Annotated in this window: 58 protein-coding genes, 1 tRNA gene and 1 other RNA gene (1 of these 60 cut by a window edge); 34 read left to right on the forward strand and 26 right to left on the reverse strand. The window is 65.8% G+C overall.

Annotation, left to right across the window (positions count from 1 at the left end; genetic code table 11):
- The first annotated feature begins 147 nt into the window (after positions 1 to 147).
- Entirely contained in the window at positions 148 to 1,668 is a 1,521-nt protein-coding gene (locus V2S85_RS12910) for a M23 family metallopeptidase (protein WP_330703263.1), read from the forward strand.
- A 55-nt stretch (positions 1,669 to 1,723) separates the two neighbouring features.
- Here the strand turns inward: V2S85_RS12910 and V2S85_RS12915 are convergent, their stop codons facing one another.
- Positions 1,724 to 2,035, reverse strand: coding sequence for a hypothetical protein (locus V2S85_RS12915; protein ID WP_330703264.1), 312 nt, complete (start codon positions 2,033 to 2,035; stop codon positions 1,724 to 1,726).
- A 279-nt stretch (positions 2,036 to 2,314) separates the two neighbouring features.
- Between V2S85_RS12915 and V2S85_RS12920 the strand changes: the two genes are divergently transcribed.
- Positions 2,315 to 2,896 carry a recombinase family protein gene (locus V2S85_RS12920; RefSeq protein WP_330703265.1) on the forward strand — a complete coding sequence of 194 codons (582 nt, stop codon included), beginning with the start codon at positions 2,315 to 2,317 and terminating at the stop codon, positions 2,894 to 2,896.
- 51 nt (positions 2,897 to 2,947) lie between these two features.
- Here V2S85_RS12920 and V2S85_RS12925 read toward each other — a convergent pair whose 3' ends face one another.
- The 5 genes from V2S85_RS12925 to V2S85_RS12945 all read right to left on the reverse strand — a co-directional run bounded on the left by V2S85_RS12925 (position 2,948) and on the right by V2S85_RS12945 (position 7,979).
- Complete coding sequence (locus V2S85_RS12925; protein WP_330703266.1) at positions 2,948 to 4,282, reverse strand: ATP-binding protein; 1,335 nt, start codon at positions 4,280 to 4,282, stop codon at positions 2,948 to 2,950.
- Between the two features lie 150 nt (positions 4,283 to 4,432).
- Positions 4,433 to 4,507, reverse strand: a tRNA-Gln gene (locus V2S85_RS12930).
- 105 nt (positions 4,508 to 4,612) lie between these two features.
- Positions 4,613 to 5,458, reverse strand: a complete 846-nt coding sequence (gene yghU, locus V2S85_RS12935) for a glutathione-dependent disulfide-bond oxidoreductase (RefSeq protein ID WP_330703267.1) — start codon at positions 5,456 to 5,458, stop codon at positions 4,613 to 4,615.
- Between the two features lie 124 nt (positions 5,459 to 5,582).
- Entirely contained in the window at positions 5,583 to 6,683 is a 1,101-nt protein-coding gene (locus V2S85_RS12940; RefSeq protein ID WP_330703268.1) for a branched-chain amino acid aminotransferase, read from the reverse strand.
- Between the two features lie 696 nt (positions 6,684 to 7,379).
- Complete coding sequence (locus V2S85_RS12945; protein ID WP_330703269.1) at positions 7,380 to 7,979, reverse strand: hypothetical protein; 600 nt, start codon at positions 7,977 to 7,979, stop codon at positions 7,380 to 7,382.
- Between V2S85_RS12945 and V2S85_RS12950 the strand changes: the two genes are divergently transcribed.
- The 7 genes from V2S85_RS12950 (at position 7,978) to V2S85_RS12980 (ending at position 12,976) form a co-directional block, all read left to right on the forward strand.
- On the forward strand, positions 7,978 to 8,754 hold the full coding sequence (locus V2S85_RS12950) for a TlyA family RNA methyltransferase (protein ID WP_330703270.1): 777 nt from the start codon (positions 7,978 to 7,980) through the stop codon (positions 8,752 to 8,754). The genes V2S85_RS12945 and V2S85_RS12950 overlap by 2 nt on opposite strands.
- A 90-nt stretch (positions 8,755 to 8,844) precedes the next feature.
- Positions 8,845 to 9,399 carry a TspO/MBR family protein gene (locus V2S85_RS12955; protein WP_330703271.1) on the forward strand — a complete coding sequence of 185 codons (555 nt, stop codon included), beginning with the start codon at positions 8,845 to 8,847 and terminating at the stop codon, positions 9,397 to 9,399.
- A gap of 41 nt (positions 9,400 to 9,440) precedes the next feature.
- On the forward strand, positions 9,441 to 9,692 hold the full coding sequence (locus tag V2S85_RS12960) for an accessory factor UbiK family protein (RefSeq protein WP_330703272.1): 252 nt from the start codon (positions 9,441 to 9,443) through the stop codon (positions 9,690 to 9,692).
- Between the two features lie 77 nt (positions 9,693 to 9,769).
- Positions 9,770 to 10,033, forward strand: a complete 264-nt coding sequence (locus V2S85_RS12965; RefSeq protein ID WP_330703273.1) for a hypothetical protein — start codon at positions 9,770 to 9,772, stop codon at positions 10,031 to 10,033.
- Positions 10,034 to 10,060: 27 nt separating this feature from the next.
- Positions 10,061 to 10,666 (forward strand): DNA repair protein RecO, encoded by a 606-nt coding sequence (gene recO, locus V2S85_RS12970; protein WP_330703274.1) that lies wholly within the window; start codon positions 10,061 to 10,063, stop codon positions 10,664 to 10,666.
- A gap of 10 nt (positions 10,667 to 10,676) precedes the next feature.
- The gene (leuB, locus tag V2S85_RS12975; RefSeq protein ID WP_330703275.1) at positions 10,677 to 11,720 is read left to right on the forward strand and encodes a 3-isopropylmalate dehydrogenase; all 1,044 of its coding nucleotides are present in this window, start codon (positions 10,677 to 10,679) and stop codon (positions 11,718 to 11,720) included.
- A gap of 71 nt (positions 11,721 to 11,791) precedes the next feature.
- Entirely contained in the window at positions 11,792 to 12,976 is a 1,185-nt protein-coding gene (locus tag V2S85_RS12980; protein ID WP_419198197.1) for a glycosyltransferase, read from the forward strand.
- 268 nt (positions 12,977 to 13,244) lie between these two features.
- Here V2S85_RS12980 and V2S85_RS12985 read toward each other — a convergent pair whose 3' ends face one another.
- Positions 13,245 to 13,559, reverse strand: a complete 315-nt coding sequence (locus V2S85_RS12985; RefSeq protein ID WP_330703277.1) for a chorismate mutase — start codon at positions 13,557 to 13,559, stop codon at positions 13,245 to 13,247.
- A gap of 108 nt (positions 13,560 to 13,667) precedes the next feature.
- On the opposite strand from V2S85_RS12985, the gene V2S85_RS12990 reads away from it, so the two are divergent.
- Positions 13,668 to 14,684 carry a polyprenyl synthetase family protein gene (locus V2S85_RS12990; RefSeq protein ID WP_330703278.1) on the forward strand — a complete coding sequence of 339 codons (1,017 nt, stop codon included), beginning with the start codon at positions 13,668 to 13,670 and terminating at the stop codon, positions 14,682 to 14,684.
- Positions 14,685 to 14,756: 72 nt separating this feature from the next.
- Positions 14,757 to 15,524, forward strand: coding sequence for a hypothetical protein (locus V2S85_RS12995; protein ID WP_330703279.1), 768 nt, complete (start codon positions 14,757 to 14,759; stop codon positions 15,522 to 15,524).
- Positions 15,525 to 15,528: 4 nt separating this feature from the next.
- On the opposite strand, the gene V2S85_RS13000 is transcribed toward V2S85_RS12995, so the two are convergent.
- Positions 15,529 to 17,454 carry a putative bifunctional diguanylate cyclase/phosphodiesterase gene (locus tag V2S85_RS13000; RefSeq protein ID WP_330703280.1) on the reverse strand — a complete coding sequence of 642 codons (1,926 nt, stop codon included), beginning with the start codon at positions 17,452 to 17,454 and terminating at the stop codon, positions 15,529 to 15,531.
- Positions 17,455 to 17,667: 213 nt separating this feature from the next.
- Here V2S85_RS13000 and hrpB point away from each other — a divergent pair, with 213 nt between their 5' ends.
- The 12 genes from hrpB to V2S85_RS13060 all read left to right on the forward strand — a co-directional run bounded on the left by hrpB (position 17,668) and on the right by V2S85_RS13060 (position 31,425).
- Complete coding sequence (hrpB, locus tag V2S85_RS13005) at positions 17,668 to 20,118, forward strand: ATP-dependent helicase HrpB (RefSeq protein ID WP_330703281.1); 2,451 nt, start codon at positions 17,668 to 17,670, stop codon at positions 20,116 to 20,118.
- Between the two features lie 45 nt (positions 20,119 to 20,163).
- Positions 20,164 to 20,442, forward strand: coding sequence for an ETC complex I subunit (locus V2S85_RS13010; RefSeq protein ID WP_330703282.1), 279 nt, complete (start codon positions 20,164 to 20,166; stop codon positions 20,440 to 20,442).
- Between the two features lie 80 nt (positions 20,443 to 20,522).
- Positions 20,523 to 20,619, forward strand: an RNA gene (gene ffs / locus V2S85_RS13015) — signal recognition particle sRNA small type.
- A 137-nt stretch (positions 20,620 to 20,756) separates the two neighbouring features.
- Positions 20,757 to 22,670 carry a DNA polymerase III subunit gamma/tau gene (locus V2S85_RS13020; protein WP_330703283.1) on the forward strand — a complete coding sequence of 638 codons (1,914 nt, stop codon included), beginning with the start codon at positions 20,757 to 20,759 and terminating at the stop codon, positions 22,668 to 22,670.
- A 1-nt stretch (position 22,671) separates the two neighbouring features.
- Positions 22,672 to 23,007, forward strand: a complete 336-nt coding sequence (locus V2S85_RS13025) for a YbaB/EbfC family nucleoid-associated protein (RefSeq protein WP_330703284.1) — start codon at positions 22,672 to 22,674, stop codon at positions 23,005 to 23,007.
- A 467-nt stretch (positions 23,008 to 23,474) separates the two neighbouring features.
- Positions 23,475 to 25,883 (forward strand): endopeptidase La, encoded by a 2,409-nt coding sequence (lon, locus tag V2S85_RS13030; protein ID WP_330703285.1) that lies wholly within the window; start codon positions 23,475 to 23,477, stop codon positions 25,881 to 25,883.
- Positions 25,884 to 26,181: 298 nt separating this feature from the next.
- Positions 26,182 to 27,645 (forward strand): DUF418 domain-containing protein, encoded by a 1,464-nt coding sequence (locus V2S85_RS13035; RefSeq protein WP_330703286.1) that lies wholly within the window; start codon positions 26,182 to 26,184, stop codon positions 27,643 to 27,645.
- A 93-nt stretch (positions 27,646 to 27,738) separates the two neighbouring features.
- Positions 27,739 to 28,764, forward strand: a complete 1,026-nt coding sequence (locus V2S85_RS13040) for an aspartate-semialdehyde dehydrogenase (protein ID WP_330703287.1) — start codon at positions 27,739 to 27,741, stop codon at positions 28,762 to 28,764.
- A gap of 68 nt (positions 28,765 to 28,832) precedes the next feature.
- Positions 28,833 to 29,372 carry a DUF1993 domain-containing protein gene (locus V2S85_RS13045; protein ID WP_330703288.1) on the forward strand — a complete coding sequence of 180 codons (540 nt, stop codon included), beginning with the start codon at positions 28,833 to 28,835 and terminating at the stop codon, positions 29,370 to 29,372.
- The gene (locus tag V2S85_RS13050) at positions 29,369 to 29,812 is read left to right on the forward strand and encodes a GFA family protein (RefSeq protein ID WP_330703289.1); all 444 of its coding nucleotides are present in this window, start codon (positions 29,369 to 29,371) and stop codon (positions 29,810 to 29,812) included. The genes V2S85_RS13045 and V2S85_RS13050 overlap by 4 nt, the downstream gene beginning before the upstream one ends.
- A gap of 19 nt (positions 29,813 to 29,831) precedes the next feature.
- The gene (locus V2S85_RS13055) at positions 29,832 to 30,590 is read left to right on the forward strand and encodes an alpha/beta fold hydrolase (protein ID WP_330703290.1); all 759 of its coding nucleotides are present in this window, start codon (positions 29,832 to 29,834) and stop codon (positions 30,588 to 30,590) included.
- A gap of 280 nt (positions 30,591 to 30,870) precedes the next feature.
- Positions 30,871 to 31,425 (forward strand): outer membrane protein, encoded by a 555-nt coding sequence (locus V2S85_RS13060; RefSeq protein WP_330703291.1) that lies wholly within the window; start codon positions 30,871 to 30,873, stop codon positions 31,423 to 31,425.
- Positions 31,426 to 31,506: 81 nt separating this feature from the next.
- On the opposite strand, the gene V2S85_RS13065 is transcribed toward V2S85_RS13060, so the two are convergent.
- Genes V2S85_RS13065 through V2S85_RS13095 form a run of 7 tightly spaced genes read right to left on the reverse strand, consistent with a single transcriptional unit; the run spans position 31,507 to position 35,442 of the window.
- Positions 31,507 to 32,199, reverse strand: a complete 693-nt coding sequence (locus V2S85_RS13065) for an ATP12 family chaperone protein (RefSeq protein WP_330703292.1) — start codon at positions 32,197 to 32,199, stop codon at positions 31,507 to 31,509.
- Positions 32,196 to 32,435: a hypothetical protein gene (locus tag V2S85_RS13070; protein ID WP_330703293.1), complete on the reverse strand. Its 240-nt coding sequence runs from the start codon at positions 32,433 to 32,435 to the stop codon at positions 32,196 to 32,198. The genes V2S85_RS13065 and V2S85_RS13070 overlap by 4 nt, the downstream gene beginning before the upstream one ends.
- A complete protein-coding gene (locus V2S85_RS13075; protein ID WP_330703294.1) occupies positions 32,432 to 33,082 on the reverse strand; it encodes an HAD-IA family hydrolase in 651 nt (216 codons plus the stop codon). Before V2S85_RS13075 ends, V2S85_RS13070 begins: the two co-directional genes overlap by 4 nt.
- The gene (locus V2S85_RS13080; protein ID WP_330703295.1) at positions 33,079 to 34,380 is read right to left on the reverse strand and encodes an RluA family pseudouridine synthase; all 1,302 of its coding nucleotides are present in this window, start codon (positions 34,378 to 34,380) and stop codon (positions 33,079 to 33,081) included. Before V2S85_RS13080 ends, V2S85_RS13075 begins: the two co-directional genes overlap by 4 nt.
- On the reverse strand, positions 34,377 to 34,784 hold the full coding sequence (gene crcB / locus V2S85_RS13085) for a fluoride efflux transporter CrcB (protein ID WP_008832568.1): 408 nt from the start codon (positions 34,782 to 34,784) through the stop codon (positions 34,377 to 34,379). Before crcB ends, V2S85_RS13080 begins: the two co-directional genes overlap by 4 nt.
- A gap of 41 nt (positions 34,785 to 34,825) precedes the next feature.
- Positions 34,826 to 35,212 carry a type II toxin-antitoxin system VapC family toxin gene (locus tag V2S85_RS13090; protein ID WP_330703296.1) on the reverse strand — a complete coding sequence of 129 codons (387 nt, stop codon included), beginning with the start codon at positions 35,210 to 35,212 and terminating at the stop codon, positions 34,826 to 34,828.
- Positions 35,209 to 35,442 carry a type II toxin-antitoxin system Phd/YefM family antitoxin gene (locus tag V2S85_RS13095; RefSeq protein ID WP_008832566.1) on the reverse strand — a complete coding sequence of 78 codons (234 nt, stop codon included), beginning with the start codon at positions 35,440 to 35,442 and terminating at the stop codon, positions 35,209 to 35,211. The genes V2S85_RS13090 and V2S85_RS13095 overlap by 4 nt, the downstream gene beginning before the upstream one ends.
- 223 nt (positions 35,443 to 35,665) lie before the next feature.
- On the opposite strand from V2S85_RS13095, the gene rpsU reads away from it, so the two are divergent.
- The 8 genes from rpsU to gatB all read left to right on the forward strand — a co-directional run bounded on the left by rpsU (position 35,666) and on the right by gatB (position 41,617).
- Positions 35,666 to 35,872, forward strand: a complete 207-nt coding sequence (gene rpsU, locus V2S85_RS13100) for a 30S ribosomal protein S21 (RefSeq protein WP_008832565.1) — start codon at positions 35,666 to 35,668, stop codon at positions 35,870 to 35,872.
- 165 nt (positions 35,873 to 36,037) lie between these two features.
- Complete coding sequence (locus V2S85_RS13105; RefSeq protein ID WP_330703297.1) at positions 36,038 to 36,604, forward strand: FKBP-type peptidyl-prolyl cis-trans isomerase; 567 nt, start codon at positions 36,038 to 36,040, stop codon at positions 36,602 to 36,604.
- The gene (locus tag V2S85_RS13110; RefSeq protein ID WP_330703298.1) at positions 36,601 to 37,089 is read left to right on the forward strand and encodes an FKBP-type peptidyl-prolyl cis-trans isomerase; all 489 of its coding nucleotides are present in this window, start codon (positions 36,601 to 36,603) and stop codon (positions 37,087 to 37,089) included. Before V2S85_RS13105 ends, V2S85_RS13110 begins: the two co-directional genes overlap by 4 nt.
- A gap of 201 nt (positions 37,090 to 37,290) precedes the next feature.
- Positions 37,291 to 37,593 carry an Asp-tRNA(Asn)/Glu-tRNA(Gln) amidotransferase subunit GatC gene (gene gatC / locus V2S85_RS13115; protein ID WP_008832562.1) on the forward strand — a complete coding sequence of 101 codons (303 nt, stop codon included), beginning with the start codon at positions 37,291 to 37,293 and terminating at the stop codon, positions 37,591 to 37,593.
- Positions 37,594 to 37,726: 133 nt separating this feature from the next.
- Positions 37,727 to 39,211, forward strand: a complete 1,485-nt coding sequence (gene gatA / locus V2S85_RS13120) for an Asp-tRNA(Asn)/Glu-tRNA(Gln) amidotransferase subunit GatA (RefSeq protein WP_330703299.1) — start codon at positions 37,727 to 37,729, stop codon at positions 39,209 to 39,211.
- Positions 39,212 to 39,418: 207 nt separating this feature from the next.
- Positions 39,419 to 39,706, forward strand: coding sequence for an AbrB/MazE/SpoVT family DNA-binding domain-containing protein (locus tag V2S85_RS13125; RefSeq protein ID WP_330703300.1), 288 nt, complete (start codon positions 39,419 to 39,421; stop codon positions 39,704 to 39,706).
- Positions 39,707 to 39,732: 26 nt separating this feature from the next.
- Positions 39,733 to 40,113 carry a type II toxin-antitoxin system VapC family toxin gene (locus V2S85_RS13130; protein ID WP_330703301.1) on the forward strand — a complete coding sequence of 127 codons (381 nt, stop codon included), beginning with the start codon at positions 39,733 to 39,735 and terminating at the stop codon, positions 40,111 to 40,113.
- 1 nt (position 40,114) lies between these two features.
- Entirely contained in the window at positions 40,115 to 41,617 is a 1,503-nt protein-coding gene (gatB, locus tag V2S85_RS13135) for an Asp-tRNA(Asn)/Glu-tRNA(Gln) amidotransferase subunit GatB (RefSeq protein WP_330703302.1), read from the forward strand.
- Positions 41,618 to 42,614: 997 nt separating this feature from the next.
- On the opposite strand, the gene rsmD is transcribed toward gatB, so the two are convergent.
- Positions 42,615 to 43,172 (reverse strand): 16S rRNA (guanine(966)-N(2))-methyltransferase RsmD, encoded by a 558-nt coding sequence (rsmD, locus tag V2S85_RS13140; protein ID WP_330703303.1) that lies wholly within the window; start codon positions 43,170 to 43,172, stop codon positions 42,615 to 42,617.
- Complete coding sequence (locus tag V2S85_RS13145; protein ID WP_330703304.1) at positions 43,169 to 44,629, reverse strand: pseudouridine synthase; 1,461 nt, start codon at positions 44,627 to 44,629, stop codon at positions 43,169 to 43,171. The genes rsmD and V2S85_RS13145 overlap by 4 nt, the downstream gene beginning before the upstream one ends.
- A 94-nt stretch (positions 44,630 to 44,723) precedes the next feature.
- On the opposite strand from V2S85_RS13145, the gene V2S85_RS13150 reads away from it, so the two are divergent.
- On the forward strand, positions 44,724 to 46,034 hold the full coding sequence (locus V2S85_RS13150) for an AmpG family muropeptide MFS transporter (protein ID WP_330703305.1): 1,311 nt from the start codon (positions 44,724 to 44,726) through the stop codon (positions 46,032 to 46,034).
- Positions 46,035 to 46,131: 97 nt separating this feature from the next.
- Here V2S85_RS13150 and V2S85_RS13155 read toward each other — a convergent pair whose 3' ends face one another.
- The 4 genes from V2S85_RS13155 to trpB form a co-directional block, all read right to left on the reverse strand.
- Positions 46,132 to 47,448, reverse strand: a complete 1,317-nt coding sequence (locus tag V2S85_RS13155; RefSeq protein ID WP_330703306.1) for a folylpolyglutamate synthase/dihydrofolate synthase family protein — start codon at positions 47,446 to 47,448, stop codon at positions 46,132 to 46,134.
- A 138-nt stretch (positions 47,449 to 47,586) separates the two neighbouring features.
- Positions 47,587 to 48,381, reverse strand: a complete 795-nt coding sequence (gene trpA / locus V2S85_RS13160) for a tryptophan synthase subunit alpha (protein ID WP_330703307.1) — start codon at positions 48,379 to 48,381, stop codon at positions 47,587 to 47,589.
- Entirely contained in the window at positions 48,381 to 48,632 is a 252-nt protein-coding gene (locus tag V2S85_RS13165) for a hypothetical protein (RefSeq protein WP_330703308.1), read from the reverse strand. Before V2S85_RS13165 ends, trpA begins: the two co-directional genes overlap by 1 nt.
- Entirely contained in the window at positions 48,629 to 49,867 is a 1,239-nt protein-coding gene (gene trpB / locus V2S85_RS13170) for a tryptophan synthase subunit beta (protein WP_330703309.1), read from the reverse strand. Before trpB ends, V2S85_RS13165 begins: the two co-directional genes overlap by 4 nt.
- A 316-nt stretch (positions 49,868 to 50,183) precedes the next feature.
- Between trpB and V2S85_RS13175 the strand changes: the two genes are divergently transcribed.
- Positions 50,184 to 50,651 (forward strand): outer membrane beta-barrel protein, encoded by a 468-nt coding sequence (locus tag V2S85_RS13175; protein WP_330703310.1) that lies wholly within the window; start codon positions 50,184 to 50,186, stop codon positions 50,649 to 50,651.
- Positions 50,652 to 50,859: 208 nt separating this feature from the next.
- Here V2S85_RS13175 and V2S85_RS13180 read toward each other — a convergent pair whose 3' ends face one another.
- Positions 50,860 to 51,504, reverse strand: a complete 645-nt coding sequence (locus tag V2S85_RS13180; RefSeq protein ID WP_330703311.1) for a phosphoribosylanthranilate isomerase — start codon at positions 51,502 to 51,504, stop codon at positions 50,860 to 50,862.
- 73 nt (positions 51,505 to 51,577) lie between these two features.
- On the opposite strand from V2S85_RS13180, the gene V2S85_RS13185 reads away from it, so the two are divergent.
- Complete coding sequence (locus V2S85_RS13185; protein WP_330703312.1) at positions 51,578 to 51,976, forward strand: DUF4019 domain-containing protein; 399 nt, start codon at positions 51,578 to 51,580, stop codon at positions 51,974 to 51,976.
- Here V2S85_RS13185 and V2S85_RS13190 read toward each other — a convergent pair.
- The 4 genes from V2S85_RS13190 to purB form a co-directional block, all read right to left on the reverse strand.
- Complete coding sequence (locus V2S85_RS13190) at positions 51,973 to 52,716, reverse strand: SIMPL domain-containing protein (RefSeq protein ID WP_330703313.1); 744 nt, start codon at positions 52,714 to 52,716, stop codon at positions 51,973 to 51,975. The genes V2S85_RS13185 and V2S85_RS13190 overlap by 4 nt on opposite strands.
- 300 nt (positions 52,717 to 53,016) lie before the next feature.
- Complete coding sequence (gene pyrF, locus V2S85_RS13195; protein WP_330703314.1) at positions 53,017 to 53,694, reverse strand: orotidine-5'-phosphate decarboxylase; 678 nt, start codon at positions 53,692 to 53,694, stop codon at positions 53,017 to 53,019.
- A complete protein-coding gene (locus V2S85_RS13200) occupies positions 53,691 to 54,041 on the reverse strand; it encodes a LapA family protein (RefSeq protein ID WP_330703315.1) in 351 nt (116 codons plus the stop codon). Before V2S85_RS13200 ends, pyrF begins: the two co-directional genes overlap by 4 nt.
- Positions 54,042 to 54,241: 200 nt before the next feature.
- A protein-coding gene (purB, locus tag V2S85_RS13205; RefSeq protein WP_330703316.1) for an adenylosuccinate lyase crosses the window boundary here: on the reverse strand, positions 54,242 to 54,718 show its 3' portion. Its footprint extends 834 nt past the window's final position; only the last 477 of its 1,311 coding nucleotides appear in the window; its start codon lies beyond the right edge, outside the window; the stop codon is at positions 54,242 to 54,244.

A 54,718-nucleotide genomic window follows, 5' to 3' on the forward strand; every position in this document is an offset into this window, starting at 1 on the left:
CAATGCCTCAAGGTGATCGCTCAAACTGAACAGGGACTTGGGATCCATAGCTGGCCTCCGTGATCGCGCGCCCTCAATGAATCATTATAGCCGTCCAAACGCTACCGGTTTTTGCGGGTCTCCAGCTTGTCGAATATGGCGACTGCCGTGGTCGGAAAGCTGAAGGCAGGGCAGCACGTCGATCCTGAGGACGAGTTCTCCCGCCTCCTGCCTTCGGTTGATCGCCGCGAAGCTGTGGAGACGCTGATGCAAGCCGCTGAGGCTGCGGCAGGAGAAGTGCAACAGTCTAACCCGCAAGCGGGCCTGCGCATGATCGACAACCTGCTGGGATGGAACCGAACGCAGTTAGCTACAGCGGCTTCGGTTTCGGCTCCAACGGCCCCGACACCGTCCGGCCTTATCTCACCGTTCCCCGGCTTTGATGTTGGCAAGCGCAGCGGTAGAATGGGAGAGGCCCGTAGTGGAGGCTCCGCCCACAATGGCGAAGACTTCCCGGCTCCTGTCGGTACTCCTATCGTCGCCCCGATGGGCGGCGAGGTGGTCGCCTCCATGCGCAATGCACGGGGTGGTAATCAGGTCCGTGTCCGTATGGACGACGGTTCGATTGTCGGCTTCGCTCACCTCTCCTCAAGGGGTGTTGAGGTCGGCCAGCGGGTCGAGGCAGGAGCGCAGCTCGGTCTTTCCGGGAACACCGGCAAGTCTACCGGCCCCCATGTTCACATGACCATGGAGGTGAATGGTAAGAAGGTCTCGCCTTCCGACCACTTCGCACGGCAGGCTCCGGGTGCCCCTGAGGCCTCCGAGGCATTCGCTGCTGCGTTTGGTTCGGACGGGGCGGCAGGCCAGCCGCAGGCCGACGCCGCAGGGCTTGAGCAGCCGCAGATAGCTTCCCTCACTGGTCCCCTGTCGCTGGCTCCAAGCCAGGTGCTGCACCTTCAGGAGTTTCGCCGGACATACAGCCAGCGGGCGGAGGCTGAGGCGGAGCGGCAGCGAACCGATCGACACGCTACGACCTCTGCTGGGGTCTTGGGGCGGCTTGCGGGTGTCGGGGGTGCATATCCTACCACCACGGAGGTCAGGAGCCTGATGCGCTCCGATGCGATCAGCCCTCAGCAGGGAATGCAGTTTCTCAGCATCATCGACAGTGATGCGCGACAGGCCCGCAGCGAAGCGCGGCAGGCGCTTGCATGGCGGCGAGAGGACCAGCGAGAGAACAAGGAAACTTACTTACGCGGACAGGTAAGCTCCTTGCTGGGGCCGGTCTATGCTGGTCGGGCGACGATCACCGAGACGACTGGTAAGCTCTTGGCGATGGCTGCGTCTGAGCGCGACCCTGAGGTCCGGCAGGCTTTGACACACGCCGTCCATGGCGAACTCAGCCAGCTCCAAACGCTGCGTCAGAAGGGGCCGGAATACCAAGGCGCGGGAAGCGACCTCGACGGCTGGGAGACGGCCTACAGTGGGCAGCTAGGCGGGGTCCGCTTGCCGCGTGGGCTGGACACGCAGGGGGCTAGGGCGCTGATCCGGTCCAAGCTCGATGAAGTCAGGACAGAGCTAGGCCGTGGCGACGTCCCGCCCGAGAAGGTCAGCAGCTACATGGATAGGGCGGAGCGTCGGCTGGACCTTTGGTTCACGCAGACCTTCCCCCCGCGGGCTGTAAAGAGGTGAGTGGGTGGAGGCTCTTTCGGTCGATCCCGGAGGAGCCTCCCAACCTATCATTGGCTTAGTTGCGCGCGAACTGCGGCAGACCGGCAGCACGGCGGCGGAATGCCTCCCGGCTACATCCGGCGAGGTCTTCGCTGTTGAGCTGGCGAATGCGGTCTATAGCATGAGAGGCTGTCAGCTCCTCTTGCTGATCCCGCTTTGTGAGACGTGCAGTGGTGTCGGCTCCGAAGACCAGCAGGTTAAGGCGGTGGCGGGCCTTCAATCCACGCCCTTCACTTGCATCAATCCCAACGGTGTCCCTGTTGAATGCTCTGCGGGCGGCCTGCGCGGGGGTGTCGGTGATGGCGGGGACAATGGTGGTATGGATCACGGTGCTAAGTCTTCCCTGTTACGCGACTGCCGCGCTTCGTCGCTGTAGCGGAACGGTTTGTCGTGAGAAGGTGATGGTTCCACAAGCGCGAATGCTTTGAGTCCAGCCGAGTCTTTTGCGCGATGAGCTGTTGCAGCTTGTCATATCCGACGGGAACCGCACCGGCTCGAAAACGAGCGATTATGATGCAGCCGACCAAGGTGTATCGGAATATAGCTTGACGGGCATTTCGATCCACCACATATATCGAGCCACCATTTCGTTACAGAGGTTCGACCTATGGCCCGTACGTTCGCTTATTGCCGCGTCAGCACCGCTGATCAGACCACCGAGAACCAGGTACGCGAGATAGCCGCAGCAGGCTTTTCGGTGGAACCTAAGCGAGTGGTGGAGGAGACGGTTTCCGGCTCGGTAGCGGCAATGGAGCGGGCAGGGTTCTCCCGCCTTGTCGATCGCATGGAGGAGGGGGACGTGCTGATCGTCACGAAGCTGGACCGCCTTGGACGCAACGCCATGGACGTAAGAGCGACGGTCGAGCGGCTGGCAGGGGAGGGAGTGCGTGTGCACTGTCTTGCCCTTGGCGGGGTCGATCTAACTAGTGCTGCAGGAAAGATGACCATGGGCGTTCTATCTGCTGTGGCGGAGTTCGAGCGCGACCTGCTTATCGAGCGAACACAGGCGGGACTGAGCCGCGCCAAGGCTGAGGGGAAGGCTCTAGGGCGTCCGTCCGCGCTCACGCAGGAACAGCAGGACCAAGTGAGGGCGCAACGTGCCGCCGGGGTTTCGCTAGGGGTTCTGGCAAATAAATACGGCGTCAGTCGCGCAGCAATCCAAAGAGTAGGGAAGCGCGCTGTTGCGTGAGGCCGCGCTTGTCTTCAGCCCTGCTTTTTTCGTTTCTGGACGCTGCGCCTCTTACTTATTGAATAGCCCTAGCGAACGCGCGCCGGTTTGGTGCGGGTGGTCTTGAGCGAGTTCGACCCCCTCGCGCTCCGCCCGAAGTCGAATGTAACCTCGCAAGATAGGCTCTCTGAGTTCATACCAACCCTGCCGCGTGCCCAACAAGATTTTGCCATGGGAGTCGCGTTTCAAGGCGTTCATCCGGGTATTGAACTTAGTTCGCTCGGGTGTTGCGGTTCCGCGCTGCCTCATGATCTCGACATATGAAGAGAAGATGTCGCTACTCCGGCGGCTGAACTCATGATGGTCCGCCACGGCCCACAAAATCTCTTGATAGTCGTCGTTGTATTTACGTGTCGCCAGTTCGTAAAGCTCGCGTAGAAACGGCTCAATATCCTGTACTGCGCTCTCGACCGCTTCGCGGTAATGCTGTGCACTCACTTGTGCTACGCTCTCCGGCGCGTCGAATACAACCCAAAACAGCTTCTCACATATCAAATGGATGTAGTGCGGAAAGCCATCGCTTATGGCGCCGATCCGGTATTTCGTGGTCATATCAAGCTCGACACCGAGCGCCTCGCACGCCGCGTCCATAATGGCCAAGCGTCCATCCCAATTAAGCGGAGACAGGGCGACCGAGGCTAGATAACGATAGCAAGAGTGATGGGCCGCCAAAAGGCTTTCAAGTGACTGCCCGATGCCTGTGAAGAACATCTTGATGCCGATCGATTGATCGCCCATCTGTTTTATGAAGTCGGCGAACAAAGTCCGGTCAGCGTCTGTGGGGAGTGTGTCAAACTCGTCGAAGATTGCAACTCGTTCTTCTGGCGCGCGGTCGACGCAGTAACGAATAACCGAGACGACCTCATTCAGTGATGAAAGTTCGGGCACTTCTCGTGCAGCGAGTTGGGCTTCAACAGTACCGCTGAGGCCATACGCACCAAGCCCTAACGACCCCTTCGTTGTCGTCCCGCCTTTGACAGGTGCCGCATTGAGGAGTTGGGACGCTAGATTGCGCATAATCGAAAAGAAGCTCTCCCCATTGCAGGCGAGTTGGATAGGCCGCTGCCCCTCCGCGCTAAGATAATTTCCGACCGACAGAGCGAGCGAACTCTTTCCTACGCCCCGATCTCCGTGGATGAAGACGTGCCTGCCGGGTGAGTGGAACGCGCGCGTGATCTGCTTGACCTGCTCCTGACGGCCTTGAAGGGTTTGAAGCCGTTGGATCGGGCTGCTTGGCGTCAAATACCGCTGCAGGATGTCTACAAAATCAGCTTCGGTGAGATTTCGGATGGCCATGGAGAGAAGATATTCGATCTCGCCACAAGAACGAAAGCAGAATCTTTCCACATGTTGCGCGCCGCCGTGGATAACGAGTTCTTAAGGCAGCGACGATGGGCCCATGCCACCACCCGGTCCCGCAAACGTGGCCCACAGAGCTGGCCCACAGGGGCCCATCTATCCATCGTAATTCACTGAAAAATAAGGAAATATATAAACTGGCTGGGGCGGCAGGATTCGAACCTGCGAATGCCGGTACCAAAAACCGGTGCCTTACCACTTGGCGACGCCCCAGCGGATCGGCCGCATGCGTGTGCTGCAGCCTCTCGGGAGACGGGCGCTTAGCGGTTTGTCCCGGCGCTGGGAAGAGGGTTTCCGCAGCGCCGGGGCATCTCATTCTCAGGCGTTCAGCACCGCGTCGATGTCGGCGGCGCTGTGGCGTTCGGGGACGAAGCCTTCGCCCTTGCGGTTGACGATGCGGCCACGGCGGACGCCTTCGCGCGCGCCCAGTTCCTCGCCCCAGCGCACCAGGTTGGTATAGCCGGGAACGTCGAGGAAGGTCGCCGCGTCGCCGTAGGCGTCGCCGCGGATGAAGCCGCCGAACCAGCCGTAGGCGGCGATGTCGGCGATCGTGTAGTCATCGCCCGCAAGGTAGCGCGTCTCGCCCAGGCGCTTGTCGGCGACGTCGAGGATGCGCTTGGCTTCCATCGCGTAGCGGTCGATCGGGTACTGGAACTTCTCGGGCGCATAGGCGTAGAAGTGGCCGAAGCCGCCGCCCAGCAGCGGCGCGGTGCCCATCTGCCACATCAGCCAGTTCATGCATTCGGTGCGCCCGGCACCGGAGGTCGGCAGGAAGGCGCCGAACTTCTCGGCGAGGTGGAACAGGATCGAGCCCGATTCGAACACGCGCACCGGCTCGGGACCGGACACGTCGAGAAGGGCGGGGATCTTCGAGTTCGGGTTCACCGCCACAAAGCCGGAGGAGAACTGGTCGCTCTCGCCGATGTTGATGAGCCAGGCGTCGTATTCGGCGTCGTATCCGGCCGCGAGCAGCTCTTCGAGCAGGATCGTGACCTTCTGGCCGTTGGGCGTGCCGAGGGAGTGAAGCTGGAAGGGGTGCTCGCCGCGCGTCAGCTCACGATCGAACCGGGCGCCGGCGGTGGGGCGGTTGATGGCGGCGAACTGGCCGCCGTTGGGCTGGTCCCAGGTCCAGACCTTGGGCGGGGTATACGTGGGATCGGCCATCTGCGGGAAACTCCTGTGGGAGGGAAAGGCCGCCCACAGGTAGGTTCGCGAAGGGGTGCCGACAAGACGGCCGCAGACACCAAGGCAGGCTTTGATCGAACGCCGATCAGCGCCTGCCCGAAATTCAGCCGATCTTGCGGATCCAGCCGTGCGTGTCCGGCGCCTCGCCGCGCTGGATCGAGACCAGGCGGTTCTTGAGCTTGCCGGTCAGTTGGCCGGGGCCGCCGGTGCCGATAGTGAACTCGCCGTCGCGGCCGGAGACCTTGCCCACCGAGGTGACCACCGCCGCGGTGCCGCAGGCGAACGTCTCGACGAGCTTGCCGGAAGCCGCGTCCTCGCGCCACTGGTCGAGGCTGTAGCGGCCTTCCTGCACGGTCAGGCCTTCTTCGCGGGCCAGCTGCAGCAGGCTGTCGCGGGTGATGCCGGGCAGGATCGTGCCGGTCAGCGCCGGGGTCAGCAAGGTGCCGTCCTCGAACGCGAAGTAGAGGTTCATGCCGCCCAGTTCCTCGATCCACTTGTGCTCGGCGGCGTCGAGGAAGACGACCTGGTCGTGGCCGCGCGCGATCGCTTCGGCCTGGGGCACGAGGCTGGCGGCGTAGTTGCCGCCGCACTTGGCCGCACCGGTGCCGCCGGGCGCGGCGCGGGTGTAGTCCGAAACCCAGATCGAGACGGCGGGCGCGCCCGACTTGAAGTAGTTGCCGGCGGGGCTGGCGATGACGATGAACTTGTACTGCTTGGCCGGGCGCACGCCGAGGAAAGCCTCGGTCGCGATCATGAAGGGGCGCAAGTAGAGCGAGGCGCCTTCGCCTTCGGGAATCCAGGCGCGGTCGAGCTGGACCAGCTTCTCGATCGCCTCGACGAACAGCGCCTCTGGCAGGGCGGGCATGGCGAGGCGCTCGGCCGACTGGTTGAAGCGCGCGGCGTTGGCTTCGGGGCGGAACAGCGCGATGGCGCCGTCGGCCTGCTTGTAGGCCTTGAGTCCCTCGAAGATTTCCTGCGCGTAGTGCAGCACCGCAGCCGCGGGATCGAGCGCGATGGGCTGGCGCGGGCCGATCACCGCATCATGCCAGCCCTGACCTTCGGTCCACTCGATCGTCACCATGTGGTCGGTGAAGTTGGTGCCGAAGCCCGGGTTAGCCAGCACAGCCGCGCGCGTCTCGGCGCTGGCAGGGGCGGGGTGGGCGAGGGTGGTGAAAGTAAGGCCGGCATCGGCGAGCGTCGCCATCGAACGTATTCCTCTGTATGCAACAGGATGCGTCCGGTGAACGAAAGTTTCACGGAATGCAACCATAAAGCAATATTGCGTCTCAGGATTACAGTCTTAGCACGATGCCGAAGGCAGGCAAATCGGTGTGTGACGCGCACAAATGAGAAGGGCCGCACCGGTAATCCGGTACGGCCCTTCACATGGTCAGCGGCCGGGAAGTGCCGCCAGAGAAGCCTCTATCGCCAAATATATCAGCGATAATGCCTCACGACGGAAATTGCCGACCTCCATGCTGAACCATGAGACATCGGATCACCTCCTTTCGCGCTGTTGAGCCATAGTGCGCCGCTTTCACGGCTGGGACTTCGGCAACTTCCGGGCGCGTATCCCGAAGGCCGTTGTCTTGAGCAAAATCTGGTACATCCCGCAGCGCACAACAAGTCTTGAAATGATTTTTTTTGGCGTCATGATCGCTGCTTCCGGCCAGTTATCCCCAGCCGCGCGGTAACTTGAAAATACCGCTTTAGGGGGCGCCGGAATGCGGCCTTTGCGGCCCGAAATACTCGCGCAGAACCGCACGCCATCGTCATCCCGGACTTGCTCCGGGACCGTGGGCAAATCTTGAGGCGATAGCTCTCGGCAAGGCGCCTCAGCGCAAGACAGCGCCTAAAGACTGCCCGCGGTCCCGGCATGCGCCGGGATGACGAGGCTATGTCAGCGGCAGTCTTCCAGCACCCGCGAAATTTCGGTCCAGCTGGGCAGGTAGAGCGTCGGCTGGCCCGTCGCGGCGACGGCGAAGCGGCCGCGGCTGAACGCCATCGCATCGAGCACGGAATCGCGCGCCTGCAACGTCACGAAGATGCCGCGCGGGTTGGCGGCTGCGCTCAGCGCGCGTGTGCCGGTGGAAGTGGTGATGGACAGCGCCGACGGGCCGGACGGCACCATGCCGGAGCGCACCAGCGTGACTGCCTTGCGCGCGGGGTCGCATTGCAGGGTGAATTGTCCGCCGAAGCTGGCGGCCGAGCCGGCGCCGCTTGCGGTATAGCTCCAGTCGCCCGGGGTCTGCGGGGCGTCGCGCCAGTCGGCGGCGGCGGGCAGTGCGGGGGCCGGGCCGGGGCGCGGCTGAGGCGGGCGAGCGGTCTGCGTCGGGGCGGGCGCGGAGGGCGGCGGGGGTACGCAGCCGGCCACGATCGCGGTCGCCGCGATGGCCAGCACGAGGAACGGGGAGGTAGGGAGAGCGCGGCTGCGCGGATTTGCCTTCATGCGCGTGGTATGGAATGAGGCGCGGCCCATCTCAAGTGCGTACCATCCCATGACCGACACGTCCCGCCCCCGTTCCCCCGAAAAGAAGCCCGCCAAGCTGCGGGTGGACCAGCTGCTCGTCGATCGCGGGCTGGCCGAGAGCCGGACGCGCGCGCAGGCGCTGGTGCTGGCGGGACTGGTGTTCTCGGGCGAGACCAAGATCGCCAAGCCCGGGCAGTCGGTGAAGGAGGACGCCGCCATCGAAGTGCGCGGCCGCGATCATCCGTGGGTCTCGCGCGGCGGGATCAAGCTGGCGCATGCGATCGCGCATTTCGGGCTGGACCCGGCGGGCGCCGTCGCCATGGACATCGGCAGTTCGACCGGCGGCTTCACCGACGTGCTGCTGACCAATGGCGCCCAGCGCGTGTTCGCGGTCGATTCGGGCACCAACCAGCTCGCCTGGAAACTGCGCACCGATCCGCGCGTTACCGTGCTGGAGCAGACCAGCGCCCGCATCCTCACGCCCGCGCAGATCGATGCGGCCTGCGACTGGGTGGTGTGCGACGCCAGCTTCATCGGACTGGCGAAAGTGCTGGAAGTGCCGCTGCACCTTGCCGCGCCGAAGTGCCGGGTGGTGGCGCTCATCAAGCCGCAGTTCGAAGTCGGGCGCGGCGAAGTGGGCAAGGGCGGCGTCGTACGCGATCCCGCGCTTCACGCCCGCGTCTGCGAGGAAGTGCGCGAGTGGCTGGAGGGCGAGGGCTGGGAAATCCAGGGCATCGTCGAAAGCCCGATCAAGGGCCCGGAAGGAAACGTGGAGTTTCTCGTTTCGGCACACCGGGGTGCATGAAGGCATGCGAACGATTGCGCCGGGCAGCGCCGCGTACCACAAACCGCGGCGTTTCTTGGCTAAATTCCTGATTCGGAGCATTCTGCGCACATGAATCCGCTCGCGTCCCCGGGCCAGTTGCGAGCCAGCCTGATACGCTGGCTGCTGGTGTGCGTTCCCGTCATTGTCCTGCTGGGTTTCCTGTCCGGCCGGCTTGCGGGCAGCGGGCCGGGCAATCCGTGGTTCGATGAGCTGGCGAAGCCCGCCGCCTTTCCGCCGCCGGTGACCTTCGGGATCGTCTGGACGGTGCTCTACGTGATGATGGGCGTCGCTCTGGCGATGGTTCTGGCGGCGCGCGGCGCGCGTGGGCGGGGGATCGCGATTCTGGCCTTCGCGGTGCAGTTCGCGCTGAACCTGGCATGGTCGCCGCTGTTCTTCGGCGCCCACATGATGAGTGCGGCGCTGGTGCTGATCGCCGCCATCCTGCTCGCCGCAGTGGTGACGACGGTGCTGTTCGCGCGCGTGCGGCCGGTCTCGGCGGCGCTGCTGGCGCCTTATGTTCTGTGGCTGGTCTTCGCGACATATCTCAACTTCGCGTTCCTCCAGGCGAATCCGGGAATGGACGGCGCACAGCGTTCGGGCGCGGTGGAGCGCTTCACTATCTGATCCCCCTTGCGCCGCGCGCGCGCGCACTCCATCTAGCGCCCATGCAAAGCGAAAACCCCTTCGTCGCCGACTTCGCCAAGATGTTGAACAGCGCCGCCGGCACCCTGGCCGGCATGGGCCGCGAAGCGCGCGACAGCGCGCGGGATCGGGTCAAGGAGTTCATGGGCGACATGGACTTCGTCAGCCGCGAGGAATTCGACGCGGTCAAGGAACTCGCCGCCACCGCGCGGGCGGAGACCGAATCGCTGAAGGCACGTCTCGACGCGATCGAGGCGAAGCTCGCCGCTAACTGATATGTGCCTTTGTGTGCGCTGGGAACGTTTCCGGCGCACGCAGGGTTGAACATCGTGAAGCCCATGAAAGGCACACGATGTTCACGCAGCTCAATCCCACGATACCACTTCACGTCGTCGGCAAGGGCGATGGCTATGCCATCGGAATGATCGACTACGGCCAGGAGCACAATCTGATCTGGGTCACCGCGCTCGACGCTTCGGGCGAGATCTGGTGCGCGCCCAACCAGACCGTGCGTCTCGGTCGCAACTGGACGATGGGGCGCGCGGAGAACCCCCTCATCACCAAGGACAAGCAGGCAGAACACGCGCCGGCCGATGCTCAGGGTGTTTGCAACTGAGGCGCTGAACGGCCAGAGGAGGGCGCGATGCATTTTCGCGCCTCCGCTCTTGTCTGCGCCGCCTTGGCGCACGGCGAAACCGCCGTCATCGCGCGCCTGCTGACGGCTGAGCACGGCCTCGTCGCGGCCTTCGTCGCCGGGGGCAGGGGGCGCGAACTGCGGCCGGTCCTGATCCCCGGCAACACCGTAGAGGCGGACGTCCGCGCGAAATCCGAAACCCAGCTTCCTTTCGCCCGCGTCGAACTGCTCCAGAGCCGTGCGCCATGGATCACCGAGCCGCTGCCTGCCGCCGCGATCGGCTGGGTCACTGCGCTCGCCGCTTCCGTCCTGCCCGAACGCCAGCCATTCCCCGCTCTCTACGATGCGCTGTCCGGCGTGCTCGAGGCGATCTGCGTGGCGCCGTCCGCGCGGGGCTGGGCGCTCGGGCTGCTGCGCTACGAAGTGCTGGTCCTGCGTGAACTGGGATATGGCGACAAGATCCGGCGTCCACCGGATGGCGACTGGCCCGCGCTTCTCGATACCTTCGATGCCGTCGGTCGAGAATTGGCCCGCTACCCGCTTGCCGATCGCAGAAGAGACGTTATGGCGGCGCGCACCCTGCTGCGCGAGCGGCTGGCACGGATCGGAAGCTGAGGAAACGACTATGCGCATCGCTGTTTTTGCCGGAGACGGAATCGGTCCTGAAGTGACTGCAGAGGCGGTGCGCGTACTTGAAGCGCTTGACCTCGAAGGCCTGGAACTGGTCGAGGGCGACGTCGGCGGGGCGGCCTACCGCAAGCACGGCCATCCGCTGCCGCCAGCGACGCTGGAGATCGCGCGTTCGTCGGATGCCATCCTGTTCGGCGCGGTCGGCGACTTCTCGCTCGATCACCTGGAGCGCGCGCTGCGCCCGGAACAGGCGGTGCTGGGCCTGCGCAAGGAACTGGGCCTGTTCGCCAACCTGCGTCCCGCGACGGTGTTCAAGGGCCTGGAAGACCTCTCCACCCTGCGCCCCGAGGTGTCGGGCAAGATCGACCTGCTGATCGTGCGCGAACTCAACGGCGACGTGTACTTCGGCGAGAAGGGCACCCGCACGCTGGAAGACGGCCGCCGTCAGGGCTGGGACATGATGTCCTATGCCGAGGACGAAGTGCGCCGCATCGCTCACGCCGGCTTCAAGGCCGCGCAGGGTCGTTCCGGCAAGCTGTGCTCGGTGGACAAGGCCAATGTGCTGGAAACCTCGCAGCTGTGGCGCGACGTGGTGATCGAGGTTTCGGCCGAGTACCCGGACGTCGAACTGACTCACATGTACGTCGACAACGCGGCGATGCAGCTGGTCAAGAACCCCGGCGCCTTCGACGTCATCGTCACCGGCAACCTCTTCGGCGATATCCTGAGCGACCAGGCCAGCATGTGCGTCGGTTCGATCGGCCTGCTGGCTTCGGCCAGCCTCGCGGAAGGCACTTTCGGTCTCTACGAGCCGATCCACGGTTCGGCCCCGGACATCGCGGGCAAGGGCCTTGCGAACCCGATGGCGACGATCCTGTCGGCCGCCATGCTGCTGCGCCATTCGTTCGGCCTCGAGGCCGAGGCGGCCCGTATCGAGGCGGCCGTAGCTGCTGCCCTTGCGGACGGAATCAAGGGCGGCGACCTCGGTGGCTCGGCCGGCACGAAGGAAATCGGTGACGCGGTGCTCGCGCGCCTGTAAAGGTTGCGCCGCTACGCAATAATCGTTTCTTGACGTTTACCACCTAAAAAACAGGGCGCATGACCATTTCCATGACCGATCTCGCTGAGGCCGCCGATACCGCCGCTCAGGCGGTTTCGCTGCACGCGAAGCCGCTTGAACTGGCGGTGGTCCTGCCGACCTACAACGAGCGCAAGAACATCGCGACGATGATCGAGCGACTCGACAAGGCGCTCGCCGGGGTCGTGTGGGAAGCCATCTACGTCGATGACAACAGCCCCGACGGCACCTCCGACGAGGCGCGCCGCCTGTCGCTATCCGATCCGCGTGTGCGCTGCATCCAGCGAATCGGCCGCCGCGGCCTCGCCAGCGCTGCGATCGAGGGCATGTGTTCCACCGCCGCCCCCGTGGTTGCGGTCATGGACGCCGACCACCAGCATGATCCCGCGCTGCTGCCGGGGATGCTCAAGGCGATCACCTCGGGCGAGTACGACCTCGCCTATGCCTCGCGCTTCGCCGAGGGCGCCAGCACCGAGGCATGGGGCCGCCCCGACCGCGTCAAGGCATCGGGCTTCGCCAACCGCATCGCCAACAAGGTGACCGGGGTTGAGCTGACCGACCCGATGAGCGGCTTCTTCATGCTGCGCACCCAGACCCTCCGCGCCGACGCGCACCGCCTGTCGGGCGTCGGCTTCAAGATCCTGCTCGACATCCTGGCGACGGTGGACACCCCGCTGCGCGTCAAGGAATTCCCCCTCAACTTCGCCGCGCGAGCAGAAGGCGAAAGCAAGCTGGACCAGACCGTCGTGTTCGAATTCCTCGTGGGCCTTTACGACAAATGGCTGGGCCGGATCATCCCGACCCGTTTCGCGCTGTTCGGCACCGTGGGCGCCATGGGCGTGGTGGTGCAGCTGGCGGTGCTGTGGACGATGCTCCACGTCGTCTTCGGCGAGCGCTTCGTCTACGGCAACTGGTCCGAGAGCACGACCTTCAACATTGCGAACACGATCGCCGCGCTGGTGGCGATGACGTTCAACTTCGTGCTCAACAACGAACTGACTTATTCGGACAAGCGCCTGCGCGGTTTCGCGCCGCTGATGCGTGGCTGGGCGCAGTTCGCGCTGACCTGCTCGCTGGGCCTGCTGACCAACATCGGTTCGGCCGCCGTGCTCAAGACCATCGGCATCCACGACGTGCTGGCGGTGATCACCGGCGTGCTGCTGGCCTCGGTCTTCAACTTCGCGCTCTCGTCGAAGTTCGTCTGGGGCAAGTACTGAGGGTCTGTCTGGAAAATGCCCTATTGGGCATTTTCGTTGCGGCACCGGCCCACTCCCCCGCCCGACCACCCATAGGGTACTATCGTTGGGTGGTCGGGCGGGGGGAGTGGGCCGGTGCCGCGAAATTCGCGTATCGCGAATTCCCAAACAGTCTCATGAGGGCTGGACTGCCCCAGCGGGGGTAGAAGGCCGGTCGTCAGGATGGAGAGCGGGCCGTGCGCCCGCTCTTTTTCATTTTCCGCCCGAACGTGTCTCGGGCAGGAACGCGTCAGCCCTCGATCTTCGCCTGTTCGTGGTGGCGGATCACTTCGTCGATCACGAACCGGATGAACTTCTCCCCGAAGTCGGGATCGAGATGTGCATCCTCGGCCAGCTTGCGCAGGCGGGTGATCTGGCGTTCCTCGCGGCCCGGGTCGGAGGCGGGCAGAGCGGTCTTCGCCTTGTACTCGCCGACTGCCTTGGTAATCCGGAAGCGCTCGGCGAGCATGTGGATCAGCGCTGCGTCGATGTTGTCGATGCTGGAGCGAAAGCTCGCGAGCACCGGGTCCGTGGTGCCGGCCGTAGGGGAGGTTTCCTGAGTCATCGCCACGCCCGCTAGCACGGCTTTTCCCCCTCTTCCAGTCGGGTTGCAGGAACGGTTGATACCGTTTGCACTTGCGTTGCAGACCGCTTGCGCCCAAAGCGCGGTGCGATGAGTGCAGATGTCGTCCCCCTGCAGACGCGCAGGCAGCAGCCTTCCCTTGCTCCGATGCTGGCGCTCACCGCGCCGGGCATGAACAGCGTCAACGCCGTGATTCTCGATCGGATGCAAAGCGAGATTCCGCTGATCCCGGCGCTCGCCGGCCATCTGATCTCGGGTGGCGGCAAGCGCATGCGCCCGATGCTGATGGTCGCGGCGGCGGAACTGTGCGGCTACCAGGGCAATCGCCACCACAAGCTGGCCGCCGCCGTCGAATTCCTCCACACCGCCACGCTGCTCCACGACGATGTCGTCGATGGTTCGGACATGCGCCGTGGCAAGGCCGCCGCCAACATCGTGTTCGGCAATCCAGCGACGGTGCTGGTGGGCGACTTCCTGTTCACCCGCGCCTTCGAACTGATGGTCGAGGACGGCAGCCTCAAGGTGCTCAAGGTCTTCTCCAGGGCCAGCTCGATCATCGCCGAGGGCGAGGTGGACCAGCTGACCGCCCAGCGCCGGATCGAGACAAGCGAGGAACACTACCTCCAGATCATCGGCTCGAAGACCGCCGCGCTGTTCGCCGCCGCCACCCGCATCCCGGCGATCGTCGCCGAGAAGAGCGAGGCGGAGGAGCAGGCGCTCGATGCCTATGGCCGTAACCTGGGGATCGCCTTCCAGCTGGTCGACGATGCGATCGATTACGATTCGGACGTCGGCGAATCGGGCAAGGACAAGGGCGACGACTTCCGCGAGGGCAAGATGACCCTGCCGGTCATCCTAGCCTATGCGCGCGGCGACGCCACCGAGCGCAAGTTCTGGGAGGAGGCCATCGCCGGCTTCCGCACCGAGGACGAGGATCTCGCCCACGCGGTCGAACTCATCAACCGCCACCGCTGCGTCGAGGCTACGCGTGAGCGGGCGCGTCATTACGCCCAGCGCGCGATCGACGCGATCGCCGGTTTCCCCGCCGGAGAGGCCCGCACGGCGATGGCCGAAGCAGTGGAGTTCGCGGTAGCCCGGCGCTACTGACCCGACTGCTGCGACACTCTGCAACAAAGCCGTAATTGCGAGGAGAGCCGGCCTCGCTTATTGAGGCGCGCCATGCGATCCGATGCCGATCGGGCTGTTACGGGTTACCAACCCGGCTCGCCCCGCCAACGCCTGATTTCCTCGCTGCTTTCCGCGGCGATCATCATCATTGCCCTACTGATCGCGATCTACCAGACCGCCGTCGCGCCAGCGCTCAAGAAGAAGGCCAGCAACCCGGTCACCTTCAACATCGAGGGCGAGGACGCCGACAGCGGCGCCAAGTCGCCCGAGAAGGCGAAGCAGGCCGATACGCCCCAGAAAGAGCAACCCCAGCGTCAGGAGGTCAAGGTCGAGACCCCGGTGCCGCCGGTGGAGAAGCCGGTGACGCCTACCGAAAAGCCGGCGTTCTCGTTCCTCAAGGTCTCGCGTTCGGACATGGCGGCGGCCGACATCGGCGCGATGAAGCAGTCCGGCAGCGGCAGCCCCAAGGGCGGCGGCGGCGGTGGCTCCACCTACGGCCCCGGCGAAGGGCCAGGGGGCGCCACGCTGTATAATGCGGACTGGTACAAGGAGCCGAGCGACGCGCAGCTTGGCGGATACGTGCCGGCCAATGCACCGTCCAATGGCTGGGGCATGGTCGCCTGCCAGACGATCGAGCACTATCGCGTCGAGAACTGCCAGATCCTGGGCGAATCGCCGCGCGGTTCGGGGTTCGGCCGCGCGGTGCTCAATGCGGCATGGCAGTTCCAGGTGATTCCGCCCCGGATCAACGGCAAGCCGCAGGTCGGCGAATGGGTACGCATCCGCATCCAGTACGGCGTTCGCGCCAGTACCGGTTGACCGTTCAGCCGGCCGCGCTCCAGCGGTCGGTACCCGGTTGCGCGAGGCGGTCCAGCACGGCGGGCAGGGTCATGGGCCGGGCGATGAAGAAGCCTTGCGCCAGCGAGAACCCGGCGAGGCGGGCGCTGACCAGCTGGTTCTCGGTCTCGATCCCCTCGATCACGCATTCCAGCGAAAGCGAGCGGGCCAGGTGGCGGATCGCGGTGATGAGCCGGCGGCCGGCCGCCTCGTCTAGCCGGGCGGCGAAGCTGCGGTCGATCTTGACCATGTCGAGCGGCAACTGGTGCAGTGACGACAGGCTCGAATAGCCGGTGCCGAAATCGTCGAGGGCGATGCGCATGCCGGTCTCGCGCAGGCGTTCGAGCGCGGCGCTGGCGATGTCGAACTCGGAGATCAGCGAGGATTCGGTGATTTCGACGAGCACCCGCCGCGGATCGCAGCCCGAAGCCGCCATGCGTGCGAGCAGGGCATCGATCGTCGCGGGATTGCAGATGTCGTTGCCCGAGAGATTGAACGCCACGCGCAGCCCTGACGGCAACTGGCCCAGGGCCTCCAGCGCCTTGTCGAACAGCGTCACGGTGACTTCGCGCGCTCGGCCGATCCGCTCCGCAGAGGCGATCAGCAGTTCGGGCGCGATGTCGCCCAGCTTCGGCGAATGCCAGCGGGCGAGGCATTCGACGCCGATCGTGTCGAGATCCTCCGTCGCGACGATCGGCTGGAAGTTCAGCGAGAGTTCGGTCCGCAGTTCGGCGCCCTGCAGGGCGGCGTCCAGTGCCTGCTCGGTGCGGATCAGGCGTTCCAGTTCCTGCGAGAACAGCACGCATTGGCCGCGTTTGTGATTCTTGGCGTGGTACAGTGCGAAGTCCGCCCGGTCGAACAGCAGGTTCGCGGTGCCGGCGGTCTGCGGGTAGACGGCGATGCCCGCCGAGCAGCCGACCGAAACCATGATGTCGCCGATGCGCGCGGGTTCCCGGATCGCGCGGCACAAGTCGTTGGCGACCCGCTCTGCCTGCTGCGCGCCGCCCATCACGATCAGGCCGAACTCGTCGCCGCCGAGTCGGGCGACGATGGCGTCGGCCGGGCATTCGCTGGTCATCCGCGCGCCGATCACCTGCAACAGCCGGTCGCCATGGGCATGGCCGTGGGTGTCGTTGATCGGCTTGAAGCGATCGAGGTCGATGAGGCCGACGCTGAAGGTGTCCTCCGGATCGGAGCGTTCCAGCAGGCTCTCCAGGGTCGCGAAGAAGAAGCGGCGGTTGGGCATGCCGGTCAGCGCATCGGTCTGCGCCAGCCGGGCGTTCTCCTCGCCCAGCGCCTGCGCCTGACGCCGCTCGGCGTTGAGATCGCGCTGCGATGTCTCCAGATCGACGAAGGAACGGTAGGAATCGCGCAGGATCTTGAGGATACCCACGGCGACCAGCGTGATGTTCGCGGCGATCGCGATCAGCACGCCCGTGCCCGTGACGAGGCTGTAGACCAGGAACGTCCCCAGCACCGTCACGCAGACGGCCATGGCCGCGCGTGGCAGGAAACTGAGGCAGAACACGCAGCCCAGCACGGTGACGGATACGAACACGGCGACATGGCCGTGCTCGTAAGGCCCGCCGTACTGGTCGAGCGCCAGCGCCCAGGCGACGAACGCCATGGCGAACGCGACCGCGAAGACATGCGTGCGGCGAAGCCGTACCCGCGCCACCTCGGGGTCGAGATCCGCTGCGGTCACCGGCCGCGCCCAGACGACCATGCGGCCGAGGCAGGCGAGGATCAGCAGCGCGGGGATCGCATAGACCAGCAGGCCGGGCGCAAGGTGCCGGTGCGTGAAGGCCAGCACTGCCGCATTGACCGAAAGCAGCCCGTAGAGCGGCGGTATGTGCTCCCGCAGGCGCAGGTATTGCGCGACACTGAGAGGATACTGGCCGGCAAGATACATGGCGCGCGTGTCTGGGCTCTGCAAATGGAGGGGAACGGCAAGTGATCCCGGTTATAGCGTAAGTCTTTATGAAGGGTGGATGTGCCCTTCAATTTGGTCCGATCCGGTGGCAATCGGCGCGGATGTCGCACCATCCGGAGGCTTTTCTCCGGCGCGAGGCGGACGTGGCGAGATGATTCCACTCCAGCGCCGAATGCGATAGGGGCTGTCGATGTGAATACGCTTCCTATCCATGCCGTTCTTCCAGAGATGCTTGCCGCGCTGCGCTCCGGCACCGCCGCGGTGCTGATCGCGCCGCCCGGAGCGGGCAAGACCACTGCGCTGGCGCCCGCCCTGCTGGGCGAGGACTGGTGCGAAGGCACCGTAATCCTGCTCTCGCCCCGCCGCGTCGCTGCCCGCGCCGCGGCCGAGCGCATGGCTGCCGGGCTGGGAGAGGCGGCGGGCGAGACGATCGGCTACGTCACCCGTCTCGACGTGAAGCGATCGGCGCGCACGCGTGTCCTCGTGATGACCGAGGCGATCTTCGTCTCGACGATCCTGTCCGATCCGGAGCTTCCTGGCGTATCGGCCGTACTGTTCGACGAAGCGCATGAACGCCATCTCGACAGCGACCTTGGCCTGGCCCTGGCGGTCGAGAGCCGGGCGGTCCTTCGCGAAGACCTGCGGATCGTGGTGATGTCGGCGACGATCGACGGTTCGCGCTTCGCCAGGCTTCTCGGCGAAGGGACGCCGGTGGTCGAAAGCGAGGGCAAGGCCTGGCCGCTGGCGCTGCGCTGGCTGGGCCATTCGCCTGAGCGGCGGATCGAGGACGCGATGGCGTCCGCTCTGCTCACCGCGTGGCGCGAGGAGGCGGGCGACGTGCTCGCCTTCCTCCCCGGCGTGCGCGAGATCGAGCGGGTGGCCGAGGCGCTCGCCCAGAAATTGCCGTCCGCGCTGGTCCTGCCGCTGCACGGCCAATGCGAACCGGCCGCCCAGCGCGCCGCCATCCGGCGCGATCCCGAAGGCCGCCGCCGGATCGTGCTGGCGACCGCGATCGCCGAGACCTCGCTGACGCTCGACGGTGTCTCGGTGGTGGTCGATGCGGGCCTCTCGCGCCGGGCGGAGTTCGACAAGGCGGCGGGCGTCACCCGGCTCGTCACGCATCGCGCCAGCCGCGCTTCGGCGGCGCAGCGGGCAGGGCGCGCGGCACGGCAGGGGCCGGGTGTCGCCTATCGGCTGTGGGAAGAGGCCGCGCACGCCGGTCGCCCGGAGTTCGACCCGCCCGAGATGCTGACCAGCGACCTCGCGCCGCTGACGCTGGTGCTGGCGCAGTGGGGCGCGGGCGATCCCGAGGCGATGGCGTGGCTCGATGCGCCGCCGTTTCCGGCGCTGGAGGCGGCGCGTAAAGGTCTGGCGGCGCTCGGTGCGCTGGACGGGGAAGGGCGCATCACCGCGTTCGGCCGCAAGGTGGCGAGTCTGCCGATGGACCCGGCGCAGGCGGCGATGATCCTGCATGCCGCCCGGCACGGCGCAGGTGATGTGGCGGCGAAGCTGGCGCTGCTTCTACAGGAACGCGGCCTCGGCGGCCGGAGCGACGATCTGTCGCAGCGCCTCTCGCGCTGGAATGCGGACCGGGCCCCGCGCGCCCAGGCCTCGCGCAAGCTGGCCTCGGGCTGGGCGCGGCGGGCTGCAGCGCTGGTAGATGCGGCTGCTGTGGACGATGTGCCTCCCGGCGTGATCCTTGCGTTCGGCCGCCCGGACATGCTGGCGCGCCGCCGCGACGGTTCGGGCGAGACCTGGCTAAGCGCCGGGGGCAGGGGCTACGTGCTCGACCCCGCCTCGCCGCTCGCCGCGCGCGAGTGGATGGTGATCGGCGACGCGCAGGGGCAGGCGAAGGGTGCGCGCATCCTCTCGGGCGCCTCGCTGGAAACCGCCGAGGTCGAGGCATGGCTGGGTGGCGGCATCGAACGCCGCACCGTCCTGCGCTGGAACGATAGCGATGCCCGAGTGGAGGCGCGCCTCGAACGGCGGCTCGGCGCGATCACGCTGGCGAGCGGCCCGGACCCGTCGCCCGACCCCGAAGCCATCCGCGCCTTCCTGATCGAACGCATCCGCCGCAAGGGCCTGTCGCTGGTGCCGCTGGGCAAGGGCGCGCAAAACTTCCTGCGCCGCGCACGCTATGCGGGAATCGCGGCGCTGTCCGAGGAGGCTCTGCTGGCGGACCTGGAAGAGTGGCTCGGCCCCTTGCTAGGCCGCCGGCTGGACCAGCTCGACGGCGGCGCGGCGGCGCAGGCGCTTCGCAATCGCCTGACGTGGGACGACCAGCAGGCGCTCGAACGTCTCGCGCCGCCCGAATTCCGCAGCCCCGCCGGGTCGACGCACCCGATCGACTACGAGGACGAGGGCGGCCCTTCGGTCGAAGTGCGCGTGCAGGCGCTGTTCGGGCTCGACCGGCACCCCGGCTTCGGCAGTCCCGCGCAGCCGCTCCTGCTCAAGCTGACTTCGCCCGCTGGCCGCCCGATTCAGACCACGCGTGACTTGCCGGGCTTCTGGCGCGGATCGTGGCGCGACGTGCAGCGCGACATGAAGGGCCGCTACCCGCGCCACCGCTGGCCCGACGAGCCTTGGGCCGAAGACCCCAGCCTCAAGACGCGCAATGCCTTCGAAGCAAGTAGGAAGGCGTGATTCGCGCTTGATTTCGGCAGCGATTCGGAGGCAAAGCGCTGGCTCATGAGCGCACGTATCTATCAACGCCCGAAGAACGCCATGCAGTCCGGCAAGGCGCTGCTCGACCAGTGGACCCTCGAGTTCGCACCGTCGGAGGCGAAGAAGCCCGATCCCCTGATGGGTTGGGCCGGCTCGGGCGACACGCAGCAGCAGGTCATCCTGCGCTTCCCGACCTCGGAAGAGGCAAAGGCCTATGCCGACAAGTACGGCATCGAAGCGGAAATCCAGACCACCCCGCCGCGCCGCCTCAAGATCCAGGCCTACGCCGACAACTTCCGCTGATCGTTCCTCGCCCCGGCTAAAGTCCGGGGCGACGTCGTTCTAACCGCTTGCATTCCCGCCAAACCCTCGCCATAGGGCGCTCCGGGAGTCGGACGGGCGCTTGCGTCCGCCAACTTGGTCAGGTCCGGAAGGAAGCAGCCACAACGGGTTGCGGCGGGTCGTCCGGCTCCTTCATTTTTCTACATCGCTGAATTTTCACGGCCCTGAAATCGTGCGGATTTCTGCCCCACGGGGCGCGAAGGCTGTGGAACATGGCGGCAGGCGGGCCGCTTTCCCCCTGACATCCGGGCCGCCAGCGCCTAGCTTGGACGACGATGGACGATTCACGCGACATGTTCGGCGATACGCCCCCCTGGGACGACGATGCCGCCGACGACAAACCCGATGCCGCCGAACTGGAGGCCGCCGGGCAGCAGTCGATGTTCGGCGATCCGGAGCCGGAAGCGAAGCCTCAGCCCTCCGCTGCAGAACTCGAAGCCGCCGGGCAGAGCGCGATGTTCGTCGAACCGGCCAAGACAGCCCCGGTTGCTGTCCCGGTTCCCGCTCCGGCTGAGCCTGTCGAAGCCCCTTCGGTCAAGGCCGCGCCAGCCGCCCAGCCCTACCGCGTGCTCGCGCGCAAGTACCGTCCGCAGACTTTCGCCGAACTGATCGGGCAGGAGGCGATGGTCCAGACCCTCGCCAACGCGATCAAGCGCGACCGTCTCGCCCATGCCTTCCTGATGACCGGCGTGCGCGGGGTCGGCAAGACCTCGACCGCGCGCCTCATCGCCAAGGCCCTCAACTGCATCGGCCCGGACGGGCAGGGTGGCCCGACGATCGACCCTTGCGGTCAGTGCGAACCCTGCGTCGCCATCGCCGAGGGCCGCCACATCGACGTCATCGAGATGGACGCCGCGAGCCACACCGGCGTCGACGACGTGCGCGAGATCATCGAGGCGGTGCGCTATGCCGCCGTTTCCGCACGCTACAAGATCTACATCATCGACGAAGTCCACATGCTCTCGCGCAATGCGTTCAACGCGCTGCTCAAGACGCTGGAGGAACCGCCGGCCCATGTGAAGTTCCTCTTCGCGACCACCGAAGTGGACAAGCTGCCGGTCACGGTGCTGTCGCGCTGCCAGCGCTTCGACCTGCGTCGCATCCCCGCGCCGATGCTGGCGGGCCACTTCGCGCACGTCTGCGCCAAGGAGGGCGTCGAGGCCGAGGCTGAGGCGCTCGCCATGGTCGCCGCCGCCGCCGAGGGTTCGGTGCGCGATGGTCTGTCGATTCTCGATCAGGCGATCGCCCATGCCGATCTGGATGGCGAAGGCCAGGTTCGCGCCGACAAGGTGCGCGACATGCTCGGCCTCTCGGACAAGAGCGTGCAGCGGGGGCTCATCGCCGCGATTCTCGAAGGCAGGGGCGGCGACCTGCTCGACCTCGTCGCGCACCAGTTCGCGCTGGGCGTCGAGCCGATCGCGCTGATGCGCGGCCTCATGGACCTGGCGCACCGCGTCGCCGTGGCACAAGTCAGCGGCAGCGCCGAGGCGCATTCGACCGAGGAGCGCGAAGCGATCGAGGGCTGGGCCAAGGCTCTGCGTCCCGGGCAGCTTCATCGTCTCTGGCAACTGCTGCTCAAGGGCCATGAGGAAGTGAAGGCCGCGCCCGATCCGCTGGTCGCGGCACAGATGGCCCTGCTGCGGATCATGCACGCCAGCGACATGCCCGATCCCGGCGCGCTGGTGCGCAAGCTGGAGGAAATCGCCGCACGCGCGCCTGCCGCCTCGGCGGCCGGGGGCGAGGGTGCGTCGGCCGGTGAGCCCACAGCATCCATCGCCGCGCACAGTCCCGCCGCCGTCACGCTGCGTTGGGAAGCCCTGGTCGATGATGTCGAGCACGCGGGCGAGATTTCCGCCGCGAACACCATGCGCATGCAGGTGCGCGTCGTCGAACTCGCGCCCGGCCTGCTGCGCTACGCCCAGCCGCCGGGCTTCAACGAGGACATTGTCGCCGTGCTGCGCGGCGGCCTGCAGGCCGCCACCGGCGAGCGCTGGCAGGTCGAGAAGGTCGCCGCCGAGGGGGCTCCCACGCTCGTGGAAGTGGCGGACGTGAAGAAGCGGGCGGATGCCGAGGCGCTGCGCACCTCGCCGCTGGTGGAGGCCACGCTGGCCGCATTCCCGGGCGCCGAACTCATTCAGGAAGAACGCCAGGTCGCCATCGGCGGTGGCGGCCGCAATTGGAGACGTTGAGATGAAGTCGATGGAAGAGATGATCCAGGCTGCCCAGCAGGCCGCCGAGACCATCCAGAAGCAGATGAACGAGACCCAGAACAAGCTCGATCAGCTCGAGGTCGAGGGGCTTTCGGGTGGCGGCCTCGTCAAGATCCGCTGCTCGGCCAAGGGCCGCGTGATCGGCGTGGCGATCGACGACAGCCTGATGGTGGCCTCGGAAAAGCCCATCCTCGAGGATCTGATCGCGGCGGCCTACAATGACGCGCGCGTCAAGGCCGACTCGGTGGCGAACGAAGAACTGGCAAAGGCCCAGCAGGGCATGGGCCTGCCGCCGGGCTTCAAGCTGCCGTTCTAAGGCGGGCGTTCGCCTTTCGGGGCATCGACAAGCTCAGCCTGAGCGATGGTTCGGGCTGGGCTTTTCTTTGTCGCAGGGCTTTGGACTTCGCGGCAGCTTAGAGACCGTTTGAGAATGCGCCTTTCGGCAGCTTTCGGCGCATTGCGGGCCGGTGCCGCCTTGGAAATCGCTCTTCCGCGATTTCTCAAACGGTCTCTTGCCTCAGCCCCGGTCACCCTGAGCTTGTCGAAGGGCCTGCACCCTCGCCGTGGCCTTGCGCTGAAACGGTGCGGTTCGCGCCATTATACCTCGGAATCGGACCCACCCTTTGATGAGTTCATCGCGCGAAGGGGGTAGTTTCCCCCAGCGGACAGGCGGGTTTCCACGGCCTTTCGCCTCGAAAAGATTGCAAGGCGGCGCAAAGCCCCCATATCCTGCCGGGTAAGCCGGGGTGAGGCCACGATGCAGTCCCCGCGCGTGATGATTGGATGAGTGCATTGAACCTGCTTCCGCTTCTGCCGCTGCGTGACATCGTCGTCTTCCCGGGCATGGTCGTGCCCCTTTTCGTGGGCCGTGAAAAATCCGTGGCCGCGCTCGAAGCGGCGATGGCCGGCGACAAGGACATCTTCCTCCTCGCCCAGCTCGATCCGGGCTGCGACGATCCGGACCGCGATGACCTGTACGACACCGGCGTGATCGCCAGCGTCCTGCAACTGCTCAAGCTGCCGGACGGCACTGTGCGCGTGCTGGTCGAAGGGCAGGATCGTGCGCGCCTCGAAACCCTGCGCTCGGAAACCACGGACGAGGGCGAGATGCTCGTCGCCGGGGTCGAGCCGATCGACCCGACCGAGGCCGAAGGCACCGAAGTCGAGGCGATGATGCGTACCGTCGTCGACCAGTTCAACGAATACGCCAAGCTGAACAAGAAGCTGAGCCAAGACGCGGGCGAGCAGCTCGGCGACATCGAGGATGCGGCCAAGCTGGCGGACACCGTCGCCGCGCAGTTGTCGGCCAAGGTGTCCGACAAGCAGGCCGTGCTGTCCGAATCCGACCCGCTCAAGCGGCTGGAAATGGTCTATTCCTTCATGGAGGGCGAACTCGGCGTCCTGCAGGTGGAGCGCAAGATTCGCGGCCGCGTGAAGCGCCAGATGGAAAAGACCCAGCGCGAATATTACCTCAACGAACAGCTCAAGGCGATCCAGTCCGAACTGGGCGGCGGCGAGGGCGACGAAGCCAACGAGCTTCAGGAACTGGCCGAGCGGATCGAGAAGACCAAGCTCTCCAAGGAAGCCAAGGAAAAGGCCGTCACCGAGCTGAAGAAGCTCAAGTCGATGCAGCCGATGAGCGCCGAGGCGACCGTCATCCGCAACTACCTCGACGTGCTGCTGGGCCTGCCCTGGGGCAAGAAGAGCAAGCTGAAGCGCGACATTTCCTCGGCGCAGGAAATCCTCGACGCCGATCACTACGCGCTCGACAAGGTCAAGGACCGCATCGTCGAGTATCTGGCGGTGCAGGCGCGCACCAACAAGCTGAAGGGTCCGATCCTGTGCCTCGTCGGGCCCCCGGGCGTGGGCAAGACCTCGCTGGGCAAGTCGATCGCCAAGGCGACGGGGCGCGAATTCATCCGCCAGTCGCTGGGCGGCGTGCGCGACGAGGCCGAGATTCGCGGCCACCGCCGTACGTACATCGGCTCGCTGCCGGGCAAGATCGTGACCAACCTGCGCAAGGCGGGCAAGTCCAACCCGCTGTTCCTGCTCGATGAGATCGACAAGCTGGGCCAGGACTTCCGCGGCGATCCGGCGTCGGCGCTGCTCGAAGTGCTCGACCCCGAACAGAACGCGAAATTCCAGGATCACTATCTGGAACTCGACATCGACCTGTCGGATGTGATGTTCGTGTGCACCGCGAACAGCCTGAACCTGCCGCAGCCGCTGCTCGATCGCATGGAAATCATCCGTCTGGAGGGTTACACCGAGGACGAGAAAGTCGAGATCGCAGAGCGGCATCTGATCCGCAAGCAGGTGGAGGCGCACGGCCTCAAGAAGGGCGAGTTCACGCTGACGCAGGAAGGCCTGCGCGACCTGATCCGCTACTATACCCGCGAAGCCGGCGTGCGTACGCTGGAGCGTGAGGTCGCGCGGCTGGCGCGCAAGTCGCTGCGGCAGATACTAGAGGGCAAGGTCAAGACCGTCACCATTACGCCGGAAAACCTCGACGAATTCGCCGGGGTGCGGAAATTCCGCCATGGCGTGGGTGAGGAAGAGCATCAGGTGGGTGCCGTCACTGGCCTTGCCTGGACCGAAGTAGGCGGCGAACTGCTGACCATCGAGAGCGTGACCGTGCCTGGCAAGGGCAACATCAAGGCGACCGGCAAGCTGGGCGACGTGATGAACGAATCGATTTCGACCGCGTTCAGCTTCGTGCGCGCCCGTTCGCCGCACTACGGCATCAAGCCGAGTGTCTTTCAGAAGAAGGATATTCACATCCATCTTCCGGAGGGCGCGGTACCTAAGGACGGTCCTTCGGCCGGCATCGGCATGGTGACCTCGATCGTCTCGACGCTGACCGGCAATCCGGTGCGCAAGGACGTCGCCATGACCGGCGAAGTCACCCTGCGCGGCCGTGTCCTGCCGATCGGTGGCCTGAAGGAAAAGCTGCTGGCGGCGCTGCGCGGCGGCATCAGCCTGGTGCTGATCCCTGAGGAGAACCGCAAGGATCTCGCCGAAATTCCCGATAACGTGAAGCAAGGGTTGGAGATCATACCTGTCAGCCATGTCGACGAGGTTCTCGCCAAGGCGCTGACCGAACCGCTTACCGCGATCGAATGGACCGAAGCAGACGAACTGGCTGCGGCACCTCCGCCGCATACCGCGGCCCAGGGTGCCACCGCGCACTGATCTTTTCCGCAGGGTCAGAGGTTGGACAAAAGGGGTTCCGAAGCGGATATGCTTCGGAACCCCTTTTTGCTTCGTCATCACCATCGTTGCGATCGGGAGAAAACGAGAAGGTACGATGCCTGGGATTTCTTTTTCCAGCGCTCAGTAGCCAAATTGAATCAGTGCTATGATGTATATCATGTTAGTAATTGATTGTGCTCAATTTAGATGCGTTTTGTGGCCATCTACATTTATATCGTCACGATTGCGGGTCACATTTTTAACCGAATATGTCACCGGTGATGGACAAATCACTTGATTGACGACTGATACTGCTTTGCATAGTTTCCTGGAAACGCAGGTGAGGGCAGCCATGGCGGGGGCAGGGACTGAGTTTGGGCCTGTTCGGGCGCGCGCGCGGATCGACGTGATCGACCTCATGCGCGGGATCGCGATCCTCGGCATTCTCTACATGAACATCCCTTTCATGGGCACTAACGTGTCGTCGTGGATGCACGACATACGTCGATTGTCGTGGACGTCGACGGACCAGGTGACCTGGGCGGTGATCCAGATCTTCTGGGATGGCACCCAGCGCGGGCTTTTCGAATTCCTGTTCGGCGCGGGGGTGCTGATCTTTACCGCCAAGGCCATGAAACCTGATGATCCGGTCCGCGTCGCCGACCTCTATTGCCGGCGCAACCTGTTGCTGGTGCTGTTCGGGTTGATCGATATCTTCTTGATCGGCTGGGTCGGGGATATCCTGCTCGTCTACGGCCTTTCGGCCTTGCTGCTGTTCACGTTTCGCATGGCGCCGCCCAAGGTGCTGATGGCCATGGGCCTGGCGTTTGCGGCGCTCATGGCGGTTGGCTGGCCCGGTGGCGACGGGGTGATCGGATATAGCGAGCGGATCGAGCGCATTCACAAGGTCGAGGCGTTGCAGAAGCAGCGCGCCGAAGGCGTGAAGCTGTCTGCCGAAGATACCAAGACGCTCCAGAAGTGGCAGGAGAAGATCGACGCGCACGACCTCTCCAAGCCTCCTCCCAAGGAAGATCAGGCGGCCATCGACGCTGAGCGCAAGGCGCGCGAGGGCGGGCCGCATGAATACGTGATGTTCGCATGGTTCATCTGGAACAAGGTGTTCGGTGACGGCAATGGCACGTTCTTCACCGTGCTGGAGGCGACTGCGGCGATGTGCCTGGGGATGGCCCTGTTCAAATGGGGTGTCATCCAGGGCGAGCGGTCGATGAGTTTCTATGTCGTCCTGGCCATTACCTGCTACGCGGTGGGTTGCGGTTTGCGGGCGTGGGACGTGGCGCAGATATACAGGTTCACGCCATGGCCGCCGCCCGGAATGATCTTTGGCGAATTTGCGCGCCTGACGGTTACGCTGGGGCATGTCGGCTTGCTCAACGCACTCATGAAGACGGCCTTGGGCGGCACGATCCTGACCCCTTTCAAGGCGGCGGGTCGCACGGCATTCTCGATCTACATCCTGACCAGCGTGGTGACGCTTTGGTTCGTCTTCGCGCCATGGGGGCTGGGATTGTGGGGGCGGTTCGGCTGGACCGGCCTTGTGGTGGCGGCCACCGTGATCGACCTGGGGATGCTGGTTCTCGCCAACGTCTGGCTGCGGTTCTATCTCGGCGGCCCGCTCGAATGGGTCTGGCGTTCGCTGACGTATGGCAAGCGCCAGCCATTCGTGCGCCGGCGCATGCCGGAGGGGCCTGCTTCACCGGATCAGCTACTATCCGCGGCTGCGCCTGCGGCAACGCCGACGTGAGGCTTCGCAGCTTGCCCTGAGCGGCGCGGACGGGTAACCCGCCGGGCGTGTCGGCGCCCGCTTGCCCGGGCGCGTCTCCAGAAGGAATTTGCGATGGGTTACCGGGTTGTCGTCGTCGGTGCGACGGGGAATGTCGGCCGCGAAATGCTCAACATCCTGGCCGAGCGTGAATTCCCGGCAGACGAGATCGCTGCCGTCGCCTCCTCCCGCTCCGTGGGAACCGAGGTCGAGTACGGGGACACCGGCCGGATGCTCAAGGTCAAGAACGTCGAGCATTTCGACTTCACCGGCTGGGACATCGCGCTGTTCGCGGCGGGTTCTGCGCCCACCAAGGTCTATGCGCCCAAGGCGGCAGCGCAGGGCTGCATTGTAATCGACAATTCCTCGCTCTACCGCATGGATCCGGACGTGCCGCTGATCGTGCCCGAGGTGAATCCCGAGGCGATCGACGGCTACAAGGCGAAGAACATCATCGCCAACCCCAACTGCTCGACCGCGCAGATGGTGGTGGCGCTGAAGCCCCTGCACGACAAGGCGAAGATCAAGCGGGTTGTCGTCTCCACCTACCAGTCGGTTTCGGGCGCGGGGAAGGTGGGCATGGACGAACTGTTCGAGCAGAGCCGCGCGATCTTCGTCGGCGACCCGGTGGTGCCGCGCAAGTTCACCAAGCAGATCGCCTTCAATGTGATCCCCCACATCGACGTCTTCCTCGACGATGGCTCCACCAAGGAAGAGTGGAAGATGGTGGTCGAGACCAAGAAGATCCTCGATCCGAAGATCAAGGTGCAGGCCACCTGCGTGCGCGTGCCGGTCTTCGTCGGACACTCCGAGGCGCTCAACATCGAATTTGAGAATGAGATCAGCGCCGAGGAAGCGCAGGATATCCTGCGCGAGGCGCCGGGCGTCATGCTCGTCGACAAGCGCGAGGACGGCGGATACGTGACGCCCGTGGAGGCGGTGGGCGATGGCGCGACTTACGTGAGCCGCGTGCGCGAGGACTCCACGGTGGAGAACGGTCTGGCGCTGTGGTGCGTTTCGGACAACCTGCGGAAAGGCGCCGCGCTCAACGCGGTGCAGATCGCGGAACTGCTGGGACGGCGGCACCTCCAGAAGGGCTGACGGGCTCGCTTGCATTCGGCCCGGCGGTATCCACTTAAGCCTCACCTGACACCAGGATGGAGGATTGCATGGACGCCGCCGAGACGAAGAACGCCCTCGAACTGTTGGCCTGGCGGCTGGAGACGCTGTCGGCGGTGCTGGACAAGGCGGAGGAATGGGCGGGACAGTCCGGTATCTCGCTGGATGATCTGGCGGCGGCGCGACTGGCCGGAGACATGCACCCTCTGGCCTGGCAGGTGGCTGGGACGTGCACGCAGCCGCTGCAGTTCGTCGCCTGGGGCCGCGAGGCGGACCTTCCCAACGAAGTGCCGGCCGTGGCCGGTTGGTCCGAGGCCCGTACGATGCTGGCGAATACGATCGCGCTGCTGTCTGCGGAAGTTGCGGCCATCACGCCGGATGCCAAGCGGATCGTGCTCGAAGGGATGGGCGTCTATCTCGAACTGCCCGCGCAGCGTTATCTCGACGACTGGATCCTGCCGAACCTCTATTTCCACCTGACCACGGCCTATGCGATCCTGCGCATGAAGGGTGTTCCTCTCGGCAAGGCGGATTTCATGCGGCACATCGGCGGCGACATCCGGCCGCTGGCTGCCGAGCCGGTGTCATGAGCACTACCCTGGCCGGTGGCTGCCAGTGCGGCCGCATCCGCTATTCTGCCGAGGTCGAGCCCGAGAAGGCCTATCTATGCCATTGCCGCATGTGCAGGCGGGCCACTGGTGGTGTTTCGATCGCGTTCGTGAATGCGCCGCAATCCGCCGTGAAATGGGAGGCCGAGCCAGACTGGTATCGATCCTCGCCCATCGCGCATCGCCCGTTCTGCTCGACCTGTGGAACGCCTCTGGGGTTCGCCTTCCTCGATGGCGAGAACATGGACCTCACTGTCGGCAGCTTCGATGATCCCACGCCGTTCCGACCAAGCCAGAATTATGCAACCGAAAGCATGTTGACGGCATGGACCGACGTGCGGCACTTGCCCGGCATGACCAGTGACGAGAATGCGAGCGTCATGGATCGATGGAAGGCCGCCGGTCTCGAGCCGCCGGAATAGTTCGAAAGCGAGTTTGCCCGTGAGCGATGTGAAGACCCAGTTCGTCGAAGGCTTCGGCGGGGCGAAGCTTGCCCTGCATGTGATGGGCGAGCCTGGTGGGCGGCCGTTGGTGCTGCTGCACGGCCTCTTTTCGAGCGCCGAGGTGAACTGGATCAAGTTCGGCAATGCCCGCATTCTCGCCGATGCCGGTTTCGAACTCTTCATGCCCGACTTGCGCGCGCATGGGCAGAGCGACGCACCGCATGACCCCGAGGCTTATCCCGCCGATGTTCTGGTGCGCGATCTCAAGGCAGTGATCGCGGAGATCGGCATCGCCGACTATGATCTGGGCGGTTTCTCGCTCGGCGCCCGTACGGTCGTGCGCGGGGTGCTGGCAGGGCTGACGCCGCGCCGGCTGGTGCTCGGCGGCATGGGCCTGACCGGTCTGTCGGGCTGGGCGCGGCGTAGCGCGCACTTCGTCGATGCCATCGACCGCTTCGGAACGATCGAGCGGGGCGACAAGGCCTTCGTGGCACAGGCTTTCATGAAGTCGATGAAGATCGACCGTGTCGCCGCGCGGCTGCTGCTAGGATCGGTGGACGACACGGCGCCCGACGCTATCGCGCAAGTAACGATGCCGACGCTGTGCGTGTGCGGCGCCGACGATCAGGATAACGGTTCGGCGCGCGAACTGGCCGAGGCGCTGCCGCAGGGCACTTATGCGGAAGTGCCGGGCAATCACATGTCCTCGGTGACTTTCAAGGATCTGGGCCGGGCAATATCCGAATATCTTGGCTGAAACGGTATGGCTTGGAATTGTCGAGATGATTATCAAGGGCCGAAGGTTGAAAATAAACCTGTCATCACATTGATCGATATCCTGCAAACGAATGAAAAGCCCTTGGTCCGCGAAGATGCGAATTCTTGCGGTTTATGGATTTGTTGTATTTTTGCCGCATCGCAGCAAGCCTTGCCTCATCGTTGAGGAATCAGGTTTTCCTAGAGATTCCATGTCGCTAGAGGGCCACCTCCCACCGCCGGCAAGGCGGGGGTGCGACAAGAATTTGCAGGAGCATACCATGAAGAAGTTCGCCGCCGTCGGCCTCGTCGCCGCGCTGTTCGCCGTCCCCGCCGTTGCCCAGGCCCAGGCATTCGTCCAGGCCGAAGCTGGTCTCGACGTCGTTTCGGCCGAGGGCGAATCCGAAGCGAACATCGGTTACGGCGCCACCGTGGGCTACGACATGCCGCTGTCGGGCGGGATGTTCGTTGGCGTCCAGGCGACTTATGCCGACAGCGAGACCAAGCGCTGCGCGCGCGACGCCGGCGAGAAGATCTGCCTCGAAGCGGGTCGCGACGTCGCCGTGCTGGCACGTCTGGGCACCAGCCTCACCGAACAGAGCAAGCTGTACGTGATGGGCGGCTATGCCAATGCCCGTGCCGAAGTGAACTACTACGATGACGGCGTCGACGGTGTCGCTGGCGTGCGCTCGGACCTCGACGGCTTCCGTCTCGGTGCCGGCTATCAGTACGACATCAACGACAAGTTCTTCGTCAAGGCCGAGTACCGCTACTCGAACTACCAGTACGACGTCAGCCGCCACGGCGCCGTGATCGCGCTCGGCGCGAAGTTCTGATCCCGGATCGCCCGGTCGCCTTCGGGCGGCCGGGCCTACAGGAGGGCCCGCCCCGGTTTGCGCCGGGGCGGGCTTTTGCCGTCAGCGCGAGAGTGCGGCGAGCGAAATCGCCAGCGTGAATGCCTCGAAGTGGGCTGCGCGGCGTTCGGCCGCTTCCCAATCATCGCCCCATTGCTCGACCTGCCAGTCGGCTTCGAGTTCCGCGGCTCTCCAGAGGGCTTGCGGATCGGCTTCGGGACGGATCGCCTCCAGCGCGATGACCAGCGAGGCGGCAAGACTCGAAAGCATCTTGAGCGCGGCGAGTTCGAAATCGCTGCACGCTTCCAGTTCACCGCGCAGGCGGGTCAGCGTTCCGGCCGGCTGGGCCTTGTGCATGATCCCGGAGATACGCGCGAATTCGACGCCGAGGCGTGCCTCTGCCGCCGAAAGCAGGGGTTCCCAGATTTCCAGCTGGCGTTTGTAGAGGTGCTCGTCCGGATCCGCGCGATAGCACAGCGTATCCGTCTCGGCGTAGGGAAGCAGTTCATCGATGACGGTTTCGCGCGCGGGTGCGACGGCGTCGATCGTGAAATCGACGAGGTCGCGGTAATGGAATGACGTAGTGTCGATGGTCTCGCCCTGTCTGGCCCATTCGGCGGCCAGCGCTTCGGCGAGGGCCTGGGCCGGGACGATCTGCGGGCGCCGCCCGGCGGTTCGGATGGGGCGGCCGTCAAGGGTTGCCCGCCAGCCGCCGTCGATCGCTTCAGTGGCGGCGTGCTTGTAGAATCGCTTCATTTCGGTGTGCGCCACTTTCGCGTGAGAAGGAGCGGTAGGATGAGCGTGTCGACCAGCCCGAAGACGAGCAGCAGGTAGCCGACCCACTTGCCGCCCGATCCCAACTCCTCGGTCCAGATGCGGCCAGTGGCGACCAGCATGCCCAGCACCACGAACATTACGCCGCCCATGCGAACCACGTTGATGATGAAGAATCGGGCTTTCGCAGGATCGTGCGGGGTGGGAAGGTTGGTCATGCGGTGAGGTGCTGCAGCAACTGCCGAGGGGTTTCCATCACGGCCTCGGCGCCGGCCTCGATCAGTTCGCGGGGGTGATGATAGCCCCAGTCGACACCGACGGCGCGGACGTGAGCCGTTGCCGCCATCTGCATGTCGTAGGCGGTGTCGCCGATCATCACCGCATCCGTCGCTTGCGCGCCCGCTTCGAGCAGTGCCTGCTCCAGCATCGCCGGATGCGGTTTGGAGGGGTGGCGGTCGGCGGTCTGGAGCGTCACGAAGAGGTCGGCGATGCCGTTGGCCTCAAGGCAGAAGCCGAGCCCCCGGTCGGACATGCCGGTGGCTACGCCCAGCGTCCAACCGGCGGCATGGAGGCCGCGCAGGGTATCCTCGATCCCGGGAAACAGCGGCTGCGCCACGCGGCCCTGTTCGCGCGCGGTGCGGAACGAGAGCTTGTAGGCCTCGGCCATGGCGTGTTGCTGGTCAGCGTCCGACTCGGGCAGAAGCTGGCGTATGGACTGCGGCAGCGACAGTCCGACCGCCCGCCGGATCGCTCCGCGTGTCGGCGCAGGCAGCGAGAAGGCGGCGAAGGCCGCCTCCATCGCTTCACAGATCGGCGCCTGCCCGTCCACCAGCGTGCCGTCGCAGTCGAAGACGGCGAGTTTCACCGGCTGCGGCCTCGCGGTGCGCCGCCGCCGGAGCGTGCCCCGGCGCCGCCCGGCTTCGGACCGGACTTCGCACCGGGCCTGCCGCCCGGCTTTGCGCCCGCTTTGGCGCCGGGCTTGGCGAACGTCTTCCCGCCCGGCTTGCCCAAAGGCTTGCCGGCCGCCTTGCTGCCGGGCCGCGCCGAGGGCTTACCCGTGCGGTTCTGGCCGGACGACGGACCTTCGGCGCGCTTGCGGCGCTCGCCCCGGCGTTCCTTGCGGTATTCCTTGGCGTGCTGCTTGGCGGCCTTCTTCTGGTCTTCCTTGGTGAACTCGGCTGGAGCCTCGATCTCGGTGTCGCCTTCCGATTCGACGAAACCCAGTTGCTCCAGCGAATTGGCGAAGTGCTCAGGGAGAGGGGCGGTGACGTCCAGCGGGGCGCCGTCCGGGTGCTCGATCAAGAGGCGGCGTGCGTGGAGGTGCATCTTGCGGCTGATCGAGCCGGTCAGGAACGCCTCCTGGCCGCCGTACTTTCCATCACCCACGATCGGGTGGCCGATCGCCGCCATGTGGACGCGCAGCTGGTGGGTGCGGCCGGTCAGCGGGTGCAGCTCGACCCAGGCGGCGCGGTTGCCGGCGCGGTCGATCACGCGGTAGCGGGTGCGGGCGGTCTGCCCTTCCTTCTCGTCCACGTGCATCTTCTCGCCGCCGGTGCCCGGCTGCTTGGCGAGAGGCAGTTCGATCATGCCGTCGTTGATGCTCGGCACGCCGACCACCAGCGCCCAGTAGATCTTCTTGGCGGTCCTCCCTGAGAACCGCTTGGAGAAGAACGCCGCGCTGCCCGGCGTGCGGGCGATCAGCAGGACGCCCGAGGTGTCCTTGTCGAGTCGGTGGACGAGGCGCGGGCGCGGTCCCTTCTCGACATAGGCGTCGAGCAGGCCGTCGACGTGCTCCTTCATGCCCGAGCCGCCCTGCGTGGCGAGGCCCGGCGGCTTGTTGAGCACGATCGCGGCGCGGTCCTGCGTCAGCACCATCGAGTCGGCGAGTTCGATCTCGGCCTCGGTCAGTTCGCGGCGGGGGCGTTCGCCGCTCGCCGAAGCCTTCTGCTCGCCGCCGGGCGGCACGCGCAGGGTCTGGCCCGCTTCCAGCCGGGTGTCGACGTCGGCGCGCTTGCCGTCGACGCGAATCTGGCCGGTGCGCGCCCAGCGCGAGACCATCGCGAAGCCCACCTTGGGCAAGTGCCGCTTGAACCAGCGGTCGAGGCGGACGCCGTCGTCATCCTGACCGACGGTGAATTGACGGACGATATCGATATTGCTCATGCCACGCTCCGCATAACAAAAAGGCCGAGGAACAGGCCGCCGAATCCGGCGAGCAGTGACAGGGCGGTATAAAAGGCAGCGGTGGCGATCTCGCCCCGCTGGATCAAGGTGGCGAAATCGAGGCTCATCGACGAGAACGTCGTGAAGCCGCCGAGCACGCCCACGGTGACGAACAGGCGGGTGCCTTCGCCGGTATTGCCATGACGGGCGAACCAGCCGGTCACCAGTCCCATCAGCAGGCTTCCCACGACATTGACGGTGAGGGTGCCATAAGGAAAGACGCCCGCGCGCACCGGGCCGAGCGCAGCGGTCCAGCCGCGCCCGACGAGGAAGCGCAGCCACGAGCCGAACGCGCCGCCGAGGGCCACATAGAGAGAGGCCAGTATAAAGGAAGGTTGGGGCATGGCGCCGCCTTAGCCGCGAATCGCCGGAATTCCAATCCGCCCTACCAGAGCCGCTGCACTGCAAATCCGTCGAACAGCGCTTCGTTGGAAATGAGCACCATGTCTTCGGCCTGCGCCTGTGCAATCAGCAGGCGGTCGAACGGGTCCTTGTGCGCGATGTTCATCTGCCCGGCGAGGCGGGCATGCGTGATGCTGATCGCCAGTTCGTCGAACCCTTGCGCCGCGATGATGCTTTCGAAATCCCGCGCGAGCATGGCCGCGCCGTCCAGCTTGCCGATCCGGTGCTTGGTGGCGACCTCCATTGCGGAAGCCGCACTGACGGCGACAGTGTTGGCGGTGTCGGCGATCGCTTCACGGGCGCGAACCGAAAGATGATCGTCGCCCGCCAGCCACCAGATCAGTGTGTGCGTGTCGAGCAGCAGCTTCAATCGAGGTTCCAGGCGCCGAGTTCATCAGCGGGAAGTGGCTCGAAGAAGGCATCGTCCACGCTGATCGCGCCCTTGAGCGCGCCGAACTTGCGTTCGCCGATCGGATTTATCGGGACCAGACGCACGGCAGGAACGTTGCCGCGTGCGATCACCACTTCTTCGCCCGCCAGCACGCTGACGATCAGGCGGGATAGGTTGGTCTTGGCCTCGTGGACGGAAACCTGAGTCATCGTGATGCTCCTTAGCCAGATATATAGCTAAGGACATGCATTGCGGCAAGCTGCAGGCTTTGCGGGTGATTGGTCTTGTCTTCGAGCCGTCCCTTTGCTAACGGGCCGCTCAATCAGCTGCCTCCGAGTCCGGCGGCGGCCTTTTATTGGCTCTAGATTCGCAGCACGCCGCGCCGAACCGGATGCGTGGCGGCTTCGTCTGTTTTGTGAGGTGTTTCGGTTTATGCAGATTCTCGTCCGCGACAACAACGTCGATCAGGCTCTTCGTGCGCTCAAGAAGAAGCTGCAGCGTGAAGGCGTATATCGTGAGATGAAGCTGCGCCGTCACTTCGAGAAGCCGTCGGAAAAGCGCGCTCGCGAAAAGGCTGCCGCCGTTCGCCGCGCTCGCAAGCTTGAGCGCAAGCGCGCCGAGCGCGACGGCTCCAAGTAAGAGCTTTCCTGCGCTTTGGCGCAGGGCACCTTTAAATCTGGATCAGCGGCTTGAATGCCGCGCCGGGTTGAGCCATGAGGGCGCGGAATCACCATTCCGCGCCCTTTGTGCATCTGCAAGGGATGCCAGCCCGGGCGCTTCAAAAGAATACGAGGGCCACAGACGATGACAGAGATCACCCGCGTTGCGCTGCAGCCGATCGAAAAGGGCGCCGTTTCCAAGATCTGGATCGGTGTCGTCGCGATCGCTCTGGCCTCGGCCGGTGTGGCCTATGCCGCGCTGCCGCCCGCGCCCACCGTCAAGACGCTGGCCGCCGGCACCGGCGCCTCGCCGACGATGGAAGACGTCGTGCTCATCAACTACAAAGGCATGCTGACCGACGGCAAGGTGTTCGACGAAAACAAGAACTACCCCAACCCCGTCGCGCAGTTCGTGCCCGGCTTCTCCAAGGCGCTGATGAAGATGCAGCGCGGTGGCAAGTACGACGTTACGATTCCCGCCGAGCTGGCTTACGGCGCCAACCCGCCCGCCGGTTCGCCGATCCCCGCGAACGCCGACCTCAAGTTCGAAGTCGAGCTGATCGACTACAAGAGCCTTGCCGAAATCCGCCAGCAGCAGCAGATCCTGCAGCAGCTCCAGCAGATGCAGGGCGGCGCGGGTGCTCCGGGCGGCGTTCCGGGTGCGATGCCTCCGGGCGCGGAAGCACCGGCTGCTCCGGCTCCGGCGCAGTGAAGGCAGCGATCGCGGCGCTGCTCCTCGTGGCAGCGCCCTCGGCTGTGTTCGCGCAAGCTGCCCCGAAGCCCGCTGCCCCGGCCGCGACGCCTGCGGCTCCGCAAGTCAAGGTCGAGGCGATCAAGGCCGGCACCGGCGGCAAGCCGCCCGAGCATGGCTACGTGCTCATCAACTACAGGGGCATGCTGCAGGACGGCACCGTGTTCGACCAGAACGAACAGATGCCGATGGCGCTGGACGAGGTCGTCCCCGGCTTCGCGCAAGGGTTGCTCCAGATGGAGCGCGGCGGGCGCTATCGCCTGACCATTCCGCCTGAACTGGGCTACGGCGCGCAGGCATCCGGCCCGATCCCGGCGAATTCCACGCTGGTCTTCGAGATCGACCTGCTCGACTTCAAGACGCCTGAGGAAATCCAGGCGATGATGGCGCAGATGCAGGCGCAGGCGGCCCAGCAGCAGGGCGAGGCAGCCAAGCCCGCGCAGTGACACGTCGCTCGTCATTGCGAGCGTAGCGAAGCAATCCAGGGCGGTGCCGTTGCTCTGGATCGCCACGGCCCTTCGGGCCTCGCGATGACGAAGGTGGGGCAGGGAACTTGAAGCCGCGCCGCCCCGCTGCTAGCGCACCGCTATCGAATTTCCGCCCGCCGTGCTTCCATGCGCGGCGGGCTCAACCGTAAAGGGAAAGCCATGTCGGTCGATACCGCAACCGTGGCGAAGATCGCCAGCCTCGCGCGCATCAAGGTGAGCGAGCAGGAACTCGAGGCCATGGTGCCCGAACTGAACGGCATCCTCGCCTGGGTGGAGCAACTCGGGCAGGTCGACACCGACGGTGTCGAGCCGATGACCGCCGTGATCCCCAACACCCTGCGCCTGCGCGACGACGTGATCGACGCCGACCCGCTGACCGGCGGCGACAAGCGCGACGCGGTGCTGGCCAATGCGCCCGCCGCGCAGCACGGCTTCTTCGGCGTGCCCAAGGTGATCGAATAAGCCTTTGGATTATCCCGATCCTTCGACAAGCTCAGGATGAGCGGAGTTGGGGGAGAGGGACTTTGAATCTATCCCCGCTCATGCTGAGCTTGTCGAAGCAAGCACGGGCAGCACACAAAATCTGGAATGCAGCATGACTGACATTACCGACCTTGGCGTAGCCGCCATCCGCGACGGCGTCGCCGCCGGAACTTTCTCCGCCGTCGAAGTGGCCGAGGCGTTCAACGCCAACGTCGCGGCGGCGCAGGACGCGCTGAACGCCTTCATCGTCGCCACCCCCGACCACGCGATCGCCGCCGCGAAGACCATCGACGCCAGGCGCGCCGCCGGCGAAGCGCTGGGTCCGATGGGCGGCGTGCCGATCGGCATGAAGGACCTGTTCGCCACCACTGGCGTCCAGACCACCGCGGCCAGCCACATCCTCGAAGGCTTCGTGCCGCAGTACGAATCGACCGTCTCGCAGAAGCTGTGGGATGCGGGTGCGGGCTTGCTGGGCAAGCTCAACCTCGATCAGTTCGCGATGGGCTCCTCGAACGAGAGCAGCCATTTCGGCTCGGTCGTGTCGCCCTGGCGTCGCCCCGGCAGCAATGCGCCGCTGACGGCGGGCGGTTCCTCGGGCGGCTCCTCGGCGGCGATCGCGGCACGCCTTGTGCCTGCCGCCACCGGCACGGACACCGGCGGCTCGATCCGCCAGCCCGCCGCCTACACCGGCACCACGGGCATCAAGCCGACTTACGGGCGCTGCTCGCGCTGGGGCGTGGTGGCCTATGCCAGCTCGCTCGATCAGGCGGGCGGGATGGCCCGCGACGTCACCGACTGCGCGATCCTGCTGGAAAGCATGGCCGGGTTCGACCCCAAGGACGCGACCAGCCTGAACCTGCCGGTGCCGGACTGGACCGCCGCGCTCTCGGGCGACCTCAAGGGCAAGAAGGTCGGCATCCCGAAGGAATACCGCGTCGAGGGCATGCCTGCCGAGATCGAGGCGATCTGGGAGCAGGGGATCGCCTGGCTCAAGGACGCCGGCGCCGACGTGGTCGAAGTCTCGCTGCCGCACACGCAGTACGCGCTGGCGACCTACTACATCATCGCGCCTGCAGAAGCCTCGTCCAACCTCGCGCGCTATGACGGCGTGCGCTATGGCCTGCGCGACCTGCCCGATGGTGCTGGCCTGCAGGACATGTACGCCGCCACCCGCGCCGACGGCTTCGGGGCGGAGGTCAAGCGCCGCATCCTGATCGGCACTTACGTGCTGTCGGCGGGCTTCTACGACGCCTATTATACCAAGGCGCAGAAGGTGCGCGCGCTGATCTCGCAGGACTTCACGAAGGCGTTCGAGCAGGTCGACGTCCTCCTGACCCCGACCGCGCCGAGCGCTGCCTTTGCCCTTGGCGAAAGCAACGAAGACCCGATCGCGATGTACCTCAACGACGTGTTCACGGTCCCGGCCTCGCTGGCGGGCCTGCCTGCCATGTCGGTGCCGGCCGGCCTCGACGCGCAGGGGCTGCCGCTGGGTCTCCAGATCATCGGCCGCCCGCTGGACGAGCAGGGCGTGCTGAACGCAGGACTGGCCATCGAAGGCCGCGCGGCGTTTGCGGCGAAGCCGGACAAGTGGTGGTAAGCTGGTTCGAACTGGTCGTCTCAGCCCTTGAAGGGCTGGACGACCTGTTCGTGCGGCCCTCGCGCGAAAAGGCCGCGCGGCGGCGTGAGGCGCCTGCGAAGGCGGACGCGCCGCCCCGCTCGCGCCATGGGGTCCTACGTCCGAAACGGAGGCATCGGCCCAGTCGCTGCGTTGACGGTAATGCGGGCGAGAGGTAATACTTCCGCCGTGAAGTTCGAGTCCAACATGACGGTCAAGGGCCAGGTCACGGTGCCCAAGGACATCCGCGATGCGCTGGGCCTCAAGCCCGGTCAGGCGGTGGCGTTCGAGTTGGACGGTGACGGCAATGCCCGTATCATCCGTGCCGACGATCCGGCGCGGATCGAAGCGCGCAAGGAAGCATTTCTGGGCCGCCTGCAAGAAACGCGAGCGAAATTTGCGGGCAAGGCGCTGGAGCCGGACATGGACGGGCTCGAATACCAGCGCATGATGCGCGGCGACGGGCCGGAAGTGTGATCTTCGATTCGAATGTCGTCATCGACATGCTTGGCAACCGCGCTCCCGACTATTTCCACCAGCGGATCGCCGATCTGGGCGCGGCAAGCGACCTGTTCGTCAACGAGATCATCTTCGCCGAGATTTCCGGCAATTACGGTTCCGCGCAGGACGTTGCCGACCTGTTCGAAGGATTCGGTCTGAAAATCGTGCGGCTGTCGCTGCCCGATTGCCACCGGGCCGGAATGGCATACAGGCAATACCGGCGCAACGGCGGCGTCCGCACCAGCATCCTGCCCGATTTCCTGATCGGCGCGCAGGCGGCGAACCGGGGCTGGCCTATTGTCACGCGGGACCGTAAGGGGTTCGCGACGTATTTTCCCGAGGTCGACTTGATCGACCCGTACATCGACACAAGTAAGGCTTGAGATGTCCACTTCCACCTATCGCATCCAGGGCGCCACCGGGGACTGGGAGGTCGTGATCGGCCTCGAAGTCCATGCGCAGGTCACGTCCAATTCCAAGCTGTTCTCCGGCTCGGCGACGGCGTTCGGCGCGGAGCCGAACACGCAGGTCTCGCTGATCGATGCGGCGATGCCGGGCATGCTGCCGGTGCCGAACGGTGAGTGCATCCGTCAGGCGGTGCGCACCGGCATGGCGATCGACGCGCAGATCAACAAGTGGTCGCGCTTCGATCGGAAGAACTACTTCTATGCCGATCTTCCGCAGGGCTACCAGATCAGCCAGCTCTACCACCCGCTCGTCGGCGAAGGCTCGCTGACGATCGAGGCGGACGAGAAGGCGGGTATCCCCGAGGACAAGATCATCGGCATCGAGCGCATCCACGTCGAGCAGGATGCGGGCAAGCTGATGCACGATCAGCACCCGACGATGTCCTACGTCGACCTCAATCGTTCGGGCGTGGCGCTGATGGAGATCGTCAGCCGTCCGGACATGCGCTCACCCGCAGAGGCCGGCGCCTATGTCGCCAAGCTGCGCACGATCCTGCGCTATGTCGGCTCGTGCGACGGCAACATGGACCAGGGCTCGATGCGCTGCGACGTCAACGTCTCGGTCCGCAAGCCGGGTGACGAGTTCGGCACTCGCACCGAGACCAAGAACGTCAACTCGGTGCGCTTCGTCATGCAGACGATCGAGCACGAGGCGAACCGCCAGGTCGACGTGATCGAGGGCGGCGGCAAGATCGTGCAGGAAACCCGCCTGTTCGACCCGAACAGCGGCACCACCCGCTCGATGCGCTCGAAGGAAGACGCGCACGACTATCGCTACTTCCCCGATCCCGACCTGCTGCCGCTGGAACTGGACGATGCGTTCCTGGAGGCGTGCCGCGCCTCGCTGCCCGAACTGCCGGACGCCAAGCGTGCGCGCTATGAAGGCGAACTGGGGCTGTCGGCCTACAATGCCGCGGTGCTGACCACCGACGTTGACACGTTCCAGTGGTTCGAGGCGCTGCTGGCCGAGACCGCTTCGGCGCAGGGCAAGGCGCCCGCCGAAGTCGCCAAGCAGGCAGCGAACTGGCTGATCTCGGAGTTCTTCGGCGCGCTCAACAAGCTGGGCAAGAGCCTCGAGGATTCGCCGGTCAGCCATGCGCAGGCCGCCGAACTGCTGGCGCTGGTCGGCAAGGGTACGATCTCGGGCTCGATCGCCAAGCAGGTGCTGGAGATCATGCTGGAGACCGGCGACGGCGCCGAAGCCATCGTCGAGCGCGAGGGGCTCAAGCAGGAATCGGACACCGGCGCCATCGAGGGCAAGGTGGACGAGATCCTCGCCGCCAACGCCGACAAGGTTGCGCAGTACCGTGACGGCAAGGTCGCGCTGTTCGGCTTCTTCGTCGGCCAGACGATGAAGGCGATGCAGGGCAAGGCCAACCCGCAGGTCGTCAACGAGATACTGAAAGCCAAGCTGGGCTGACGCTTAACAAGCCTCACGAAAAAGCCGCCGCGCCGTTTCTTCGGTCCGGCGGCTTTTTTGTGCCCGCTGTGCAACTCTTGTTGTCCCGGGAAAGGACTGTTCGCAATAATCCGCTTGTATTCGCAATTTGGGGTGCTATCGATTGCGCGAAGACCGGGGGGGTCTTTCCAACAATTTCGCGCTGACGTGCTCAAGGGGCATCGTTCGCGCGTTCGGCGAGGCGGGGCATCTGGCTCCGTGCGCTGCACGAGCTCACCTGGGGGGGTGAGGGGGCCCGGCATTGCGCCACAGTGGAGCGCGCGGTGTCGGGCCTTTGCAGTTTTCCGGAAGTATTCGCATCTATCTTCGTCATCCCCGCGAAGGCGGGATCGGTTTGCACATACGGCAATGCCCGCTGGCGAGTGCGGGCCTTACGCCGGGGGAAATCAACGCAACCGAGAGTGAACATCGGGTCGGCGTCGGGAGCGTCCAAGTCGGGACGCGGGGTTTTGTTTTCCACCTGCTCTGGCGAGCGGCCGGGTAGCGGTGGTCAGCCCGGCTCGACCTGTATTCCATCGAAGTGTCCCATGTGGCCGTCTGTTAGGGCTCGCAGCGTTATCAGCCGATGGCTATCCGGGATGGTCGTCCCAAGTCCTGCCATGTGTCGCAGGAACGTATGGACGGCTTTTCCAGTAGCTCGGGGGCACTTCGGGCCTTCGTTGGGCGCGTGGTTTGCGTAGCTACGGCTTAAAACCGCATCCCGGCCCACGACGCCGACCCGATACACCGGAGCGACGTGTACCTCGTCACTCCGGATGCTGGGGCATATAACCCATGTGGTTATAAATGTCAATGAAGCACATACGCAGCCTCATCATCCCGGACTTGATCCGGGACGACGGGCCGTGCTTGAGGCAACAGGTGGCTTTGGAATGCCCTGAGGCGAAGGCGCGCCTAAAGATTTGCCCACGGTCCCGGATCAAGTCCGGGATGACGGGGGTGTGCGTCGCTGCGGATGTCAGGCCGTTCGGCGCAGCAGGTGCAGTCTCGCCTTGCCGACATCACGCGTGGCGTCGGCTTCGAAGCCCTTGATGGCCACGTTTTCGCCTTTGCCGGTCTCCAGGCTCACCCACGTCCCTTCGCCGATCCAGCCGAGCCGCGCCAGCTTGTCCACCGCCACCTGACCCGCGCCGGTATCGTAAGGCGGGTCGAGCAGCACGAGGTCGAGCGGCTCCTTTGCGGTCCCCAGCGACATCACCGAGGAGGCGCGCACGTCGCTGCGCGGCTGCGCCTGCAGGTTGGCGATGTTCTTGCGAATCGCCCGGATCGCGCCTGCATCCTGATCGACGAACAGGCAATGCGCCGCCCCGCGCGACAGGGCCTCCAGCCCCAGCGCGCCCGAGCCGGCGAAGAGATCCGCCACTTTCAGCCCCTCGAAATCGCCGAGGCGGCTGACCAGCATCGAGAACAGCGTCTCGCGCGTGCGGTCGGCGGTGGGGCGGGTGGTGTCGCCCTCGGGCGCGGCCAGCTTGCGGCCGCGCCATTCGCCCGCGATAATCCGCAGGTTTCCGCTCATGCCTGCGTTCTCGTGGGATTCTGGCTCGGCAGGCTCTTGCGGAAGTTCTCGAGGTCGCGCTGCGAGACCTCGCCCGCCGTGCCCTTGGGCATGTCGCCGAGGCGGAAGGGACCGTAGGCGGTGCGCAGCAGGCGGCTGACCTGCAGGCCGAGCGCTTCGAGCACGCGGCGCACTTCGCGGTTCTTGCCTTCGGTCAGCGTCATCTCGATCCACTGGTTGCGCCCGGTTCGGCGCTCCATGTTGGCGTCGATGCGGCCGTAGATCACGCCGTCGACCTCGATGCCTTCCATCAGCTGTTCGAGCTGTTCCTGCGTGATGTCGCCAAAAGTACGCGCGCGGTAGGTGCGCGGCACGCCGGTGGCGGGCAGTTCGAGCTGGCGCTTGAACTCGCCGTCGTTGGTCAGCAGCAGCAGTCCCTCGGTGTTGAGATCGAGGCGGCCGATCGGCATCACGCGGCCGGTGCCTTCGGGCAGGGCGTTGCGCAGCGCGGTGTAGATCGTCGGGCGACCGGCGGGATCGCGCTCGGCGGTGATGAGGCCCGACGGCTTGTGGAACAGGAACAGGCGGGTGCCTTCGGCTTCCGCGATCGGATTGCCGTCCACCGCGACGCCGCGCAAGGATGTGAGCACGGTCGAGGGCGTTTCGATCACCACGTCGTCCAGCGTGACGCGGCCTTCGATGATCAGCCGCTCGACCTCGCGGCGGCTGGCGACGCCCGCGCGGGCGAGCAGCTTCGCGACGCGCTCGCCTTCGCGGGCAGGCAGCGAGGGGTCCTTGGGCGTCGGCGCGGCAGCGCGCGGGGCGGCGCCGGGCTTGAGGTTGGGGCGGGGGCCGGTCGGGCGGGCAGGGCGTGGGCCGCGATCCGAGCCGAATGCGCGATCGTCGCGGCGCGGACGATAGCCGCGTTCGCCGTCGCGGGAATCGGAGCGGGCGCCATCACGTGCAGGTCCGCTGCGATAGGTCGCATCGCGCGATCCGCCGCCTTGCGCACGCTCTGAACGCGGCGCGCCGTCGCGCCCCGGACCACTGCGGTAGGAACCGCCACGCGGGGTATCCTCACGCGGACGATCGCCACGCGGGGCGCCGGTACGGGCGCTATCGCGGGCAGCGGCATCGCGCGGACCAGCATCGCGGGAGGCGCCGTCACGCCCACCGTCTCTGGAGCCACGGCGCGGGAATTCATTGCGGAAGTCCTCGCGGCTGCCGATACGGGGGGCTTCACGGCGCCCGCGTCCGCCGCGCGGAGCGTCGCCGCGGGGCGCGTCGTGACCGTCATCGCGGCCGGTGCGGCCACGTGCACTGCCACTTCCGGCGTTGTAGCGGGGGCCGCCATCACGCGATGCACCGCCCCGCGAAGAGCCGCCACGCGGAGCTCCACCGAACGAGGAACCGGAATCGCGACCACGGCCGGAGCCGCCTGATCTGCCGCCTGAAGACTTGCTGGGAGGTTTGGACATGCGTGGCCCATACCTGTTGATCGCCGCTTCATCCAGCCTTCCCTTACGGGTCGCCGCCGCTAAGTTGGCGGCAACCGCAAATGAGGAGACCGGCGTGGACGCCGATACCATCGCAGAGCGTCGCAGCGTCGGGGATTCGATCAAGCCCTATTTCGAGCGGGAGTCGCTCGCCTCGTTCATGCTCGGCCTGTCCTCGGGCTTTCCTTATGCGATGATCGGCGCGACGCTGACCACGCGCCTGGCGCAGGACGGGATCGACAAGAAGACCGTCACCGCCTTCACGCTGGCGTTCCTGGTCTACAATCTCAAGGTGTTCTGGGCCTGGATCGTCGACGGCGTGCACCTGCCGGTCCTGCACCGCATGGGGCAGCGCGTATCGTGGATGCTGGTCTGCGGGCTTGCCGTGATTGCGGCGGTGCTGAACCTCGCGCTGGTCGATCCGGCGGCGGACATCGGCGCGACCGTGCTCGCCGCCGTGCTGGTGGGCGTGGCGGGCGCCAGCTTCGACATCGTCATCGACGCCTACCGCATCGAGACGCTCAAGCCCTACCAGCTCGGCACCGGGTCGGGCATGAGCCAGTACGGCTGGCGCATCGGCTCGGCGGGGGCGGGCGCGCTCGCGCTGGTGCTTTCGGCGCGCTACGGCTGGGGCGTGGGCTATGCGGCATGCGCCATCTTCGCGCTGCCCGCCATGCTCACCGCACTGGTGCTGGGCGAGCCGGAGCGCCGCAAGGTGGTGGTCGAGAAGAAGGGGCTGGCCGAAGTCTGGTCCTCCATCGCCGGGCCGTTCGGGGAGTTCTTCCGCCGCAACGGCGCGTTCCTCGTGCTGCTGTTCATCCTCGTCCACAAGATCGGCGACACGCTGGCGAACCTGACCTTCCGCCTGCTGTTCGACGACCTCGGCTTCAGCAACGACGAGATCGCGATCTACGACATCGGTCTGGGTTTCTGGGCCTACATGATCGGCGTGTTCATCGGCGGCGTCGCCTATGCGCGCATGGGGCTCAAGCGCTCGGTGATGCTCTCGCTGGTGCTGATGGGCGTTTCCAACCTCAGCTTCGCGGCGCTGGCAGCGGCCGGGCACAGCAACTGGGGCATGGCGGGCGCCATCGGCTTCGAGAACATCGCCTCGGGCTACGGCGGCGTGGTGGTGATCGCCTATTTCTCGGCGCTGTGCGACTTGCGCTACACGGCGGCGCAGTATGCGCTGATCTCGGCCGGAGCGAGCGTCGTCGGGCGGCTCGCCACCGGCACGACGGCGGGCGCGCTGATCGAGGCCATGGGCTACGTGAACTTTTATCTGCTCACCACGGTGGCGTCGCTGCCCGGCATCGCGCTGTTCTGGTGGCTGAGCCGGACAGGGCTCGTCGATCAGGCGCTGGGGTCTGCGGGTGAGGTGGAGTAACAGCAGAAGGCCCACCCCCAACCCCTCCCGCAAGCGGGAGGGGAGCGAGACTTGGCGATTTATCGCCTAGTCGCAGCGGGATGGGATCGCCTTCGCCTCAATCCGGCACTTCGCCGTTGTCCCGCAGCACCGCGCCCGCAAGGTAGAGCGAACCCGCGATCAGCACGGCGCGTGGGGCCAGCTTTTCCAGATCGCGGAGCGCCGTCGCGACATCCGGCGCGGAGGACGTCGGCAGCGACCAGCCCGCGAACGCCTCGGGCGGGTGGCAGTCATGCCCCGGCACCGGCACCAGCGTCACGCTCTCGACCAGCCGGTGCAGCGGGTCGAGCAACGCGGCGGGATCCTTGCCTTCGATCATGCCGAGGATCAGATGCGGCGCCTGCCCCCGCTGGCGCAGGAATGCTTCCAGCGCCAGCCCGGCGTCGCGGTTGTGCCCGCCGTCGAGCCAGACCGGCGTGCCGGGGACGAGCGCCGTCAGCGGCCCGTCGCCCAGCAGTTGCATCCGCGCGGGCCAGCGCGCGGCGCGGATGCCCTCGGCGAAGGCGTGAGGATCGATCTTCAGCACATCCTGCGCGCGCAGCATGGCGACGGCGAGGGCGGCATTGTCCGCCTGGTGCGCACCGGGCATCTCGGGCAGGGGGAGCGTCAAAGAGCCGTGGCGGTCCTCGAACCAGATGGCGTCGCGGGTGACCTGCGCCTTCCACTCGGCATCGCGAGACTGCAGCGGTACGTCCTCGGAAGCGGCGAGCGATTGCAGGAACGCGGTGACCTCGTGCGGGTAGTTCTGCGTCACCAGCGGCACGTGCGGACGGCGGATGCCCGCCTTCTCGAAGGCGATGCGGGTGAGCGGCTCGGTGGGCGTGCCGTCCTCGGGGGCGAGGAGGAAGCGTTCGTGGTCGATGCCCAGCGTCGCCATGCCGCACACGAGCGGCGCAGGCAGCACGTTGGTCGCGTCGAAGCGGCCGCCGAGGCCGACCTCGATCACGCAGACGTCCGCCGGATGGCGCGCGAAGGCGAGGAAGCTGGCGGCGATCGTCGTTTCGAAGAAGCTGACTTCGAGGCCATCCGCCGCGTCCAACACTTCGGCCAGCAGGCTGGCGAGTTCGTCGTCGCCGACCAGTTCGCCCGCGATGCGGATGCGCTCGTTGTAGCGCACCAGATGCGGGCTGGTGATCGCGTGGACCTTGTACCCCTGCGCCTCCAGGATCGCGCGCAGGAAGGCACAGGTCGATCCCTTGCCGTTGGTGCCCGCGACGTGGAACGCGGGCGCGATGCGCAAGTGCGGATCGCCGAGGCGCGCCAGCAGCGTGCGGATCGCCTCAAGCCCGATGCGGCCTTGCGGCAGCGACAGCGCGGCAAGGCGGTCGAGCTGGGCCTGAACGGCGGGGGAGTCCGACACGGCGAAGTCTTTCATGGTGTCCTCGACGGCGCCGTGCGCGTAGGGGCTTCAAGAGGCTGTGTCCGACCCTTCGGCAAGCTCAGGGTGAGCGGAAGTGGCGTAAGCCTCCAACACCGCTCAGGCTGAGCTTGTCGAAGCCCCATCGGCTTGGCTCTATCGAGCGGAATGCACCGCCTCGGCGAGCGATGCGGTATAATCCTGCAGCGGCCCGGGCGCGGCATCGCCATGCTGCTTGACGATATCGATGAAGGCCGAGCCGACGACCACGCCGTCCGCCACCTTGGCGATGGCGGCGGCCTGTTCGGGCGTGCGCACGCCGAAGCCGACCGCGACGGGAATGTCGGTGGCGGCCTTGAGCTTCGCCACCGCGTCCTCGATCGAGCCCTGCGCCGCCTGCTGCATGCCGGTGATGCCCGCGACCGAGACGTAGTAGAGGAAGCCCGAGGAGCCCTCCAGCACCTTGGGCAGGCGCGCGGCGTCGGTGGTCGGGGTGGCGAGGCGGATCAGCGACACGCCCTTTTCACGCAGCGCCGGGCCGAGGGCGGCGTCTTCCTCGCTGGGAATATCGACGCAGATCACGCCGTCAACGCCGGCCTTGGCGCATTCCTCGGCAAACCACTCGGGGCCGCGGATGGTCATCGGGTTGGCGTAGCCCATCAGCACCAGCGGCACGTTGGGGTGACGCTGCCGGAACTCGGCGGCGATGCGAAAGATGTCGGCCGTGCGCGTGCCCTTGGCGAGGCTGCGCAAGTTGGCTTCCTGGATCGCCGGGCCGTCCGCCATCGGATCGGTGAAGGGCATGCCCAGTTCGATCACGTCGGCGCCGCCCGCGACGAGCGCGTCGAGGTTCGATGCGGTGTCGCCGTCGCCCCCGGTGATGAAGCAGACGAGCGCGGGGACGCGCTTACCGTCGGATTTTGGGGCGAAAACGGTTTCGAAGCGGGTCATCAGGAGAACAGCGTCTTTCCGGAATAGCGGAGAATGGCGGCGGTCAGGCCGACGAAAACGGCGAGGTAGGCGAGACTGACGGCGATGTCGCTCCAGCTTCCCCGAAAGGCGAAGGCCCAGTAGTAGCCCGCGCCCGAAAGGTCGAAGGAGCGCACCCGGACGAGGTCGGCGAGGACCTTGATCGCCGGGAACACCGCCATCCAGATCACGGCGGCGTCGATCAGCGACCGTTGCCACCCGCCCTTTTTCAAAGCTCGACCCCCAGCGCCTCGGCGACGGTGAAGATATCCTTGTCGCCGCGCCCGGAGACGTTGACGACGAGCAGCTTGTCCGCGTCCAGCTCGGCCGTCAGCTGCGGCAGCGCGGCGAGGGCGTGGGCGCTTTCGAGCGCCGGGATGATGCCTTCCAGCGCGCAGCACAGCTGAAACGCCTCGAGCGCCTCGGTATCGGTGATCGGCACGTACTTCACGCGGCCCGCCTCGTGCAGCCACGAATGCTCGGGGCCGAGGCCGGGGTAGTCCAGACCGGCGCTGATCGAATGGGCCTCGGTGATCTGGCCGTCCTCGTCCTGCAGCAGGTAGGTCTTGTTGCCGTGGAGAATACCCGGACGCCCGCCCATCAGCGAGGCGGCGTGCTGGCCGCTCTCGATGCCGTGACCGGCGGCCTCGATGCCCACCATCGCCACGTCCGCGTCGTCGAGGAAGGGGTGGAACATGCCGATCGCGTTCGATCCGCCGCCCACGGCCGCCACCAGCATGTCGGGCAGGCGGCCTTCGGCTTCGAGGATCTGCTCGCGCGTCTCGGTGCCGATCACGCTCTGGAAGTCGCGGACGAGTTCCGGATAGGGGTGCGGCCCTGCGGCGGTGCCGATGATGTAGAACGTGTCGTGGACGTTGGCGACCCAGTGGCGCAGCGCCTCGTTCATCGCGTCCTTGAGCGTCTCCGCGCCGCTGGTGACGGGCACCACTTCGGCGCCGAGCAGCTTCATGCGAAAGACGTTGGGCGCCTGCCGCTCGACGTCCTTGGCGCCCATGAAGATCGTGCACGACAGGCCGAAGCGCGCCGCGACGGTGGCGGTGGCGACGCCGTGCTGGCCCGCGCCGGTCTCGGCGATGATCTTGGTCTTGCCCATCCGCATGGCGAGCAGGATCTGGCCGATGCAGTTGTTGATCTTGTGCGCGCCGGTGTGGTTCAGGTCTTCGCGCTTGAAGTAGATCTTTGGGCCTTTGCCCTCGGGCGCGAGCTTTCGGAAATGCTCGGTGATGCGCGGTGCGGGGTAGAGCGGGCTCGGCCGACCTACGAAAGTCTTGAGCAGGTCGTCGAACTCGGCCTGGAATGCCGGGTCCAGCTTCGCGGCGCGATATTCCTTCTCGAGGTCGAGGATCAGGGGCATCAGCGTCTCGGCGACGTAGCGCCCGCCGAACTGGCCGAAGTGACCCGACTCATCGGGATACGAACGAAGCGAATTGGGGCTCTGAACGGTCATGATCCGGCGCTTGGCAGACCCCCCCGCGCTTGTCCAGACGCCTTGAGGAGAGGGACCATGTTTGCCCTGGGAACGCTGGAAAACCATGCGTGCCTACAGGGGCTTGGTGATCGCCTGGCGGACATTCAATTGCAAAGAATGCAACTGAAAATCGGCAAAAGCACCTAACCGGCATAAACTGCAGTTTTGTGACGTTTTGAACGATTCCAAGAATTTACCGTTCATCTGACTGAAAGGTGACGGGGTCCAGCGGCAGGGCTCCCGACGATAACCCCGATGAGGGTCGGGATCGCAGGAATACTTGGAGTTATATAATATGCGTATTGCACTTGTTTCGCTCGCCGCGGTTGCTGCCGTGGCCGCTGCCACTCCCGCCCTGGCCAACGAGGCTCGCGTCGAAGCGCGCGGCGGTGTGATCTGGGACGGTAGCGACAGCGAAGCAACGGCTGGTGTCGCCGCCGGCTACGACTACGATCTGGCCCCGGGCCTGTTCGTCGGCGTGCAGGGTTCGGCCGACAAGATCCTGACCGACAACACCCGCGTTTCGTGGGGCGCCGGTGGCCGCATCGGCATCGAGCCGCGCGACGGCACCAAGGTCTACGCGCTGGCCGACTGGCAGTCGAAGAACTGCAAGTACTGCAACAGCGCCGTGGGCGTGGGCGGCGGCGTTCAGCAGGACGTCGGTTCGCGCTACTACGTGAAGGCCGAATACCAGCACCTGCTGGTCGGCGACAACACCCCCGACGCCGACCGCGGCCTCGTGGGCGTGGGCGTCAAGTTCTGATCCATCGGATCTGATCGCTGCGAAAGCAGCGTAAGCCAGGAAAGGGGCGGTCCGAACGGGCCGCCCCTTTCTTCGTCCGGCGGCCGTGGTTTGTGCCGGGGGGGGCTTCGACAAGCTCAGCCTGAGCGGGTTTGGGAGGTTTACGCTAGCTCCGCTCACCCTGAGCTTGTCGAAGGGTCAGGCGCAGCTTGTCGAAGCCCCGGCGGTGTCAGGATACCGCCCGAACCGCCGCGCAGAAGGCGGCGATGCGCGTTTCGTCCTTCACGCCCGGCGCGCTCTCCACGCCTGAGGAGGTATCGACCAGCGGCGCTCCCGTCAGGCGGATGGCCTCGGCGACGTTCGCCGGGTCAAGGCCCCCCGCAAGGCCCCATGGCAGCGGTCCCTTCCAGCCCGCCACGAGGCCCCAGTCGAAGCTGAGGCCCATGCCGCCGGGCAGGGCGCCCCTGGGCGTCTTGGCGTCGAAGAGGATAAGGTCGGCTGCCCCCGCATAGGCATTGGCGCGGGCGACGTCGCTGGCGGTGGCGACGGACAGAGCCTTCCACACCGGAATGCCGAAGCGGGCGCGAAGCTGTGCAGCGCGCTCGGGCGTCTCCGAGCCGTGAAGTTGCAGCGCGTCGAGCTGCGCCGCGCCCACGGCATCGCCGAGCAGGGCATCGTCGGCATCGACGAACAGGCCCACGCGGCCGATCCGGCCCGCCGCGCGCTGCGAAAGCTGCGTGGCCTGCGCCGGAGAGACGGCACGCGGGCTCTTCGCGAAGAAGACTAGGCCGATATGGTCGGCGCGCGCACGAACGGCGGCTTCCAGCGCATCGCCGGTGCTGATACCGCAAATCTTGATTGCCGCTGTTGGCATATGCGCGCCTTGCCCTAAGCTGCGGTCCTGCATGCAAGAAGGACACGAAGTGAATCGGTTTGGCCGCTATCTAATGCCATTCGCCGTCGCGGCAATGCTGAGCGGCTGCAACGTCAAGGAGTCCATCAGGGACGCCGGGGCGGAAGTGGTCCGATTCCACGCGGCGCTGGACGCCGGGCACTCGCAGGCGATCTGGGATGCCACCGGGGCGGACATGCGCAAGGCGACGACGCAGCAGCAGTTCGTCGCCCTGCTCGACGCCGTGCATCGCAAGCTGGGGCGGGTGAAGTCGAGCAAGCAGGTCGGCTGGAACAGCAACTCGACCACCGGCGGCAGTTTCATGACGGTGACCAACGAAACCGTCTTCGAACGCGGCAGCGGCACCGAACAGTTCGTGTTCCGAAAAGAGGAAGCCGACAAGCTCGCGCTCGTCGGCTACCACATTCAATCGAACGAGATGATGCTCAATTAGGGCGCCAGTTCGAACTGCACCGTCACGTTGACGTTCATCTCCAGTTCGCCCGCCGCCACCGGCGGCGCGGCGGCGACGTCCATCGCGGCCTTGCGCATGTACATCACCGGCTGCGGGCTGTAGCCGCCGCTCTCGCTGATCGAGACGATCCGCGCGACGCGCAGGCCCGATGCCTTTGCGTAAAGATCGGCGCGGGCGCGGGCGGACTTCATCGCCTCCACGCGGGCCTCGTCCATCGCCGCTTCGGGCCCTGACAGCTGGAAGTTCGGGCCGTTGACCTGATTCGCCCCGGCCGAGACCAGCGCGTCGATCACCTTGCCCATGTCGCCCAGCTTGCGCTGGCGGACCGAGACGGTGTTGTTGGTCTGGTAGCCGACGATCTTCTGCGGCCCGTCCTCGTAATTGCCGTCGGGCAGGCGCTTGGGCTGCGCATAGACGGGGTTCACGCTGAGGTTGCTGGTCTGCACGTCCTTGTCGGCAATGCCCGCCTTCTTGAGCGCGGCGATCACTCGTGACATCTGCGCGGAGTTGGCGGCCAGCGCCTCGCTGGCGGTCGTCCCCTGCGTGGTCACGCCCGCGCTGTAGTTCGCCATGTCAGGCTCCCGCGTGGAAGATCCCTGCGCGGTGACGGTGAGCATGGTGTGCCCGGATTCGATCGCCGGGACAGGGGCCTGCTGGGCAAAGGCAGCAGGGGCAGATGCCGCCATGGCAGTGGCGGCAAGCAGGCTCAGGGTCTTCATGATGGGGTCGCACTCCCGGGGGTTGTTCGGTGACAACGATCTGGCGGGAGGGAGGTTGCGAAGGGCTGAACGGTGAAATGTGCAATTGTTAAGGTGGAAGGAATGAGAGGAAAAACGCAGGGGTTTACCACCCCTGCACCCCGTAAATTGGCTTCGTCGCGCGCGCAGCCACGTCTCGTCCACGATGCGCCGCAGGCTATTATGTCTCCCGACGCACCGTCACTGCACGACAAAGCTGCGTGCCCGACCTCGACATTTTACGGGGTGCAGGGGTGGTAAACCCCTGCGTTTCCCTTCGTCTCAAAGCGTAGCTTCGATCGCCCTTGCCGCCGCCAGCGGGTCTTCCGCCCGGCTGATCGGCCGTCCGATCACGAGCACGCTGGCGCCTGCATCGCGGGCCTCGCGCGGGGTGACGGTGCGCTTCTGGTCACCGACCTTGCCGTCCGCCGGGCGCAGGCCGGGGACGACGAAGTAGCCGTCCTTCCACTGCTTGTGCACTGCGCCGACCTCGTGGCCCGAGCAGACGATGCCGTCGAGGCCAGCGGAATGCGCGAGGTCGGCGAGGCGCAGGGCCTGGTCGTAGGGGTTGGCGTTGACGCCGATGGCGGAGAGATCGTCGCCGTCGAGGCTGGTGAGGACGGTGACGGCCACGACCTTGCAGTTTTCACCGGCGGCGGCCTTGGCGTCTTCCATCATGGCGCGGCCGCCGGCGGCGTGGATAGTGACGATCGAGGGCTGCAGCACGTGGATCGCCTGCATGGCGCCGGCGACGGTGTTGGGAATGTCGTGCAGCTTGAGGTCGAGGAAGATCGGCAGCCCGATCTTGTGCAGTTCGTGGACGCCGTGGTGGCCGTGGGCGCAGAAGAACTCGAGGCCCAGCTTGATCCCGCCGATATGGCCCGCGACCTTTCGTGCCAGCGCTTCGGCAGCGTCGAGGCGGGGAAGGTCGAGGGCGAGGTAGACGGGATTGTGGTTCATGACTTTGCGATTTCCGACGGGGTTTCAGGCGGGATGAAGGATGCGGCTTCGGGCGCCTCGGCGGTTTGCGGCAAGGCGGCGACGGACGTGGCGCGCAGCGAATTCTCGAGGCTGGCGATGCGGCGGTTGAGGCGCCAGCGCACCGCCCGCAGGTAGAGCCACATCGGCAGCAGCCCGGCCAGGAAGAACGCGATGGCGATCACCGCGACCGGCCAGTCGAGGCCGTAGGGCGGTCCTTCGGTGCTGGGAAAGAAGTTGACGCGTGCCGCAGGGCCCCAGTTCAGGAACCCGAACGCCAGAAGCAGCAGCGCCACGATCGTCCATGCGATGGTGCGGATGACCTTCATTGTTCCTCCTGCTTTCCCCCGCGAGAGCGGCAATGCTAGGCGTGAATTTTCCGCAAGGGAAGGGCCCGGTCGGATGAAAGGCAAGGCGGCGCCTCGCCTCTTCATCCTTCGACAGGCTCAGGATGAGCGGGGTTGAGCGGCAAAGTTGGAATTGCCCTTTCAACCCGCTCAGGCTGAGCTTGTCGAAGCCCCCCCTCGGCTCAGCCGAACACGCGGCTGAAGATCGTGTCGACGTGCTTGAAGTGGTAATCGAGGTTGAACTTGTCCTCGATTACCTCTGCGGGGAGCGCGGCGGCGACTTCGGGGTCGGCCTTGAGCAGTTCGAGCAGCGACAGCTCACCGTCCGATTCCCACACCTTCATCGCGTTGCGCTGGACCAGGCGGTAGCTCTCGTCGCGCGAGAGTCCGGCCTGCGTCAGCGCCAGCAGCACGCGCTGCGAGTGGACGAGGCCGCCCATGCGGTCGAGGTTCTTCTGCATGCGCGCGGGGTAGATCAGCAGCTTGTCGATCACGCCGGTCAGGCGGCCCAGCGCGAAGTCGAGGGTGATCGTCGCGTCGGGGCCGATGAAACGCTCGACGGAGGAGTGCGAGATGTCGCGCTCGTGCCACAGCGCCACGTTCTCCATGGCGGGGACGACCGCCGAGCGGACCACGCGGGCGAGGCCGGTGAGGTTCTC

It is taken from the genome of Novosphingobium resinovorum (assembly GCF_036352595.1).
GTDB classification, from domain to species: domain Bacteria; phylum Pseudomonadota; class Alphaproteobacteria; order Sphingomonadales; family Sphingomonadaceae; genus Novosphingobium; species Novosphingobium resinovorum_B.

Coding starts and splice junctions, on each gene's coding strand:
- rsmD (WP_330703303.1), bottom strand. CDS start 43,172: ATGAGCGGAAACCTGCGGATTATCGCGGGCGAATGGCGCGGCCGCAAG.
- V2S85_RS12990 (WP_330703278.1), top strand. CDS start 13,668: ATGAGTGCAGATGTCGTCCCCCTGCAGACGCGCAGGCAGCAGCCTTCC.
- V2S85_RS13080 (WP_330703295.1), bottom strand. CDS start 34,380: ATGAGCAATATCGATATCGTCCGTCAATTCACCGTCGGTCAGGATGAC.
- V2S85_RS12985 (WP_330703277.1), bottom strand. CDS start 13,559: ATGACTCAGGAAACCTCCCCTACGGCCGGCACCACGGACCCGGTGCTC.
- gatB (WP_330703302.1), top strand. CDS start 40,115: ATGTCCACTTCCACCTATCGCATCCAGGGCGCCACCGGGGACTGGGAG.
- pyrF (WP_330703314.1), bottom strand. CDS start 53,694: ATGAACCACAATCCCGTCTACCTCGCCCTCGACCTTCCCCGCCTCGAC.
- V2S85_RS12950 (WP_330703270.1), top strand. CDS start 7,978: ATGACCGACACGTCCCGCCCCCGTTCCCCCGAAAAGAAGCCCGCCAAG.
- V2S85_RS13155 (WP_330703306.1), bottom strand. CDS start 47,448: ATGAAAGACTTCGCCGTGTCGGACTCCCCCGCCGTTCAGGCCCAGCTC.
- V2S85_RS12980 (WP_419198197.1), top strand. CDS start 11,792: ATGACCGATCTCGCTGAGGCCGCCGATACCGCCGCTCAGGCGGTTTCG.
- V2S85_RS13105 (WP_330703297.1), top strand. CDS start 36,038: ATGACAGAGATCACCCGCGTTGCGCTGCAGCCGATCGAAAAGGGCGCC.
- rpsU (WP_008832565.1), top strand. CDS start 35,666: ATGCAGATTCTCGTCCGCGACAACAACGTCGATCAGGCTCTTCGTGCG.
- V2S85_RS13000 (WP_330703280.1), bottom strand. CDS start 17,454: ATGTATCTTGCCGGCCAGTATCCTCTCAGTGTCGCGCAATACCTGCGC.
- recO (WP_330703274.1), top strand. CDS start 10,061: ATGCATTTTCGCGCCTCCGCTCTTGTCTGCGCCGCCTTGGCGCACGGC.
- V2S85_RS12960 (WP_330703272.1), top strand. CDS start 9,441: ATGCAAAGCGAAAACCCCTTCGTCGCCGACTTCGCCAAGATGTTGAAC.
- V2S85_RS13050 (WP_330703289.1), top strand. CDS start 29,369: ATGAGCACTACCCTGGCCGGTGGCTGCCAGTGCGGCCGCATCCGCTAT.
- V2S85_RS13095 (WP_008832566.1), bottom strand. CDS start 35,442: ATGACTCAGGTTTCCGTCCACGAGGCCAAGACCAACCTATCCCGCCTG.
- crcB (WP_008832568.1), bottom strand. CDS start 34,784: ATGCCCCAACCTTCCTTTATACTGGCCTCTCTCTATGTGGCCCTCGGC.
- V2S85_RS13040 (WP_330703287.1), top strand. CDS start 27,739: ATGGGTTACCGGGTTGTCGTCGTCGGTGCGACGGGGAATGTCGGCCGC.
- V2S85_RS13130 (WP_330703301.1), top strand. CDS start 39,733: ATGCTTGGCAACCGCGCTCCCGACTATTTCCACCAGCGGATCGCCGAT.
- leuB (WP_330703275.1), top strand. CDS start 10,677: ATGCGCATCGCTGTTTTTGCCGGAGACGGAATCGGTCCTGAAGTGACT.
- V2S85_RS13145 (WP_330703304.1), bottom strand. CDS start 44,629: ATGTCCAAACCTCCCAGCAAGTCTTCAGGCGGCAGATCAGGCGGCTCC.
- V2S85_RS12940 (WP_330703268.1), bottom strand. CDS start 6,683: ATGGCGACGCTCGCCGATGCCGGCCTTACTTTCACCACCCTCGCCCAC.
- V2S85_RS12955 (WP_330703271.1), top strand. CDS start 8,845: ATGAATCCGCTCGCGTCCCCGGGCCAGTTGCGAGCCAGCCTGATACGC.
- V2S85_RS13175 (WP_330703310.1), top strand. CDS start 50,184: ATGCGTATTGCACTTGTTTCGCTCGCCGCGGTTGCTGCCGTGGCCGCT.
- V2S85_RS13045 (WP_330703288.1), top strand. CDS start 28,833: ATGGACGCCGCCGAGACGAAGAACGCCCTCGAACTGTTGGCCTGGCGG.
- V2S85_RS12965 (WP_330703273.1), top strand. CDS start 9,770: ATGTTCACGCAGCTCAATCCCACGATACCACTTCACGTCGTCGGCAAG.
- V2S85_RS12945 (WP_330703269.1), bottom strand. CDS start 7,979: ATGGGATGGTACGCACTTGAGATGGGCCGCGCCTCATTCCATACCACG.
- yghU (WP_330703267.1), bottom strand. CDS start 5,458: ATGGCCGATCCCACGTATACCCCGCCCAAGGTCTGGACCTGGGACCAG.
- trpA (WP_330703307.1), bottom strand. CDS start 48,381: ATGACCCGCTTCGAAACCGTTTTCGCCCCAAAATCCGACGGTAAGCGC.
- V2S85_RS13010 (WP_330703282.1), top strand. CDS start 20,164: ATGAGCGCACGTATCTATCAACGCCCGAAGAACGCCATGCAGTCCGGC.
- lon (WP_330703285.1), top strand. CDS start 23,475: ATGAGTGCATTGAACCTGCTTCCGCTTCTGCCGCTGCGTGACATCGTC.
- V2S85_RS13185 (WP_330703312.1), top strand. CDS start 51,578: ATGCCATTCGCCGTCGCGGCAATGCTGAGCGGCTGCAACGTCAAGGAG.
- V2S85_RS13180 (WP_330703311.1), bottom strand. CDS start 51,504: ATGCCAACAGCGGCAATCAAGATTTGCGGTATCAGCACCGGCGATGCG.
- V2S85_RS13065 (WP_330703292.1), bottom strand. CDS start 32,199: ATGAAGCGATTCTACAAGCACGCCGCCACTGAAGCGATCGACGGCGGC.
- V2S85_RS13200 (WP_330703315.1), bottom strand. CDS start 54,041: ATGAAGGTCATCCGCACCATCGCATGGACGATCGTGGCGCTGCTGCTT.
- trpB (WP_330703309.1), bottom strand. CDS start 49,867: ATGACCGTTCAGAGCCCCAATTCGCTTCGTTCGTATCCCGATGAGTCG.
- V2S85_RS13070 (WP_330703293.1), bottom strand. CDS start 32,435: ATGACCAACCTTCCCACCCCGCACGATCCTGCGAAAGCCCGATTCTTC.
- V2S85_RS12995 (WP_330703279.1), top strand. CDS start 14,757: ATGCGATCCGATGCCGATCGGGCTGTTACGGGTTACCAACCCGGCTCG.
- V2S85_RS13025 (WP_330703284.1), top strand. CDS start 22,672: ATGAAGTCGATGGAAGAGATGATCCAGGCTGCCCAGCAGGCCGCCGAG.
- V2S85_RS13060 (WP_330703291.1), top strand. CDS start 30,871: ATGAAGAAGTTCGCCGCCGTCGGCCTCGTCGCCGCGCTGTTCGCCGTC.
- gatA (WP_330703299.1), top strand. CDS start 37,727: ATGACTGACATTACCGACCTTGGCGTAGCCGCCATCCGCGACGGCGTC.
- V2S85_RS13020 (WP_330703283.1), top strand. CDS start 20,757: ATGGACGATTCACGCGACATGTTCGGCGATACGCCCCCCTGGGACGAC.
- V2S85_RS13190 (WP_330703313.1), bottom strand. CDS start 52,716: ATGAAGACCCTGAGCCTGCTTGCCGCCACTGCCATGGCGGCATCTGCC.
- V2S85_RS12920 (WP_330703265.1), top strand. CDS start 2,315: ATGGCCCGTACGTTCGCTTATTGCCGCGTCAGCACCGCTGATCAGACC.
- gatC (WP_008832562.1), top strand. CDS start 37,291: ATGTCGGTCGATACCGCAACCGTGGCGAAGATCGCCAGCCTCGCGCGC.